The sequence below is a fragment of the Streptomyces sp. NPDC001515 genome, assembly GCF_053597115.1.
Genome location: NZ_JBSFHN010000029.1, coordinates 1 through 42,525 on the forward strand (window position 1 = coordinate 1; position 42,525 = coordinate 42,525).

Annotated in this window: 41 protein-coding genes; 17 read left to right on the forward strand and 24 right to left on the reverse strand. The window is 73.8% G+C overall.

Annotated elements, in window-relative coordinates:
- Positions 1-138: 138 nt before the first annotated feature.
- Positions 139-1,278 (reverse strand): aminoglycoside phosphotransferase family protein, encoded by a 1,140-nt coding sequence (locus ACWCXC_RS27055; RefSeq protein ID WP_450684832.1) that lies wholly within the window; start codon positions 1,276-1,278, stop codon positions 139-141.
- 232 nt (positions 1,279-1,510) lie between these two features.
- Between ACWCXC_RS27055 and ACWCXC_RS27060 the strand changes: the two genes are divergently transcribed.
- Positions 1,511-3,007 carry a DNA-binding protein NsdB gene (locus ACWCXC_RS27060; protein WP_450684833.1) on the forward strand — a complete coding sequence of 499 codons (1,497 nt, stop codon included), beginning with the start codon at positions 1,511-1,513 and terminating at the stop codon, positions 3,005-3,007.
- A 40-nt stretch (positions 3,008-3,047) separates the two neighbouring features.
- On the opposite strand, the gene ACWCXC_RS27065 is transcribed toward ACWCXC_RS27060, so the two are convergent.
- On the reverse strand, positions 3,048-4,532 hold the full coding sequence (locus tag ACWCXC_RS27065; RefSeq protein WP_450890780.1) for a PP2C family protein-serine/threonine phosphatase: 1,485 nt from the start codon (positions 4,530-4,532) through the stop codon (positions 3,048-3,050).
- 444 nt (positions 4,533-4,976) lie between these two features.
- Between ACWCXC_RS27065 and rpmG the strand changes: the two genes are divergently transcribed.
- A complete protein-coding gene (gene rpmG / locus ACWCXC_RS27070) occupies positions 4,977-5,141 on the forward strand; it encodes a 50S ribosomal protein L33 (protein WP_450890781.1) in 165 nt (54 codons plus the stop codon).
- 174 nt (positions 5,142-5,315) lie between these two features.
- Here the strand turns inward: rpmG and ACWCXC_RS27075 are convergent, their stop codons facing one another.
- The 3 genes from ACWCXC_RS27075 to ACWCXC_RS27085 form a co-directional block, all read right to left on the reverse strand.
- Positions 5,316-5,930 carry a DUF1275 family protein gene (locus tag ACWCXC_RS27075; protein WP_450684868.1) on the reverse strand — a complete coding sequence of 205 codons (615 nt, stop codon included), beginning with the start codon at positions 5,928-5,930 and terminating at the stop codon, positions 5,316-5,318.
- Between the two features lie 152 nt (positions 5,931-6,082).
- Complete coding sequence (locus ACWCXC_RS27080) at positions 6,083-7,456, reverse strand: cryptochrome/photolyase family protein (RefSeq protein WP_450890782.1); 1,374 nt, start codon at positions 7,454-7,456, stop codon at positions 6,083-6,085.
- A gap of 68 nt (positions 7,457-7,524) precedes the next feature.
- Positions 7,525-9,054, reverse strand: coding sequence for an SDR family oxidoreductase (locus ACWCXC_RS27085; protein WP_450890783.1), 1,530 nt, complete (start codon positions 9,052-9,054; stop codon positions 7,525-7,527).
- A 151-nt stretch (positions 9,055-9,205) separates the two neighbouring features.
- On the opposite strand from ACWCXC_RS27085, the gene ACWCXC_RS27090 reads away from it, so the two are divergent.
- From ACWCXC_RS27090 to ACWCXC_RS27110, 5 genes are all read left to right on the forward strand, one after another.
- Positions 9,206-9,853, forward strand: a complete 648-nt coding sequence (locus ACWCXC_RS27090; protein ID WP_450890784.1) for a VanZ family protein — start codon at positions 9,206-9,208, stop codon at positions 9,851-9,853.
- A 127-nt stretch (positions 9,854-9,980) separates the two neighbouring features.
- A complete protein-coding gene (locus ACWCXC_RS27095; RefSeq protein WP_450890785.1) occupies positions 9,981-10,814 on the forward strand; it encodes a DUF4389 domain-containing protein in 834 nt (277 codons plus the stop codon).
- Between the two features lie 219 nt (positions 10,815-11,033).
- On the forward strand, positions 11,034-11,549 hold the full coding sequence (locus ACWCXC_RS27100; RefSeq protein WP_450684840.1) for a lytic polysaccharide monooxygenase auxiliary activity family 9 protein: 516 nt from the start codon (positions 11,034-11,036) through the stop codon (positions 11,547-11,549).
- Positions 11,550-11,748: 199 nt separating this feature from the next.
- Positions 11,749-12,720, forward strand: a complete 972-nt coding sequence (locus ACWCXC_RS27105) for an alpha/beta fold hydrolase (protein WP_450890786.1) — start codon at positions 11,749-11,751, stop codon at positions 12,718-12,720.
- Between the two features lie 108 nt (positions 12,721-12,828).
- Entirely contained in the window at positions 12,829-13,227 is a 399-nt protein-coding gene (locus ACWCXC_RS27110; protein WP_450684842.1) for a DUF6221 family protein, read from the forward strand.
- Positions 13,228-13,299: 72 nt separating this feature from the next.
- Here the strand turns inward: ACWCXC_RS27110 and ACWCXC_RS27115 are convergent, their stop codons facing one another.
- Positions 13,300-13,488 (reverse strand): DUF6381 family protein, encoded by a 189-nt coding sequence (locus tag ACWCXC_RS27115; RefSeq protein ID WP_450890787.1) that lies wholly within the window; start codon positions 13,486-13,488, stop codon positions 13,300-13,302.
- A gap of 237 nt (positions 13,489-13,725) precedes the next feature.
- On the opposite strand from ACWCXC_RS27115, the gene ACWCXC_RS27120 reads away from it, so the two are divergent.
- Entirely contained in the window at positions 13,726-14,328 is a 603-nt protein-coding gene (locus ACWCXC_RS27120; RefSeq protein ID WP_450890788.1) for a hypothetical protein, read from the forward strand.
- A gap of 138 nt (positions 14,329-14,466) precedes the next feature.
- On the opposite strand, the gene def is transcribed toward ACWCXC_RS27120, so the two are convergent.
- Positions 14,467-15,126, reverse strand: a complete 660-nt coding sequence (def, locus tag ACWCXC_RS27125) for a peptide deformylase (protein ID WP_450890839.1) — start codon at positions 15,124-15,126, stop codon at positions 14,467-14,469.
- Positions 15,127-15,305: 179 nt separating this feature from the next.
- Positions 15,306-15,689, reverse strand: coding sequence for a MerR family transcriptional regulator (locus tag ACWCXC_RS27130; protein WP_450684846.1), 384 nt, complete (start codon positions 15,687-15,689; stop codon positions 15,306-15,308).
- Between the two features lie 54 nt (positions 15,690-15,743).
- On the opposite strand from ACWCXC_RS27130, the gene ACWCXC_RS27135 reads away from it, so the two are divergent.
- Together ACWCXC_RS27135 and ACWCXC_RS27140 are read left to right on the forward strand one after the other, a co-directional pair.
- Positions 15,744-16,859 carry an oxidoreductase gene (locus ACWCXC_RS27135; RefSeq protein WP_450890789.1) on the forward strand — a complete coding sequence of 372 codons (1,116 nt, stop codon included), beginning with the start codon at positions 15,744-15,746 and terminating at the stop codon, positions 16,857-16,859.
- Positions 16,860-16,917: 58 nt separating this feature from the next.
- Positions 16,918-17,445: a DinB family protein gene (locus tag ACWCXC_RS27140; protein WP_450890790.1), complete on the forward strand. Its 528-nt coding sequence runs from the start codon at positions 16,918-16,920 to the stop codon at positions 17,443-17,445.
- A gap of 13 nt (positions 17,446-17,458) precedes the next feature.
- Here ACWCXC_RS27140 and ACWCXC_RS27145 read toward each other — a convergent pair whose 3' ends face one another.
- The 3 genes from ACWCXC_RS27145 to ACWCXC_RS27155 form a co-directional block, all read right to left on the reverse strand.
- Positions 17,459-18,109: a DUF1707 SHOCT-like domain-containing protein gene (locus ACWCXC_RS27145; RefSeq protein ID WP_450890791.1), complete on the reverse strand. Its 651-nt coding sequence runs from the start codon at positions 18,107-18,109 to the stop codon at positions 17,459-17,461.
- 106 nt (positions 18,110-18,215) lie between these two features.
- Entirely contained in the window at positions 18,216-18,926 is a 711-nt protein-coding gene (locus tag ACWCXC_RS27150; RefSeq protein WP_450890792.1) for a DUF2470 domain-containing protein, read from the reverse strand.
- 153 nt (positions 18,927-19,079) lie between these two features.
- Entirely contained in the window at positions 19,080-19,325 is a 246-nt protein-coding gene (locus ACWCXC_RS27155) for a hypothetical protein (RefSeq protein ID WP_450890793.1), read from the reverse strand.
- A gap of 187 nt (positions 19,326-19,512) precedes the next feature.
- On the opposite strand from ACWCXC_RS27155, the gene ACWCXC_RS27160 reads away from it, so the two are divergent.
- Both ACWCXC_RS27160 and ACWCXC_RS27165 read left to right on the forward strand, forming a co-directional pair.
- A complete protein-coding gene (locus tag ACWCXC_RS27160; RefSeq protein WP_450890794.1) occupies positions 19,513-20,178 on the forward strand; it encodes a DUF4232 domain-containing protein in 666 nt (221 codons plus the stop codon).
- Positions 20,179-20,486: 308 nt separating this feature from the next.
- On the forward strand, positions 20,487-22,040 hold the full coding sequence (locus ACWCXC_RS27165; protein ID WP_450890795.1) for a pectate lyase family protein: 1,554 nt from the start codon (positions 20,487-20,489) through the stop codon (positions 22,038-22,040).
- 72 nt (positions 22,041-22,112) lie between these two features.
- Here ACWCXC_RS27165 and helR read toward each other — a convergent pair whose 3' ends face one another.
- Positions 22,113-24,263 carry an RNA polymerase recycling motor ATPase HelR gene (gene helR, locus ACWCXC_RS27170; RefSeq protein WP_450890796.1) on the reverse strand — a complete coding sequence of 717 codons (2,151 nt, stop codon included), beginning with the start codon at positions 24,261-24,263 and terminating at the stop codon, positions 22,113-22,115.
- Positions 24,264-24,448: 185 nt separating this feature from the next.
- Between helR and ACWCXC_RS27175 the strand changes: the two genes are divergently transcribed.
- A complete protein-coding gene (locus ACWCXC_RS27175) occupies positions 24,449-25,027 on the forward strand; it encodes a DinB family protein (RefSeq protein ID WP_450890840.1) in 579 nt (192 codons plus the stop codon).
- On the opposite strand, the gene ACWCXC_RS27180 is transcribed toward ACWCXC_RS27175, so the two are convergent.
- The 4 genes from ACWCXC_RS27180 to ACWCXC_RS27195 form a co-directional block, all read right to left on the reverse strand.
- Positions 25,028-25,453 (reverse strand): helix-turn-helix domain-containing protein, encoded by a 426-nt coding sequence (locus ACWCXC_RS27180; RefSeq protein WP_450890797.1) that lies wholly within the window; start codon positions 25,451-25,453, stop codon positions 25,028-25,030.
- Positions 25,454-25,478: 25 nt separating this feature from the next.
- Positions 25,479-25,889 carry a VOC family protein gene (locus ACWCXC_RS27185; RefSeq protein WP_450684855.1) on the reverse strand — a complete coding sequence of 137 codons (411 nt, stop codon included), beginning with the start codon at positions 25,887-25,889 and terminating at the stop codon, positions 25,479-25,481.
- Between the two features lie 92 nt (positions 25,890-25,981).
- Complete coding sequence (locus ACWCXC_RS27190) at positions 25,982-27,202, reverse strand: FAD-dependent monooxygenase (RefSeq protein ID WP_450890798.1); 1,221 nt, start codon at positions 27,200-27,202, stop codon at positions 25,982-25,984.
- A gap of 24 nt (positions 27,203-27,226) precedes the next feature.
- Complete coding sequence (locus tag ACWCXC_RS27195; protein ID WP_450890799.1) at positions 27,227-28,093, reverse strand: alpha/beta fold hydrolase; 867 nt, start codon at positions 28,091-28,093, stop codon at positions 27,227-27,229.
- Between the two features lie 77 nt (positions 28,094-28,170).
- Between ACWCXC_RS27195 and ACWCXC_RS27200 the strand changes: the two genes are divergently transcribed.
- Both ACWCXC_RS27200 and ACWCXC_RS27205 read left to right on the forward strand, forming a co-directional pair.
- A complete protein-coding gene (locus tag ACWCXC_RS27200; protein ID WP_450890800.1) occupies positions 28,171-29,109 on the forward strand; it encodes a helix-turn-helix domain-containing protein in 939 nt (312 codons plus the stop codon).
- 98 nt (positions 29,110-29,207) lie between these two features.
- Complete coding sequence (locus ACWCXC_RS27205; protein ID WP_450890841.1) at positions 29,208-31,235, forward strand: prolyl oligopeptidase family serine peptidase; 2,028 nt, start codon at positions 29,208-29,210, stop codon at positions 31,233-31,235.
- A 4-nt stretch (positions 31,236-31,239) separates the two neighbouring features.
- Here the strand turns inward: ACWCXC_RS27205 and ACWCXC_RS27210 are convergent, their stop codons facing one another.
- Positions 31,240-31,947 (reverse strand): hypothetical protein, encoded by a 708-nt coding sequence (locus ACWCXC_RS27210; RefSeq protein WP_450684859.1) that lies wholly within the window; start codon positions 31,945-31,947, stop codon positions 31,240-31,242.
- A 307-nt stretch (positions 31,948-32,254) separates the two neighbouring features.
- Between ACWCXC_RS27210 and ACWCXC_RS27215 the strand changes: the two genes are divergently transcribed.
- Together ACWCXC_RS27215 and ACWCXC_RS27220 are read left to right on the forward strand one after the other, a co-directional pair.
- Positions 32,255-33,538, forward strand: coding sequence for an amidohydrolase (locus ACWCXC_RS27215; protein ID WP_450684860.1), 1,284 nt, complete (start codon positions 32,255-32,257; stop codon positions 33,536-33,538).
- Between the two features lie 125 nt (positions 33,539-33,663).
- Positions 33,664-34,113 carry a spore-associated protein gene (locus ACWCXC_RS27220; RefSeq protein WP_383633857.1) on the forward strand — a complete coding sequence of 150 codons (450 nt, stop codon included), beginning with the start codon at positions 33,664-33,666 and terminating at the stop codon, positions 34,111-34,113.
- A 107-nt stretch (positions 34,114-34,220) separates the two neighbouring features.
- Here the strand turns inward: ACWCXC_RS27220 and ACWCXC_RS27225 are convergent, their stop codons facing one another.
- The 7 genes from ACWCXC_RS27225 to ACWCXC_RS27255 all read right to left on the reverse strand — a co-directional run bounded on the left by ACWCXC_RS27225 (position 34,221) and on the right by ACWCXC_RS27255 (position 42,033).
- Positions 34,221-34,688, reverse strand: a complete 468-nt coding sequence (locus ACWCXC_RS27225) for a DUF3291 domain-containing protein (RefSeq protein ID WP_450684861.1) — start codon at positions 34,686-34,688, stop codon at positions 34,221-34,223.
- Positions 34,689-34,737: 49 nt separating this feature from the next.
- Positions 34,738-35,394: a helix-turn-helix transcriptional regulator gene (locus ACWCXC_RS27230; RefSeq protein WP_450890801.1), complete on the reverse strand. Its 657-nt coding sequence runs from the start codon at positions 35,392-35,394 to the stop codon at positions 34,738-34,740.
- A complete protein-coding gene (locus tag ACWCXC_RS27235; protein ID WP_450890842.1) occupies positions 35,391-36,707 on the reverse strand; it encodes a VWA domain-containing protein in 1,317 nt (438 codons plus the stop codon). The genes ACWCXC_RS27230 and ACWCXC_RS27235 overlap by 4 nt, the downstream gene beginning before the upstream one ends.
- 106 nt (positions 36,708-36,813) lie before the next feature.
- Positions 36,814-38,547: a dipeptide ABC transporter ATP-binding protein gene (locus ACWCXC_RS27240; protein ID WP_450684864.1), complete on the reverse strand. Its 1,734-nt coding sequence runs from the start codon at positions 38,545-38,547 to the stop codon at positions 36,814-36,816.
- Positions 38,544-39,464: an ABC transporter permease gene (locus ACWCXC_RS27245; RefSeq protein WP_450684865.1), complete on the reverse strand. Its 921-nt coding sequence runs from the start codon at positions 39,462-39,464 to the stop codon at positions 38,544-38,546. Before ACWCXC_RS27245 ends, ACWCXC_RS27240 begins: the two co-directional genes overlap by 4 nt.
- Complete coding sequence (locus ACWCXC_RS27250) at positions 39,461-40,417, reverse strand: ABC transporter permease (protein ID WP_450890843.1); 957 nt, start codon at positions 40,415-40,417, stop codon at positions 39,461-39,463. Before ACWCXC_RS27250 ends, ACWCXC_RS27245 begins: the two co-directional genes overlap by 4 nt.
- The gene (locus ACWCXC_RS27255) at positions 40,414-42,033 is read right to left on the reverse strand and encodes an ABC transporter substrate-binding protein (protein WP_450890802.1); all 1,620 of its coding nucleotides are present in this window, start codon (positions 42,031-42,033) and stop codon (positions 40,414-40,416) included. The genes ACWCXC_RS27250 and ACWCXC_RS27255 overlap by 4 nt, the downstream gene beginning before the upstream one ends.
- Between the last annotated feature and the right edge of the window lie 492 nt (positions 42,034-42,525).

Below are 42,525 nucleotides of genomic sequence, written 5' to 3' on the forward strand. Positions count from 1 at the left end.
CATCGCGCCCCCCGCAACCACTTCAAAACGCCCCCCGTGGGGAACTGCGCCCCCCCCGGCGCCCGCCCCCCCCCCCGCGCGCGGGGGGCGGGGTGTGGCGCCCCGGCCCCCGCGGCGCGCCTCCCCCGTCGGTCAGGTCTAACGCGTACCGACCGCGGCCCGCACGGCACGCCGGGCCATGGCGCAGTCGTCGTGGAGGCGGCGCAGCAGCAGACGCTGCTCCTCGCCCGACGACAGCGCCCCGGGACGTTCCTGGCCGGCCCGCACGGGAGCGGCGGAGTCCCGCATGGCGCGCTGCACGGCCGTCTCGTACGTCCGGATCTCCCGGGTGAGCACCAGCATCAGGTTGATCAGGAACGCGTCCCGTGCCGCCGTGCCGGCCGCCTGGGCCAGCTGGCTGATCTGGCGCCGCGCCACCGGAGCGTCCCCCAGGACCGCCCACAGCGTCGCCAGGTCGTAGCCCGGCAGATACCAGCCCGCGTGCTCCCAGTCCACCAGCACCGGGCCGGTGGGCGACAGCAGGATGTTGGAGAGCAGCGCGTCCCCGTGGCAGAACTGGCCCATGCCCTGGCGGCCCCCCGCGTGGGCCAGGCCGTGCAGCAGCTTCTGGAGATCGCCCAGATCACGGTCGGTGAAGAGCCCCAGCTCGTGATAGCGGGCGATCCGCGCCGCGTAGTCCAGCGGGGCCTCGAAGAGACCGGGCGGCGGGCGCCAGGCGTTGACCCGGGTGACCGCGCCGAGCACGGCCCGCAGATCGGCACGCGGCGGGGCCTCCGAGGGGTGGCGGGTCAGCGCCGCCACCCGGCCGGGCATCCGCTCGATGACCAGGGTGCAGTTCTCCGGATCCGCGGCGATCAGCCGGGGCGCCCGGACCGGCGGGCGGTGCCGGACGAACGCCCGGTACGCCGCTATCTCGTGCCGGAACCGCTCCGACCACGCGGGGGAGTGGTCCAGTAAACACTTGGCGACCGCGGTCGCGCGGCCGGTCGAGCCCACGAGCAGGACCGAACGGCCGCTGCGCCGCAGGACCTGCACCGGGTTGAACTCCGGGCAGATCCGGTGGACCGAGGCGATCACCATCCTCAACTGCGCGCCCTGCGGCCCGGACAGGTCCAGCCGTCCGCCGAGCGAGGGGGCACCGGGCCCTGCCGCGCGCCGGGGCCGGCCGATGCCCGGCGCCGGGACGGTGGCGCGGGGATCGAGATACGGTCCGCCGCCCGCCCCGAGGGGTCGAAGCGGCCGGGGCGGGGCGGACACGGAGGACGATGCTGTGTACATGGGCGAGACAGATCCCTTCGTGCGCCGACAAGTAGCGTGCGCCGCCCCGGCCCGGCGGCCGTTCGGCACCCTGGGGAGTACCGAGGGCTGCCGGGCGGGGTGGCGCTTTCCTACCTGACACCGGCGCACGGGTGTGTATCCACGTAGCGTGCCCTGGCGAAGCCTGGCGAATAGTCGCACGGCACCTGACACGGGGTTACTGTCAACACAGCCGAGAACCTGGGGGCTTGACGTGACCGGAGAACCCAACACCCGTCTGTCGGACCTGTTCGGCCTTGCCGGCTGGTCCAAGGGCGAACTCGCGAGAATGGTGAACCGGCAGGCGGCGGCCATGGGCCATCCGCAGCTGGCCACCGACACCTCGCGCGTGAGGCGCTGGATCGACATGGGGGAGTCCCCGCGCGATCCCGTCCCCAAGGTGCTGGCTGCCCTGTTCACCGAGCGGCTCGGTCGTGTCGTGACCATCGAGGACCTCGGGTTCGGCCGACGCGGGCGTGCGGGGAAACGGCGGGAGGCCGGGACGGAGCAGAATCCCGACCGGCTCCCGTGGGCGCCCGAGCGGACGGCAGCGGTCCTCACCGAATTCACGGGAATGGACCTCATGCTCAACCGACGCGGCTTGGTGAGCGCGGGCGCCGCGCTCGCCGCAGGCTCGACCATCGCCGGCCCCATGCACGACTGGCTCCACACCGACCCCGTCCTGGCGGCGGACGCCCCACGCATCGACGATCCCGCGCACGCGGACCCGGCCGGCTTCGACCGGTACGAGGCCGCGCCCATCGGCTCCGAGGAGATCGAGGCGCTGGAGCATTCCGTGGAGGTGTTCCGCGCCTGGGACGCCTCCCGGGGGGGCGGCCTCCAGCGCAAGGCGGTCGTGGGCCAGCTCAACGAGGTGGGCGGCATGCTCGCCTACCGCCACCCCGACCACCTCCAGCGGCGCCTCTGGGGCGTCGCGGCCAACCTCGCCGTCCTGGCCGGCTGGATGTCCCACGACATCGGCCTCGAACCCACGGCCCAGAAGTACTTCGTCATCGCCGCGCACGCGGCGCGCGAGGGCGGCGACCGGCCCCGCGCGGGCGAGGCGCTCTCCCGGGCGGCCCGTCAGATGGTCCACCTGGGCCGCCCCGACGACGCCCTCGACCTGATGAAGCTCGCCAAGTCCGGCTCCGGCGACATGGTCCTGCCGCGCACCCAGGCGATGCTGCACACCATCGAGGCATGGGCGCAGGCGTCGATGGGGCACGGGCAGGCCATGCGCCGCACCCTCGGTCTGGCCGAGGAGCTGTTCGTCTCCGACAAGACCGATGTGCCGCCGCCCAGTTGGATGCAGATGTTCGACGAGGCGGATCTGCACGGCATGCAGGCCCTGGCGTTCCGCACCCTGGCCGAGCACGACCCCTCGGCCGCCGTCCCCGCCCAGCGCCACGCCAAGCGGGCGCTGGAACTGCGGGTCAACGGACGCCAGCGGTCCAAGATCTTCGACTACATCTCGCTGGCCTCGGCCTGCTTCATCGCCGACGACCCCGAGCAGGCCGACCGCTACGCCCGGCTCGCCCTGGTGACGATGGGGGAGACCTCCTCGCACCGCACCTGGGACCGGCTGCGCGAGATGTACCGGCTGACGGGGCAGTTCGCGGGGTACGGGAAGATCGAGGACCTGCGCCAGGAGATCAAGCGCTCGCTGCCGCAGAGCCAGCTCGTCAAGCGGCCCCGGAGCGCCGAGATCTGAGGGCGCGGTACGACAGAGATTCCTGCCCGGCGGCCCGTTCCTAGGCCGCGATGCGGACGACGAGCACGCCGGCGTCGTCCATGCGCTCGGTTCCGCCGAACTCCTCGACGACGGCGCGTACGCACTCCTGTGCCGAACGGGCCCGCGCGAAGCGCGGGGCGAGTCCGAGGAGTGTGTCCAGGCCCGGACGCAGGCCGCGCTCCGCGCTGCCCCCGTCCCGGGCCAGACCGTCGGTGTGCAGCACCAGCACGTCACCGGGCAGCAGGCGCAGTTCGTCCTGCTCGTAGACGGCCGCCGGGGCCGCTCCCAGCAGGATGCCGTCCGGCTGGGGAACGGGGCGCCCGGTGCCGTTGCGGAAGAGCAGCGGGGCCGGGTGTCCTGCCTGCGCCCATTCCAGGACGCGGGTGGCGGGGTCGAAGCGGCAGCACACCGCGCTGCCGAGGGCGGGCTGGACGGACGTCTCCAGTAAGTGGTTGAGGTGGCCCATCAGCGCGGCGGGTGCGATGCCGGCCACCGCCATCCCGCGCAGGGCGCCCAGGATCATCGCCATGGCGGAGGTGGCTCGGATGCCGTGGCCGGTGAGGTCGCCGACCGTCAGCAGCGTTCTGCCGTCGGGCAGTTCCATCGCGTCGTACCAGCCGCCGCCGATGAGCGCGCCGGACTCGGACGGGAGGTAGTGCGCCGCGATGTCGAGCGCTCCCGGGCCCTGTTCCGGAAGGCGGAGGGACTCGCGCCACGGAGGCAGTACGGCCTCCTGGAGGTCCCTGGCCACCCGGCGCTCGGCCCGGGCGATGTCCTGCTGGCGGCGGAAGGTGTCCTGGGTCCTGCGGACGGTCTGCTGGCTGCGGCGCAGCGCGCTGACGTCCCGCATGACCGCCCACATGGAGGCGGTGCAGCCGTCGGTGTCGAGGACCGGCTCGCCCATCATGTGCAGGGTCCTGGTCTGCCCGTCCGGGCGCAGGATGCGGAACTCGCCGTCTATCGGCTTGCCGTCGACGAGGCAGTCCGTCACCAGGGCGGTGAGGAGCGGCTGGTCCTCGGGGAGCAGGACGGAGGGCAGCTCGTCCAGCGAGAGCGGTCCGGCGTCGGCGGTGCGGCCGAAGATCCGGAGCAGTTCCCCGGACCAGCTGACCTCGTCCGTCAGGAGGTTCCATTCGGCGCTGCCCACCCGGCCGATCAGCGAGCCGGGGCCCTCGTCGCGCGCGCTCTGCGGCGCGGCCCCGTCCGGTGCGGCGGCGGACTGCCGCGCGGACTCCGTGGCCCGGTGGGGGAGCCCTTCCTTGAGCTGTCCCAACTGCGCGCCGAGATCGTCGAGCTGATGCACCGCCAGCTCGCAGAGCGCGCGCTGCCAGCGCTGCTGCGGGTCGTCCTCGTCCGCCCGGACGGTGTCGCGCCGCACCGCGTCCACGTCCCCGCGCAGCCTGAGCGCCCGGTGGATCAGCGCGTCGACGGCGCCGGAGGCACCGGCGGCGTCGCGTTCGGGCGGCTGGGGCGCGGGCCGGTCCGCGGACAGATGGGGCGGCATGTCGTACTCCGATACGGGCGCGGTACAACCAGGTCTGAGGGTGGACCGAATACGACTGTCGCACAGCCGGCGGGAGCCCGTAAGTGGTTTGGCGACACTCGACGCGTTCTTGCACCAGGCATATGCCAGCGGCGGACTGGAGGCTCGATCCGTCGAACACCTTTGCTGCCTACGGGCGTTGATGCAAGTCAACCGGCGCGCGCGGACGTTTGAGCGCTGATGAGCGCCGTTTTTGCGCGGGGCGTACGCATCTCGCGGGGGCATATGCGCGAAGTCCTCCGGAAGGGTTCCGGGCCGGGGCGCCCGCCGGCTCTGTGGCGGGGGAAGGGGGATTCCGAGCGGCGGGAATGCGCTGGGACACGTCCGCGTTGCATCAGCGTAACGAAAACGAATCCCGTTGCCGACAAGGGTGACGGGGGCGTGGATACGAGTCCGGAGGCGCCCATGGCCCGCAGTGAAGTCCGTCCCGTCGTCACCCTCCGCTCGACCGCGGGGACGGGGCACGGCTATGTGACGCGCAAGAGCCGCCGCATCACCCCCGACCGGCTGGTCCTGCGCAAGTTCGACCCCGTGGCCGGGCGGCACGTGCTGTTCCGTGAGGAACGCTGACGCTCCGCGACAGCGTCCCGTGCCCTGGATCACACTCCGGGGTGCGGGTGCGCGGGAACGGAACCTGGTGGTTTATCGTTCATCTATATGTGGGCGGTGCGCACAGCGCTCCCACCCCGAGACCGCCCCGGCTGGATTCCCCCGATCCGGCCGGGGCACAGTTCTGTCCGGACCTCACCTGCCGGGCCCGGCCGTCGCGCCGGACCGGCCCGCCGCCTCCACCAGCAGGGCCGCCGCCGCGAGCACCGCCGCCGCCACCGCACCGCCCGCCGGCCACAGCCGCACCGTCAGCGCCGCCCCGCCCGCGCCCGCGACCACGGCGGCCAGCCGGCCCAGCACCCAGCCGTCGCCGCGCCCCCGCGTCCCCCGGGCGAGGCGCCCGACGAGCGCGGTCAGGGTGCCGGTGAAGTAGTTCGTCGGGGTGTCCCTGATCCCCGCCTGGATGCCCATCGCGAGTCCCAGCGCCGCCAGCAGCCCCAGCCGGGCCGCCTCCGACGCGATCACCCCGCACCCCCACAGCACCGCCCCCGCCGAGAGCAGCGCCACCTCGGCCAGCAGCATCACCGGAATCCGGCCCGAGGTCCGCCCGCCCACCCGCGCGGCCCACGCCACCCCGCATCCGTACGAGACGAGTGCGGCCACCACCCGTGCGGCGACCCCGCTCTCGCCCGCGCCGGCGGCCGAGGCCCCGAGCAGCACCAGATTGCCGGTCATCACCCCGGCGAAGACCTGTCCGACGCAGAGGAACACGAAGGCGTCCGCCGCGCCGGAGGCGGCGGAGAGCAGCACCAGCGCGGTACGGGCGCGCGGACGGCCGGGATCCGGCAGGACGGCGGGTTCGGCGGACACCGGGGGAGTGGGCACACCGGAATCCTCGCCGCCGCCCGGACCGCCCCGGGCTCGGCGCGCCGGTCGTCGCGCCCCGCGGGCGGACCGGCCGCTCAGTCCAGGCCGCGCGCCCGCCTGAAGCGGGCCAGCCCCTCGCCCAGGTCGACCAGCGGCGCCGGATACGCGCGCACGCCGCGCGGTGCGTCCCGGAGCTTCCACGGCTCGTGCACCGCGGCCCCCGGCACATCGGCCAGCTCCGGCACCCAGCGGCGCACATAGGCGCCGTCGGGGTCGTACCGCTTGGCCTGTGCCACCGGGTTGAGGACGCGGTTGGGGCGGCTGTCGGTGCCCGTGCCGGCCATCCATTGCCAGTTCAGCTGGTTGTTGGCGACGTCCCCGTCGACGAGGAGGTCCAGGAAGTGCCGGGCCCCGACCCTCCAGTCGACGTACAGGGTCTTGGTCAGGAAGCCGGCGGTGAGGAGCCGGCCCCGGTTGTGCATCCAGCCCTCGTGGCGCAGCTGACGCAGGGCCGCGTCGACCACCGGATAGCCGGTCCGGCCCCGCCGCCACGCCTCGATCTCCTCGGCCGCCTCCTTCTCGGAGCGCCACTGGTCGTGCCGGGTGCGGTAGTCCGTGCGGGAGGCGTCGGGCCGGGCGGCGAGCACCTGGTGGTGGAACTCCCGCCAGCACAGCTGCCGCACGAACGCCTCCGCGCCCTCCCCGCCGGCCGCGCGCGCCCGGTGCACGGCCTCGGTGGGGGACAGGGTGCCGAAGTGCAGATGCGGCGAGAGCCGCGACGTCGCGTCCCCGGCCAGATCGTCGTGCCGTTCCTCGTACGCGTCGAGCCCCCGGCGCCGCCACGCGGTCAGCAGCGCGCGGGCCCGCCGCTCCCCGCCCTCGGCCAGTCCCTCCGAGACCCCGGAGACCCGGGCGCGCTCCGGCAACGGCTCCGAGGCGGCGGTCTCCGGGACGCGTACCGTGCGGGGCGCGCCGAAGGGGTCGCGGACCGGCTGGTGCGACCACCGCCGGAAGTACGGCGTGAACACGGCGAAGTGGTCGGAGGCGGCGGGCGTCACCGCACCGGGAGCGACCGCCGTGACCACGGCGTCGTGGACGTGCAGCCGCCGGCCCCCGGACTCCAGCGCGGCCCGCAGCCGCTCCTCGCGGTGGCGGGCGAACGCGCTGGCCCCGGCCGCGACATGGACGTCCCGGGCGCCGGTCGCGGCGACCACCCGGCCCACCTCCTCGATGACGTCGCCCGAGCGCACCACCAGCCGGCCGCCGCGCTCGCGGAGCCCGGCGTCGAGGTCGCGCAGGCAGTCGGCGAGGAAGGCCCGCCGGTTCGGGGCGCCGAACCCCGCCGCGTCCACGGCCCGGTCGCGGACGAACAGCGGCACGACCTCGTCGGCGTGGGCGAGCGCCGCCCGCAGCGGCGGATGGTCGTGCAGCCGGAGGTCGGCGGTGAACAGGACGACCGCTACGGTCATGGCTCAACTCCTGGGAGGCCGGGGAGCCGCTATCGTCCCCCCTTCCGGCCGCTCCCCGGGCGCATCCGTCAGCGCGGCGCCACGCGCCTCGCCGGTTCGGGTGACGCCGTCGTGGCCGCCGTGCGGGCGATCTTGCGGGCCATGCCGCCGAACACGACGGAGTGGAACGGCCACACACTCCACCAGTACGCGTGACCCAGCAGCCCGCGCGGATGGAACAGGGCCCGCTGCCGGTAGCGCGAGCGGCCCGGACCCCCGGGTTCGGCGTACATCTCCAGCCAGGCCAGACCGGGCAGCCGCATCTCCGCGCGCAGCCGCAGCAGCCGGCCCGGTTCGATCTCCTCCACCCGCCAGAAGTCCAGCGAGTCGCCCACCCGCAGCCGGTCGGTGTCCCGCCGGCCGCGCCGCAGCCCCACTCCGCCCACCAGCCGGTCGAGCCAGCCGCGCACCGCCCAGGCCAGGGGGAACGAGTACCAGCCGTGCTCGCCGCCGATCCCCTCGATCACCCGCCACAGGGCCTCGGGCGGCGCGTCCACGGCGCGGCCGCGCACATCCGTGTACAGGCTGCCGCCGGCCCAGTCGGGGTCCGTGGGGAGGGGATCGCTGGGCACGCCCGGCACGGAGGCGGAGGACCACCGGGTCGTGACCCTCGCCTCCCGGACCCGTTGCAGCGCCAGCTCCAGCGCCTTGTCCAGGCCGAAGGGCTGCCCCGGCCCGTCGGGGACGTAGCGGGCGATGTCGTGCTCGGTGCACACCACCTCGTACCGCAGCGATTCGGCCAGCGGACGGGCCAGGGACCTCGGGACCGGGGTGATCAGGCCGATCCAGTGACTGGAGAGGCCGGGGCTGAGCATGGGGACGGGGAGGATCAGCCGGTGCGGGAGGCGCGCGACCTTCGCGTAGTGCTGCATCATGTCGCGGTACGTGACGATGTCGGGCCCGCCGATGTCGAAGGCGCGGTTCACCTCGCGGGGCAGCCGGGCGGCGCCCACCAGGAAGCGCAGCACGTCCCGGACCGCGATCGGCTGGATGCGGGTGGACACCCAGCTCGGCGTCACCATGACCGGCAGGCGTTCGGTGAGATAGCGCAGCATTTCGAAGGAGGCCGAACCGGAGCCGATGATGACCGCGGCCCTGAGCACGGCGGTCGGGACACCGGACTCCAGAAGGATCCGCCCGACCTCGGCGCGGGAGCGCAGATGCGGCGACAGCTCACGTTCGGGCACCCCGGCCGGGGTGAGGCCGCCGAGGTAGACGATCCGGCCGACGCCCGCGTCGCGGGCCGCGCCGCCGAAGACGGTGGCGGCCCTGCGGTCGGTCTCCTCGAACCCGGAGCCCGAGCTCAGCGCGTGCACCAGGTAGTACGCCACGTCGGCGCCCTCCATCGCCGGGGCGAGCGAGCCGGCGTCGGTGACGTCGCCCCGGACGACGTCGACGTCGGCGGCCCAGGGCTGGTCCCGCAGCTTCTCCGGGGTTCGGGCCAGACAGCGCACCCGGAAACCGGCCGCCAGCAGCTCGGGGACGAGCCGTCCGCCGATGTATCCGGTGGCCCCGGTGACCAGGCAGACCGGGGGCCGGTCCGTTCCGTCGCTCGCCATGACGTCTCCGCATCGATCGCCGTGTCCCGCCGTGCGCCGGACCGTTCCGTGCCGGACGCTCCGACCAGTCTGACCCGCCCCGGCGCGCGGCGCAGGGCGCGGGCGCGGCCCCGAGGGGCGTGGCACGCCAGGTCGGGGGCATGTGTCGTCCATGGACTCAGAAGCTGTGAACCGTACGGGCGGCGCCGCGCGCCGCCGCGCCGCGGGGCGGGTTCTGCTGCGGGTGACCGTGCTGACGGCGGCCCTTCTCGCGATGACCGGATTCTCCGTCGTGCTGGCGAAAGTGACGCTCACCCCGTCGCCCGCGTCGGCCGACCTCGTGACGTCCAACCTCCGCCCGGGGCGCTCCCTGCGCCTGTACGCGGAGCACTACACCTTCCTCGCCGCCTGCGAGCAGATGGGCGGCAATCTTCTGCTGGGCATGCCGTTCGGCGTGCTGCTTCCGGTGCTCCTGCCCAGGCGGCTGCGCGTGCTGCGGACGTTCCTGCTGACCGTCGCGGCCGTCGCCGTGATCGAACTGGCGCAGGGCGCTCTGGTGGAGGGGCGCGCCTTCGACATCGACGACGTCATCCTCAACACGGCGGGTGCGCTCCTCGGCTATCTGCTGGTGGGCCGGTGGGCGAGCCATCGCTACCACGTCCTCGCGGCCGGACCGGACGCCGGGACCGACCCGCCCGCTCCGGCGAAGCCGGCCGCGGCCCGCAGGCGCCGGGGCGCCGCGCGCCGGAAGCCGTGGTGGACGCGGACGCGCGCCGGAGCGCGCGAGCGGCTCACGCGGCTCCGCTCCCGCCGGCGGTGAGGGGCGGGGCCGTGGACGGGGCACCCGATCGGCCTCCGGACGATTGCGGCCCCGGGCCGCCGGTCCCAGCGTGGGGTGACGCCGCGTGCGCAGCAGGCGTACGGATCACCCGCCGAAGGGGAGCGACATGGCCGACGCGCAGTGGAGTCCGGGGCGCGGATCGGGGGACGCGGAGGAGTTCCTGCCGGTGCTGGACCTCGTCGAGCCGGCCCGCCAGCGCCGGCTCACGGTCTTCTTCCGGCTCCTGCTGCTGATCCCGCACGCCGTCGTGCTGTTCTTCCTGGGGATCGCGGCTTTCTTCACCGTGGTGTTCGGCTGGTTCGCCGCCCTGGTGCTGGGCCGGCTGCCGGTTCCCGTCTTCGGGTTCCTCGCGGCCACGCTGGCCTACCGCACCCGGGTCTCCGCGAGCGCCATGCTGCTCGTCGACCGCTATCCGCCGTTCACCTTGACCCAGCCGTCGGACTATCCGGTGCGCATCGACGTACGGCCGACGCGGCTCAACCGGCTGGCCGTCCTGTTCCGGCTGATCCTGGTCATTCCCGCGGCCGTCGTGCAGAGCCTCGCCGCGTCCGGCTGGTACGCGCTCGCGGTGATCTGGTGGCTGGTCACCCTGGTCCTGGGGCGCATGCCGCGCCCGCTGTTCGAGGCGACGGCCGCCGTCCTGCGCTACGAGATGCGGGTCTCGGCCTATCTGTCGATGCTGAGCCCGGCCTACCCCAAGGGCCTCTTCGGCGAGGACGCGCTGTCGGTGCCGGAGCGGCAGGGGCGGTCGGCGACCCGGCCGCTGGTCCTGGGCACCGGGGGCAAGGTGCTGCTCGGCCTCTTCCTGATCGTCGGCCTCTTCGCCGATGTCACGACATCGGTGACCGGGGCGGTGTCCGACGGTTCGTCCGGCGGTTCGGACTACGGCATGGGGGCCCCGGTGTCCGCCGGGCGGCCGGGCGGTGTCACGGGCGGCTGAGCGCCGCCGGACGGTGTGCGTCTTGACGAGTACGCATCAATAAGTATGGTCTAGTCCAAGTGCAGGGCCGGTGCCGGACGCTCCTTCGGGGCGGTTCCGGTCGCGTATCCTGCCGTGCCCTTCGCGTCTCTTGGCCCCACACCTGAGAGGCACGGCCGCCGGGCCCGGGCCCCACACCCGGACCGTACGCGGCGATGCCTCATGTGAAGGAGGAGCAGCATGCACGCGAAAAGGAAGACCGCAGCCGTCGTCGGCGCCCTACTCGCCCCGGTGCTCGCCCTGAGCCTCCCGGCGGCCTCGGCCGACGCCCACGGCTACATCTCGTCCCCGCCCAGCCGACAGGCGCAGTGCGCCGCCAGGACCATCAGCTGCGGCGCCATCCAGTACGAACCCCAGAGCGTGGAAGGTCCCAAGGGGCTGACCAGTTGCAGCGGCGGCAACAGCGGCTTCGCCGAACTCGACGACGACACCAAGGGCTGGAAGGTCAGCCCCGTCGGCCGCACCGCCTCCTTCCAGTGGGTGCTCACCGCCCGCCACGCCACCAGCACCTGGCAGTACTACGCCAACGGCCAGAAGATCGCCGAGTTCAACGACGGCGGCGCCCAGCCCGGGGCCACCGTCACCCACCAGGTGAACTTCGGCAGCCACACCGGCCGCCAGAAGGTGCTCGCGGTGTGGAACATCGCCGACACGGCCAATGCCTTCTACGCCTGCGTGGACGTCGACGTCAGCTGATCCGCGCCCGCACCCCCGGCGTGCGGCACCGTCCGGACCCGGCCGTCCCCGCGCGCCGGACCCGGGACCGGAGCCCCCACCCCCCGGGTGGGGGCTCCGCCGCTGCGCCACCGTCACCCGGCTGCCCGCCGCGCCGCGCCGAACCCGCCCCGGCTCGCCACCCTGGAGGGACCACGGCGTCGTCAGAATCGGGTGCAGCATGCGCATACCCGCCCCTCCCGCTCCCCGGCGGGCCGCGGCCCTCGCCGCCGTGCTCGCCATGGCCCTGTCCGCCGCGGCGGCACCGGCCGAGGCCGCCGCACCGGGCGGCGCGGGCGCACCGGCGCCGACCGTGGTGCTGGTGCACGACGCCTTCACCGACGCCTCCGCCTGGAACGCCGTCGCCACCCGCCTCCAGCGCCTCGGCCACCCGGTCCTCGCCCCGGACATCCCGCCGCGCGGACCCGCCGAGGACGCCGCCGCCCTGCGCACCGCGCTCGACCGGATCTCCGGCCCCGTCGTGCTCGTCGGCCACGGCTACGGCGGTGCCGTCATCGGCGGGGCGGGCGCGGACGACCCGAAGGTGCGGGCGCTGGTCTACATAGCCGCCCTGATGCCGGACCGGGGCGAGACGCTCGGCCGGCTCTGCGCCCGCTTCCCGGGCGGAGCGCTCACCGACGCGCTCACCCGCACCCCCGTGCGCGACACCGACGGCACCCGGGGAGCGGCCCTGTCCCTCGCCCCCGGCCGGTTCCACGACCTCGTCGCCGCCGACCGTCCGGCCGGCACCACCGCAGTCCTCGCAACCGCCCAACGTCCGCTCGACGCGGCCGTGTTCACTCAGCCGGCCACGGCGGCCGGCTGGCGCACCGTACCCTCCTGGGCTCTCGTCGCCACCGAGGACCGGCTCCTCGCGCCGGAACTGGAACGTTTCCAGGCCGAGCGCGCCGGCGCGCACACCGTCGAGGTCGACTCCTCGCACCTCGCCCCGGTGTCCCGCCCCGGAGCGGTCACCGATCTGGTCGTCGCCGCCGCCGGGGCGACGGTGCCCCCGTCCCGGCGGCCCGTGACGAGCGCCCGCACCCTCGTCCTCGCGGCGGCGGGCTGCGCGGTGGGCCTCGCGGTCTTCGTGGGCGGCGGTCTGCTGGCGCCCGCCCGGCGCCGAGGCGCGATCCGTCCCCGGAGCCGCTGAACGCCACGCGCCGCGTCCGCGCGAGGGCTGCGGCACGCGGGCGGCGTGACGGGATACTGTCCCCTCGGTCCCGGTGGTGCGGGACCGAGCGGAAGGATGCGGAACCACATGACAGACAACGCCGACCTGGTCGCGTTCGTCCGGGCACGCCTCGACGAGGAGGAGGACGTCGCACGGGCCGCCGGCGGCGACGCGTGGCGCTGCCCGGCCGAGGTGCCCGGCGAGATCCACGACCGCGGCGGCGCCGTCGCGTTCGCCCTGCGCACACACCCGTACGACCGGCACATCGCCTTCCAGGACCCCGCCAGGACGCTGCGGCGCATCGAGACGAGCCGCGTCCTCCTGGACGAGTACACGGAGGTCGCCGCCCTCGACGTCGACCGGCCGCAGCGGGACTTCCCCTCGGGGCGGGCGGTCGGACTGGGCTTCGTGGTCCGGCAGATGGCCGCCGAGCACGCCGGCCACCCCGACTACCGGGTGAAGTGGCTTCCCCGCTTCGCCCAGTAACTCCACGCGAAGCGGCCGGTGTTGCCCCGTCCGGCCGGACGGAGCGGCACCGGCCGCCGGGCAGCGCGTCGATCAGAGCGGGTTCGAGCCGCCCTCGCCCTTGGTGGACACCTGCTCGCTCCGCTCCTGGAGCCGCCGGGCCTTGTCCTCCAGACGGCGGCGCTCCTGCGGGTCGGCGGCCCGCTCGGAGGCCTCCTTCATCTCCTGGGCCTTGGCACGGATCCGTTCGGCCCGCTTGCCCGTTTCGTCCGCAACGCTCATGATCCACTCCTGGGTCTCGGGGAGATCCGACCCCACCAGCGAATCAGCGCGCCCGCACCCCTGCATCTCGAACGGTCACACGCCGCGACGGATGCCGAAGCGCACCGGCTCGGGGGCCCGGCGCGGACACCCCATGGTTTCTGGCAAGATCGTGCGCCTGAATCGCACAGACCCGGCACAGGAATCGAAGACTCCGGCCGGGCGAACGAGCATGTTCGAACGGGGAACGAGGAAATCATGCGTACGTGGAAGCGGGCCTTACCGGTGGCCGTGGGAGCCCTGGCACTCGCCGTGGCGCTGAGCGGCTGCAACGGCACGGACTCGGGCAAGGGCCGCAAGGGGCACGGCTCGTCGGGTTCGGGGTCGTCGGGCGACAGGAAGACGTACCGCCTCGGCGAGGCCAGCCCGCCGCAGGAGAGCACCATGCAGAAGTCGAAGGGCAGCACCTACACGGTCACGCCCACCAAGGTGAGCACGGGCACGAAGGCCGACATGGACAACTCCGGCCTGGACAAGGACAAGGGCGAGGAGCCCAAGATCCCCGTGTACGTGTGGGCGACGGTCACGCACAAGAGCGGCAAGGCCATGGAGGTCGGCGACATGGACGACGACCTGGTGGTGCAGACCGACAAGGGCAAGCGCACCAGGGCCCTCATCGTCATCATGGGCGAGGCCAAGTGGCCCGACTGCCCGGCGCCCGACACCCAGAAGCTGCTGAACCCGGGCGAGTCGGCGGACATCTGCAAGGCGTTCCTGATTCCCGAGGGCCAGAAGGCCGCCGCGGTCCAGCTGAGCCAGGGCTTCACCAGCGAACCGCTGGAGTGGCCGGTCGCCGGCTGATCCGCGCGTGCCCCCGGGCCGTACGTGACCTGCGGGCCCACCCGCGCGGTGCCCGTCCCGCTCCCGGGGCGGGCATCGCGCACGGGGGATTCGAGCCCTCCCGCACCCGCACAACCGGCAGCGGCCGGCGCGCCCGCGCTATTTGCCCAACTTCTCGGCTGCGGCGGCCCGTCGGGCGAAGACCTCGTCCTTCGAGGCCGCCATCTCGCGCAGCGCCGACTTCCGCTCCCGCTGGGACAGCCGGTCCAGATAGAGCCGGCCGTGCAGATGGTCCGTCTCGTGCTGGAGGCAGCGGGCGAAGTAGCCGCGCCCCTCGATGACCAGCGGCTCCCCGTGCATGTCGAAGCCGTCGACCACGGCGTGGTCGCATCGCGCCACCGTCCGGTACGGCCCGGGGACCGACAGGCAGCCCTCGCCCTCCTCGACCAGCCTGCGCTCCCCGGCCGGCACCTCCCTCAGGACCGGGTTGGCGATGTGGCCGACATGGCGCACCCCCCAATCGTCCGTGATGTCCCAGACGAACAGCCGCAGGTCCACGTCGATCTGATTGGCCGCCAGGCCCGCACCGCCCGCCACCCGGTTCGTGGTGAACATGTCGTCGATCAGCCGGGCCAGTTCGGCGGTGCCGAACCGGGTCACGTCCTTGCACTCCCGGCGCAGGATCTCCTCGCCGACCACGGTGATGCGGCGCACGACGCCCCGCTCCACCTCCGGCGGCAGCGCCGGGTAGGAGTCCACCGGCTCACCCATCACCCGCACCCGCCGGTCCCGCGAGCTCTCGTCGAACCCCACCGTCATCGAGGTCAGCGCCTTCCGTCCGTCGTGTTCCGCGCCGCGCCGCGCCGCGCCGCGCCCGGCGGCCCGGGGCACGGCTTGACCCAGTGCTGTGCAACGTAGCAGCCGCTGCCCCATGCATGAGGAACACCGCCCCCACCCGGCCGTTCCCGCTGGCCGGCCGCCGTGGAGCCGATGGAGCGTCAGGTGCGGTCCGGCATGGTGGGGGCGGCGGCCGAGGCGGCGGCGATGACCTCGTCCAATACCTCGCGGGAGCGAGCCAGTTCGCTGATCATGCGGTCGATCCGGTCCCGTTCCCCGGCCAGTTCGTTGACCAGCTCCGGGGTCGCCCGGACGGAGGGACCGCCGTCCTCGTCGCGCATGCAGGGCAGGATCCGGGCGATCTTCGCGCTGTGGAGACCGGCCGCGTAGAGCTCCTGGATGCGGATGACCCGGTCCACGGCGCGTTCGGGATAGTCCCGATGGCCTCCCGGCGTCCGGTCGGCGGCCAGCAGCCCCTGCTCCTCGTAGTAGCGCAGGGAGCGTTCGCCGACACCCGTGCGCGCCGCCAGTTCGCCGATCCGCATACCGCACCTCACGACTTGAACCTGACATCAATGTGAGGTTCTACGGTACCCCGCATGACGCAGACCCAGCGGACCACCACCGCTTCCCGCCTCTTCGCACCGGCCCGTCTCGGCGGGCTCCGCCTGGCCAACCACCTGGTCATGGCCCCGCTCACCCGCAATCGCGCCGATGTCCACGGCGTGCCCGGCGAGCTGATGGCCACCCACTACGCGCAGCGGGCCACGGCCGGCCTCATCATCGCGGAGGCCACGACGCCCAATGCGGTCGGCCGGACCTACCCGCATATCCCCGGGATCCACACCGCCGACCAGATCGAGGGCTGGCGGCGCGTCACCGAGGCCGTCCGAGCGACGAATCCGGACAGCCGGATGTTCCTCCAGTTGCAGCACGGGGGCCGCGTCGGCCATCCCGACACCAGCGGCCACGTCCCCGTCGCTCCCTCGGTGGTGCGCTTCCCCGAGACGCTCCCGACCCCGTCCGGCCTCCAGGAGACCGTCCCCCCGCGCGAGATGTCCGCCGACGACATCGCCGCCACCGTCGCGGACTTCGCGACCGCCGCCCGCAACGCGGTGGCGGCGGGCTTCGACGGTGTGGAGGTCCACTCCGCCAACGGCCATCTGCTGCACCAGTTCCTCTCGGAGAGCACCAACCGGCGCACCGACGCGTGGGGCGGCCCGGTCGAGAACCGGATCCGGTTCACCGTCGCGGTGGTGCGGGCCGTCGCGGAGGCGATCGGCGCCGAGCGGACCGGCGTAAGGATATCGCCCGAGAACAACGTCAACTCCGTGGAGGAGGGCGACAGCGGCGCCCTCTACGCGGCGCTCCTGCCCGCACTGGCCCGGCTCGTCCCCGCCTATCTGCACATCGTCTACGCCGACCCGGACGCACCCCTCTACCAGCGGATCCGGTCGGCCTGGCCCGGCACCCTCATCGCCAACCCGAAGCTCTCCCACGAGGACCTTGCGGCCGACGCCGGACTGCGGCATGCCGAACGGCTGCTGGCCGGCGGAGCCGATCTGGTCTCCCTGGGCCGGGGCTTCCTCGCCAACCCCGACCTCGTGGAACGCCTGCGCACGGGCGCACCCCTGAACGCTCTGCGGCCGGAGTTCCTGATGCACGTCCACGGGGCCGAGGGCTACAACGACTACCCGGCGCTCAGCGACCGCTGACGCCCGGCCGTGCGCCCCTCCTTGAACCGTTCCCCGGCGGCCGGGGAGAGTAGGGGCCATGACGTGGAAAGCACCGGTGGTGGAACGCACCGTACAACTGAAGGATCTCGGCGTCCTGTCCGAGCGGGGGACGTTGGAGGGATGGCTCACCTGGCACCGGGAGACGCTGCTGGTGAAGTGCGCGGGGCTGGACGGGGAGCAGTTGGCGCGGACGGCGGCGGAGCCGTCGGCGCTGACCCTGCTCGGGCTGGTCCGGCACATGGCGGAGATGGAGCGGTGGTGGTTCAGAAGGAGCTTCGCCGGTGAGGACGTCGGCGAGGTCTTCGCCGGCCCCTCGGACGGTGACGAAGGCTTCGAGGGTGTGCGCGCCGACCGTGCCGAGCACGACGTCGCGGCCTTCCGCGACGAGGTCCGGACGTGCGACGCGCGCGTGGCGGGCCGTTCCCTGGACGAGTCGTTCCCTTCGGTGGCGGACACCACGCTCAGCCTTCGCTGGGTCTACGTCCTGATGATCCAGGAGTACGCGCGCCACAACGGCCACGCGGACCTGCTGCGGGAACGGACCGACGGCGCGACGGGGGACTGAGGACCGCCGCCGGTCATCCCTCCCGGCGGCCCCCGTCCGTGCGCCGGGCGCGGCGGCGCACCACCTCCGACAGGGTCCGCCGAGGAGGCCGGGCCGTGATGTCGCCGCCCCGGGATTGCCCGGTCAGGCGGACCCGCAGGACCGGCGGCACGTCCCCGTCGGGGGCGGGGCGGATCCTGATCTCGCCGCTGGACCGCGCCAGCGCGTCGGGGTCGACGGTGATGCCGGGCCGGGTCACCAGGATCAGGTTGCCCCCGACGCGCAGATCGACGTCGATGTCCAGGACGGAGTGCGTGATGACGGCCTCGGTGAAGTCGAGCTTCGCCTCGCAGAACATGAGCCGGATCTCCATCCGGCGGGGGACGAGCCAGCGTCCGGTGCGGGTGACGTCCCCGAACCGCTGGTCGATGCTGATGACGTCCTTGGCCTGCGGGGGCCGTCCCTCCAGAGGCAGATCGGCGGTCAGCCGGGCCAATTCGTCCCGCGTCCGGGCCGACAGAGCGGCGTCGAGCCGCTCGTCCAGTTCCCCGAGGGTCAGCCGGCCGTCGCCCGCCGCCGTTCGGAGGATCTCGACCACCTGGTCGCGTTCCCTGTCGGACGCCCGGAGCGCGGGTCTGTCGTCGTGGTCCGCGCCGTCACCGGCCGGTCGTGGTTCACCCGTCATGGCCCGATTCTCATCCCCGTCCGCAGGGACCGCAACGGTCGCGATCATGCCCGGGGCATGTCCGGCCGTTTCCAGGGGTGCGGTCCGGGGCCCCGCCCCGGACCGGTCAGGTCAGCAGGCGGTTGGGATGGGAGGCGCGCCGTGCCGCGGTCAGCAGGGCGTGGATCCGCGCTCCGGCCTGCTCCCACGCGTCCACGGGTGTGGCGAACGGCAGTCGCGCGTCCCGGCGCCGCCCCCGCGCGTACTCCAGACGCAGCGTCAGACCGTAACGGTCGAGCGCCACGGGGAGCGCGCGCAGCAGGGACCGGTCCGGCCTCGGGCGCACCAGCCGCAGGAGCAGTGGGACGAGTTCGCCGTGAGCGTCCATCAGATGGGTCAGCATCTCCGCCTCGTGCGCGGCCACCGGGTCGGGCGTCACGTCCTGGAGCGCCGCCAGGGTGACATAGGTGCGACCGGCCCGGTCGTCGATGACCGCCTGGCCGAACTCCATGCACACGCTGTCGGCCGCGTCCGGATCGTACGGGGCGGCCAGCAGCCCGGTCAGCGTCACCCGGGCGCGCAGCCGGTCGCGGACGGGGGTGGGGGCGATGTCGGTGAACTCCAGCCGGACCGGCACCGGCGCGGCGGGGTGCGCGGGGCCCGTGGCGGACGGTTCGTGCAGATGGAGGTGGCCCATGGCGCCCGTGCCGTCGAGCCGGTGCACCTCGACGGGCCGGAGCCCGTCGCTGACCACGGTCATGGAGTAGGCGGAGATCAGGACCGAGCGCAGGCGTTCGGCGGGGGTCGGCTCCGTGCCACGGGCGGGGGAGGGATGCATCCGAGTGCTCCTGATCGGCGGGGACAAGACCTGATGTCGCTTACTTAGGTATGCCTAACCTAACCCATGTGGTGGGTGGTGGAGCACGCGGGGCGGCCGGACCCGGCGGGGCGTCCGCGTCCGCGCCGCCGCCTTGGCGGGAGCGGGCGTTGCCTACACCGCGCCCGGCTCCGTCCACCTCTCCGGCAGCACCGGCACGAAGGCGTACTGCGGGCACGGTGTCGTGAAGCACTGCTTCGGCGAGGGCACGCAGACATGACCGAAGGGAGCGACGGTCCCGGCGCAGGGGTTGAAGGGTGAGGGCGGCCCCGTCGGCGCGGCGTGTGCCGGAGCGGTCAGGGCGAGGGTGAGGGCGGCCGGGGCGAGGGCGCGCGCGAGGCGGATCAGAGGGGTGTTCATGGACATCAGGGATAGCCGGACGGTCCCGGCCGCGACGGCCCATCGCGCCCCGCGTCACCCTCCCGGACCGCCGATTCCCCCGCAGAGGGGACGAGCCGGCCGTGCGCCGGCGGCGTATCCCGCCCGGACGGGGTTCCGGCGGGCGGTCAGAGGATTCGTACGGCCCCGGACCGAGCAGGCGAGGGGTATGAGCCTTCTCGCGCGCACCACACCCCCACGGCACGGCCGCCTGATGCTCCCCCTCGCCGCCGTCGCCCTCGCCCTGCTCGTGACCGGGTGCGACGGATCGTCCGCCCCGGCCGCCTCCTCCGGTGCCACGCCCGCCGCCACCGGCGCCGCGCACCCCTCCGGCCCGCCCTCCTCGCCCCCGGCCCCGGACGCGGGCACGCCCGCGCACGGGACGGCGGCGCCCGCGTCCTCCGGGGCCGCCGCCGCTTCGCGCCCCGCGCCGGGTCCCGGACGCTGTACGGCCGAAGGGCTCGCCATGCGGCTGGGGCGCCCCGACGCGGGCGCCGGCCAGGTCTACTACCGGCTCACCTTCACCAACCGGACCGGCTCCGCGTGCACGCTGCGCGGCTTCCCCGGGGTCTCGCTCATCAAGCGGGACGGCGCCGTGATCGGCGTGCCCGCCGCGCGTGAGGGCGGCACCCACGACGTGCGGGTGATCCGGCCGGGTCGGAGCGCGTCCGTCACCCTGCACACCGTGAACCAGGGCATCGAGCAGTCCGCCTGCTGGGACGCGCCGGACTATCTGCGGGTGTACCCGCCCGGCTCGCGGGAGGCCCTGACCCTGCGCACCGCGCTGCCCCGCGTCTGCGGCGACCGCTTCACGACGACCGCGGTCGACAGCTGATCCCGGAAGCCGGAGCGAGCGCATAGAACGCGCTTGCTGTCTGCTGGGAGGTGACTTCCGGGGCTGCCCCATGGCCCCTGAAGCTCGCTGTCGACGATGCCTGTGGTGCGTAACCCCGGAAAATATAGGGCAGTTGAGGTCACTTCAGCGCCCCTGCGCGTACGGGAAGTGTCGGGAGTATTGCCAGCCTGTTGAGCGGCGCCCTATTCTCCGATTAAGAAAGCGCTTTCCATATGAACGGCCCATGAATGACAGGTGCATGTCATTCGTGGGGACGGGGCTCCGAGGATCGACAGGGAGACATGGATATGAAGAGACGAGTCGCGCTGCGTCTGTACGCGGCGGTGGCCACGGCCGCGCTGGCCGCAGGGACCGGAGCCGTCGTGGCGATGCCCTCGGCGTCCGCCGCCACCGGTGGGGCCACCGGCTACGCCGGCCAGAACGGCGGGACGACCGGCGGTGCGGGCGGACAGACCGTCAAGGCCACCACCGGGACCGCGATCCACCAGGCGCTCTGCAGCCGCGCCAGCAGCAGCACCCCGATCATCATCCAGGTCGAGGGCACCATCAACCACGGCAACACCGAGAAGGTCTCGGGCGACAGCTGCAACACGGCGGCGGGGGTGATCGAGCTCAAGCAGATCAGCAACGTCACCATCGTCGGCGTCGGCAGCGGCGCCGTCTTCGATCAACTCGGCATCCACATCCGCCAGTCCAGCAACATCATCATCCAGAACGTGACCGTGCGGAACGTCAAGAAGTCGGGCTCGCCGACCTCCAACGGAGGCGACGCCATCGGCATGGAGAGCGACGTCCGCAACGTCTGGGTCGACCACGCCAGCCTGGAGGCGTCCGGCGGCGAGGACGAGGGCTTCGACGGCCTCTTCGACATGAAGGACAACACGCAGTACGTCACGCTGTCGTACAGCACCCTGCGCAACTCCGGCCGGGGCGGACTCATCGGGTCGAGCGAGACCCAGCTGGACAACGGCTATGTGACGTTCCACCACAACCTGTACGAGAACGTCGACTCCCGCACGCCCCTGCTGCGAGGAGGCACCGCGCACATCTACGACAACTACTACGTCAAGCTCAACAAGTCGGGGATCAACTCCCGGGCCGGAGCACACGCCAAGGTGGAGAACAACTACTTCAAGGACTCCAAGGATGTCCTGGGCACCTTCTACACCGACGCGACCGGGTACTGGCAGGTCGGCGGCAACATCTTCGACAACGTGACGTGGTCCGCCCCCGGCACCGAGAACCACCCGGCCGGTCCGAACCCCCAGTCGAACACCACCGTCAGCATCCCCTACGCCTACACCATGGACGCGGCGTCCTGCGTGCCGGCCATCGTGACCCAGACGGCCGGGGCCAACAAGGGGCTGAAGGTCTCCGACGGCGACTGCTCGACGCAGACGCCCACCCCGGACCCGACCGACCCCACCCCGGATCCGACCGACCCGACACCGGACCCGACCGACCCCACCCCGCCGACCGGCACCAACCTCAGCCTCGGCGCGGGCGCCGACGGGTCGAGCAAGGCGTCCGGCACCAGCTACGGCAACGTCCGGGACGGTGACCTGAGCACCTACTGGTCGCCCGCCGGCACCACCGGTTCCATCTCGGTCAAGTGGGGCACCGCGACCTCCGTCTCCTCCGTCAGGATCCGCGAGGCATCCGGTGCCACGGGTGTCGTCGGGACCTGGCGGGTGCGCAACGGCGACACCGGGGCCGTGCTGGCCTCCGGCAGCGGCGCCGGCACCATCGCCGTGCCCAGGACCTCACTGAGCAAGATCACCTTCGAGATCACCGGAGCCTCCGGGACCCCGAGGATCGCGGAGTTCGAGACCTACGCCTGACCGCTCCATGCGCCCGGTGCCGGGCAGGACCCTGTGTCCGGCCCTGCACCGGGCGTGGTGGTGGCCGGCCGTTCAGGAACGGGTCAGCACGACCAGGCGCCGGGTCGCCCGGGTCATCGCCACGTAGCGGTCGACCCCTCCCGCCACACCCGTACCGAAGGACTCCGGATCGACCAGGACGACCAGGTCGAATTCGAGCCCCTTCGCCAGCGCGGGCGTCAGCGAGCGGACCCGGGCCGTCTCCTGGAACGTGGGATCCCCGATGACGCAGGCGGTCCCCTCCGCGTGCGCCGTCAGCCAGGCATCCAGGACCGGGCCCAGCTCCCGGACGTGCCCGTGGGTGACGGGGACCCCGGCGCTGCGGACCGACGTCGGCACATTGGCGTCCGGGAGGACCGCGCGGACGACCGGCTCCGCCTCGGCCATGATCTCGCGCGGGGTCCGGTAGTTGACCGTGAGGGCGGCCCGGCTGATCCGGTCGAGACCGACCCGCTCCAGCCGCTCCTCCCAGGACTCCGGGAACCCCTCCCTGGCCTGCGCGCGGTCGCCCACGACGGTGAAGCTCCTCGACGGGCAGCGCGCCAGCAGCATCTGCCACTGGGCGTCGGTCAGCTCCTGCGCCTCGTCCACCACCACATGCGCGAACGGCCCCGCCAGCGGATCCGCCACGCCGTCCTCGGGCACCGAGCCGTCGGCCAGGGTGTCCCTGAGGTCCTGCCCACGCAGCATCGTGACCGCGCCCTCCCCGTCCGCGTCGGCCTCCAGCAGGTCGTCGACGACCCGCGTCATCCGGGCGCGCTCCGCGGCGACGGCAGCGCGGCGGCGCCGCCCCCGCCGCGACGCCTCCGGATCCCCGAGCCGCCGACGCGCCGCGTCCAGGAACGGCAGATCGGCCTCCGTCCACGCCCCGCCCGCCGGGCGCCGCAGCCGGGCCGCCTCCTCGCGGTCCAGCCAGGGGGCGCAGAGCCGCAGATAGGCGGGGACCGACCAGAGGTCGGCGACCAGGTCGTCCGGCTCGATCAGCGGCCACGCGCCGTCGAACGCGGCGAGCAGCTCCCGGTCGGCACGCAGCGCCTCCCGCAGCCGCTCCTCGGGCACCCCGCCCCCGTGCCGCTCCGCGAGGATCGTGATCAGCTCCTCCAGGACCTGGTCGCGCGCCTCGTTGTGCGGGACGCCGGGCGCGGAGGCGAAGGCCGCCGCCCAGTCGCCGGCGGTCAGCGGGACATCGGACCACGGGGTCGTGACCGTCATCGGTCCGGCGGGCGGCTCCTCGTAGAAACGGACCGCCGCGTCGACGGCCCCGACCAGACGCGCGTCCGCCTTCAGCCGGGCCGTCTCCGGGTCGCTCTCGGCCACCGCCGAGGCCCCCTCGGGCACCAGATCGCGCAGGGTGCAGGTCCGGACCCCGTCCTCCCCGAGGCCGGGCAGGACATCGGCCACGTACCCCAGGTAGGGCTCGTGCGGGCCGACGAACAGCACCCCGCCCCGGCGCTGCCCCAGGCGGGGGTCCGCGTACAGCAGATAGGCCGAGCGGTGCAGGGCGACGACGGTCTTGCCCGTGCCGGGGCCGCCGTCGACGACGAGCGTGCCGCGCGAACCGGCGCGGATGACGGCGTCCTGGTCGGCCTGGATGGTGCCGAGCACGTCCCGCATCCGCGCGGACCGGTTCTCGCCGAGACTGGCGACGAACGCCGACTGGTCGTCGAGCGCGGCGTGCGCGGTGAGCCCGCCGGGCGTGAACACCTCGTCCCAGAAGTCGACGATCCGGCCCTTGTCCCAGCGGTAGCGGCGGCGGCTCGCCAGCCCCATCGGACGGGCGTGCGTGGCGCCGAAGAAGGGCTCGGCGGCGGGGGAGCGCCAGTCGAGCAGCAGCCGGCGCCCCGCGCGGTCGGTGAGCCCGAGCCGTCCCACGTAAAGCGTCCCGGTGCCGTCCGCGCCGACCATCCGTCCGAGGCACAGATCGCGGCCGAAGCGGCGCAGGGTGCGCAGCCGGGCGGTGATCCGGTGGATCTCGATGTCGCGGTCCATGGCCTGCCGGCCGACCCCGCCCGGCGATCTGCGGGTGGCGTCCAGGCGGTCCGAGAGTTCGGCGACCGACTCCTCCAGGCAGGCGGCGACGGCGGCCAGGTGCCGCTCGTCGTCCGCGATCAGCGCCGGGTCGTTCTTGGCCGCGAGCCGCGCGGGCAGGGCGAACGCGACGGTGGTCAGAGGGGTGGGTGTCATCCGCTGCGCATCTCCCGATTCGATGGGCCTCAGGGCCTGGACCAGGGATTCTGCGGGAGAAGGGGGGCCTTGCCGCAAGCCCCCCGGTGCGCTATAAGTTGAGAGTGGCGAGAGGTGGTGAAGCCCCCTCGCCGGCCACCCCTCCCTCTCGCTCCCCCTCCCGGCGCCGCTTCCCGGCGGGGATGATGACGGGCATGAGCCCTTCGAGCAGACGAGCGGAACTCTTCCTCCACGGCGACCCTGCCACTCCCGGCGGGCCCGGCGAGCGTTTCACCGGCTCCGGGACCTGCGACGAGCGCCGCATGCTACGCGACTTCCTGAGCGATCAGCGCCGCACGCTGGAGATGAAGTGCTCCGGTCTGGAAGGGCGGTTGGCCCTTCGCTCCGTCGAACCGTCCACGCTCTCGCTGCTCGGTCTGGTCCGGCATCTGGCGGATGTGGAGCGCCGCTGGTTCCGCCGGGTCCTGGCCGGTGAGGACGCCCCGCCGCGCTACGTCACCGAGCAGGACGCCGACGGCGACTTCGATGTGCGCGACGCCGGACCCCGCGCCGTCGCCGAGGCATGGCGCGACTGGCGTGCCGAGGCCGCCTTCGCCGACCGCTTCGCGGCGGCGGCCCCGGACCTGGACGTCCGGGGGCGCGACTCCTGGCGCGGCACGGTGTCGCTACGCTGGGTGCTCATCCACATGATCGAGGAGTACGCCCGGCACAACGGCCACGCGGATCTGCTGAGGGAGAGGATCGACGGGGCGCGCGGGCTGTGATCAGCCGACCCGGACGCCCCGGCGCGCGCCCTGGGCGGGGACCGCGGACGCCGGGGATCCGACCCGACGACGGTAGTCGCCCGGCGGCATGCCGACGTGTGCGGTGAAGTGCCGGTCGAAGACGCGCGGGGACGGGCAGCCCACCCGGCGCCGGACCTCCGCCACACCCAGGTCGGTGGAGTGCAGCAGCGCCCGTGCCCGCTCGACGCGACGGGCCATCAGATACGCGTACGGCGAGGCACCGTACGCCCGCCGGAACTCCCGGCCCAGAAGGCCGGCCGGCAGACCCGCCAGGCGCGCGAGCGCCTCGACGTCCAGCGGACGGGCGTACTCCCGGTCCATCCGGTCGCGCACCGGCCGCAGCCGGGCCAGTTCCTGCAGGCGCAGCGCCGCCAGGCGGGCGCGCCTCCACGCGGGGTGGCACATGCGCACTCCTTTTCCTCGGGGCGGGTCAGCGCACTTCCTGGATGCGGACCAGATTGCCCGCCGGGTCGCGGAACGCGCAGTCGCGGATGCCGTACGGCTGGTCCGTGGGTTCCTGGACGATCTCGGCGCCGCCGTCGCGCACCTTCGCGAAGGTGGCGTCGAGGTCCGGCGCGGCCAGCAGGATCCAGCCGTACGTCCCCTTCGCCATCATCTCCGTGATGGTGCGGCGTTCGTCCTCGGTGACCCCGGGGTCGGCGGCGGGCGGCGCCAGCAGCAGCGAGGTGTCGGGGCGGCCCGCCGGGCCGACCGTGATCCAGCGCATCCGGCCCTGCCCGACATCACTGCGGACCTCGAAACCGAGAACGTCGCGGTAGAAGGCCACGGACGCGTCCGGGTCGTCGTGCGGCAGGAAGCTCGTGTGAATGCTGATGTCCATGGCGGTCATGCTAGGTCCGGCCGATGCCCGCCGCTTCTCGATTCCTGACCGAACCTCCCGGCCCTCTCGCGATGTTGCCGCGTCACGGCCGGTCACCCCCGGGCGGGCCGCGCCGGCGCGGCCGGGGCGTCGACGGCCACCGCGTCCCACAGCCGCCCGCTCCCCGTCGTGAGCCGGACGAGCGCCCTGGCCGGGCGCGCGGGCAGCGACGAGATCAGCCCGGCGCCCCGGGCCAGCCCCCACACCCCCGCCCGGGACGACGGGACCAGCGTCTTCGCCGCGCCGAGCGCCGAGGCACGGGCGCCCCGCACCGGCCCCGCCATGATCCGCTCGTACGCGGGGAAGGCCCGTTCGTGGTCGCCGTCCGCCCGGGCCAGCTCCCCGGCCAGCACATAGGCCCCGAGGACGGCGAGGGTGGTGCTCCCGCCGACCGCCGGACCGGGGGAGTAGCCCGCGTCGCCGACGAGCGTGACCCGCCCCCGTGACCAGCTGTCCATCCGCAGTTGACCGATGGCGTCGAAGTAGAACGCGGGGGTGTCGTCGAGCGCGTCGAGCCACCCGTCCACCCGGGGGTGCAGCCCCGTGAACGCGTCGCGCAGCAGCTTCTTCTGCCGGGGCACGTCGCGGGGGTCGCAGGCGTGCGGGCCCAGCCCCCGGAACAGGAACAGTGCCCGCGCGTCGTCCAGATGACGGGCCCCGTACATCCCGGCCGTCCGGCCCACGCCGACGTGCATGAGGAGTTCCCCGTCGAGCCCCGGAGCGTTGGGCAGGCTCATCACCGCGAAATGGGCGCCGATGAACTCCGTACGGCGGGCCGCCCCCTCGAAGACCAGACGGCGCACGACGGAGTGCAGCCCGTCCGCGCCGACGACGAGGTCGAAGCGGCGGGGGGCGCCCTTCTCGAACCGCACCTCGCCGTCGGGGGACAGCGCGGCCACGGAATCGTCGAAGACGTACTCGACGTCGTCACGCGTGGTGTCGCGGTAGATCTCGGTGAGGTCGTCGCGCATGATCTCGACGTGCCGCCGGGACACCGCGCCGAAGAGGTTCGAGAGGTCCGCCCGGACCGGTCCGCGGGCCCCTTCGGGATGGACCGTCATCCGGGTGGTGCCGGTGGCCCGTTCCTCGATCCGGTCCAGCACCCCCATGTGCTCCGAGACGTCCACGGCCGGGCGGAACAGGTCGACCGCGTGGCCGCCCGTCCGGCGCAGGGCCGGGGCGCGTTCGACGACGGTGACCTCGAAGCCGTAACGGGTGAGCCAGTGGGCCAGTACGGGGCCGGCCACACCGGCGCCCGAGACGAGAATCCGCATGACACCCGTCCCCTTTCGTGTCGATCAGTGCCGCCGCGCGCGATGGCGCGCGGTGAAGTCCAGCAGCGCCGCGGCGGTCGTCGCGGGGTCCTCCATCGGCGGCGAGTGACCGAGACCGGGCAGCATGACGATCTCGGCGCCCTCGACGGCCCGGTAGTCGGCGGCGGACGAGGCACGCCATCGGCGGTCCTCCTCGCCGAAGAGCACCAGGAGCGGTGTGCCGACGGCCCTCAGCCGGTCCGGCAGCGGGCGCTCCGCCAGGTAGGCGCGGGTGGCCCCCGTCGTCGTGGTCAGCGCATGCAGGGTCATGCCCCGCACGTCCTCCAGGAGTTCGTCCGGGAACACGTAACCCTCGCGGCCGAACCCCGTGCCCGCGAACTCCCGCAGCTGCGCGTCGGACGGCGGCCACGCGGTGAGGCCGATCCCCGCCGCCTGCGGGGAGGCGATGAACGCGTCCAGGGACGGCCCGGTGTTGATGAGCGCCAGCGCGTCGGCCAGCCCGGGGCGCTCCTCGGCGAGCGCGGTGGCGACCACGCCTCCGCTGGAGTGCCCCACGACCACGGCGTGCGCGATGCCGAGCCGGTCCAGGACCTCCCCGGCCAGCCGCGCCTGCCCCGGCAGGGCGTAGTCGGCGTCGGCCGGTTTCGCCGAGCGCCCGTGCCCGAGCAGATCGATCCGGACGACATGGTGGTGCGCGGTCAGCAGGGGGACGAGCGCGTCCCAGGAGCGGACCGAGGAGGCGGTGCCGTGCAGGAGCAGGAGTGCGGGCAGCTCGCGGGAGCCGTCCCGCCGGACGTGCAGCTCGCCCCCGGACGAGTCGAGGGTCAGGAGTTCGGTGGGCCCGGCGGCGGGGGCGCCGGCCGTGCGCGGTGCGGTGGGTGAATCCGTCATGGCAACCACCCTCGCCGCCGCGCCCCGGCGCCGTATTGGACGAATGTTCCCCTGCGGGCCGCGCGTAGCATGGAGACATGCCGACGTTCGAGCACGGTGCGGCGGTGTGGGACGTGGCCGCCCCGCACCGGCCCAGCACGGTGCCCGGTCTGACGATGGCCGGGTTCGGCGTCCGCGAGCTGGACCGCCTCCGCATGGTGCCGCACCCCGCTGTGACGCTGCTCCTGGAGTTCGGGGCCGGGACGCCGGTCCTCGACGGGGCGGACGGCCCCCGCAGCGGCAGTCTGGTCGCCGGCGCGGGCCTGGGGGCCGGAGGCGCCGTCGTGGCGCGCGGCCAGGACGTGGAGTGCGTCCAGGTCCGGCTCTCCCCGGTGACCGCTTGCGCGATCCTCGGCGTCTCGCCCGCCGAACTGGGCGGCGCCGTGGTGCCGTTGGCCGACCTCTGGGGCCCGGAGGCGGCACGGATCCGTGAACGGCTCGCCGTAGTCCCCTCCTGGCCGGACCGGTTCGCCCTCGTCGATACGCTGCTCGCCCGCCGGTACGCGGCCGGGCCGCCGGTGGACCCGGAAGTGGCCCTGGCCTGGCACCGGATCGTCGCCGCGCGGGGCCCGGTCCGGGTCGACCTGCTCGCGGCCGAGGCCGGCTGGAGCCGCAAGCGGCTGTGGTCCCGCTTCCGTTCGCAGCTCGGCCTGGCGCCCAAGCAGGCCGTGAAACTGGTCCGCTTCGACCACGCCGCGCACCGCCTGGTCGCCGGGGAAAGTGCGGCACGGGTCGCGGCCGATACCGGCTATGCCGACCAGTCGCACCTGCACCGGGACGTACGGGAGTTCACCGGGACGACGCCCGCCGCCGTGGCGCGCGAACCGTTCCTCGCGGTCGACGACCTGGCATGGCCCGGCCGCGCGGCCATGACGCCGGTCGGCGCGCCGCGACCGCCCGCGTCGACAACGCCGTCGACGGGGCCGCGATCCCGGTCCGGTACGGGCCGCGCGGCGGCGCCACACCCCCCGACGTGACCGTCACCGGCTCGCGGGCCGCGATGTCCCCGTCGGGCCGCCGCCGTCCGCACCCCGGCGGTGTTCCGCCGGACAGCGCCACCCTGCACAATTCGATGATGATCGACAACGACCCGTACGCGTGGCTGGAAGACATCGAGGGCGAGGCCGCGCTCGCCTGGGTGGCCGAGCGGAACGCCGAGACCGAGGCCGCGCTCACCTCCGGTCCCGACTTCGCCCCGCTGCGGCAGCGGCTGAGAGAGGTGCTCGACGCACCGGACCGTATTCCCTACACCGCTCGCCGGGGCCGCCACCTCTACAACTTCTGGCGCGACGCCGATCACCCCCGCGGGCTGTGGCGACGCACCACTCTGGAGGAGTACCGCACACCGGCCCCCGCCTGGGAGGTCCTGCTCGACATCGACGCCCTCGCCGAGGAGGAGGGCGCGAAGTGGCTGTGGGCCGGGGCCAGGGTCCGCCGCCCCGACCACGGGCGCGCGCTGATCAGCCTCTCGCGCGACGGTGGAGACGCGGTCGAGGTCCGCGAATTCGACCTCGGCACCATCGCCTTCGTCGCGGACGGTTTTTGGCTGCCCGAGGCGAAGACGCGCATCGGCTGGATCGACGAGGACACCGTCTTCGTCGGCACCGACACCGGCCCCGGCTCGCTGACCGATTCCGGCTACCCCCGCACCGTGCGCCGCTGGCGCCGGGGCACCCCGCTGGAGGCGGCGGAGACCGTCTTCGAGGCGGAGAAGGGTGATGTGGCGGCGGCCGGCTGGCACGACCCCACCCCCGGATTCGCCCGCGACTTCGTGTCCCGGTCCACCGACTTCCACCACAGCGAACTCCACCTCCTGACCGAGGACGGCAGGCTCGTCCGCGTCGACGTGCCCGACGACGCCGACGCCTACGCCCACCGCGCGCACCTGATCGTCGTCCCGAAGTCTCCCTGGCTCGGCCATCCCGCCGGATCGCTGCTCGCCTTCGATTTCGACGCGTTCCTGACGGGCGACCGGACCGCCCGGGTCCTGTTCACCCCCGACGCGCGCACCGCGCTCTCCGGCCACTCCTGGACCCGCAACCATCTGCTCCTGGAGACGATGCACGACGTCAGCACCCGGATCGAGGTGCTGACCCCGGCACCGGACGGCACCTGGACGCGCGAAGCGCTCGCGGACGTCCCGGCACTCACCGCCGTCTCGGTGACCGACACCGACCCCGATGTCTCCGACGAGTACTTCCTGGACGTCTCCGGCTTCCTCCAGCCCTCCGCCCTCCACCGGGGGACGATCGGCGGCTCCACGGAGATCCTGAAGCGGGCCCCGGCCCGCTTCGACACGGCCGGACTGGAGGTGGCGCAGCACTTCGCGACCTCCGAGGACGGCACCCGGGTGCCGTACTTCGTGATCGGTCCCGACCGCACCGCCACCGGACCGGGCCCCACCCTCCTCTACGGCTACGGAGGCTTCGAGGTCTCCCTCACCCCGTACTACGGCGCGGTCACCGGCCGGGCGTGGCTGGAGCGCGGTGGCAGCTTCGTGATCGCCAACATCCGGGGCGGCGGGGAGTACGGACCCGCCTGGCACCGGGCCGCCCTCGGCGCGGACCGCCCTCGCGCCTACGAGGACTTCGCCGCGGTCGCCGCCGACCTCGTGGAGCGGGGCATCACCACCCCGGCGATGCTCGGCGCCTCGGGCGGCAGCAACGGCGGGCTGCTGATGGGGGCGATGGTGACCCGCTACCCCGAGCTGTTCGGTGCCGTCGTCGCGGAGGTCCCGCTGCTGGACATGCTGCGCTTCCACCGGCTCCTGGCGGGCGCGTCCTGGATCGCCGAGTACGGCGACCCCGACGACCCGGCCGACCGGGCCCACCTGGAGGCGCTGTCCCCGTACCACCGCCTGGCCGCCGACCGCGCCTACCCGCCGGTGCTGCTGACGACGTCCACCCGGGACGACCGCGTGCACCCCGGCCACGCCCGGAAGACCGCCGCGCGGCTGCGCGAGCTGGGCCACCGGGTCCTGCTCCACGAGAACACCGGCGGCGGCCACGCGGGCGCCGGCGACAATGAACAGGCGGCCCACAACAAGGCCCTGGCGCACACCTTCCTCTGGCAGCACCTGGCCCCGGCGGACGACGGCCGGTGAAGGGTCAGGGGGCCTTCGGCCACACGTAGAGGCGACCGGTGACCGACATGTCCAGCGTGGAGCCCTCGGCGATGTGGTCGATCAGCGCCATGGACACGGCGCCCCGGTCCGTCACCGCGCAGATCGCCGCGCCCTCCACGAAACCCCGCTCGGTGGTGTCGTTGCCGTCCGACAGGGCGAGGGCGCCGAGGCCGGTGGCGGACGCGGCGGCGCAGGTGTCGGCGTTCTTCGGCATGTCCTCGCGCAGGATGCCCACCCGGGTGTTGGGCAGGGCGCGCAGCAGGTAGTCGCTGAGGCCGCTGCACGAGTCGGGCCAGTAGAGCAGCTCCGCCCCGGCCGGATCCTTCACGGCGCCGTCGTTCTCCTGCTCGACCCGGCTCGTCCCGTCGTCGAGGTCCACCAGCTGCTGTTCGTGCTGGGTGCAGGGCTGGGGCGCGATGCCCCACATGCCGGTGCGCGCCGCTCCGTGCCCGGCGGGCGGGGTCACGTCCACGCCGTCCGACGCCGAGGGCGACGCGGCCGGCGAGCCCGTGGGCAGCCCGACCGGGGACGTGCTCTCTTGAGGATCCGGCTCCCCGTCGGCGGGGTCCGGCGTGTCGGGCGTCCGGGTGCCGGGCGCCGGAGTGGAGGCGGCGGGCGCGGGCGCCGCGGCGGGCGGCTCCGACCGGTCCGGGCCGTTGCCGACGACGAGCGTGACCACGATGCCGATCACCGGGACGGCGATGGCCCCGACCCACCACTCCCACCTGGACGATCCCGTCCTCGGAGGTCTCGACGGGGGCGGCGGAGTGTGCGGAGGACGGGGTGGCGGCGGTCCGTATCCCCCTGCAGGCGTGCTCATCTACCCCTCGACCCGGTTCACTTCACGGACGGTCAGGTTATCGATCTCTCCTCGAAAGTGCTATCGAGCCCCGCCGCCCCGCTCCCGGCGGCCGCATGGGCAGCGCGTCGGCCGACGCGCGCGCGGGAGTGCGGAGGGTTACGGTGCCCCGGGGCCGGTACGGAGAAAGGCGTGGACGATGAGCACAACGGTGGCCGCGGGACTGGCCGCGATGCGCGAGGACCTGGCGGACTTCTACCGCGATCTGCACCGCCATCCGGAACTGTCGCACCAGGAGACCCGCACGGCCGCGCTCCTGGCCCAGCGGCTGAGGGACGCCGGGTTCGACGAGGTCGCCGAGGGGATCGGCGGCACCGGAGTGGTCGGTGTCCTGCGCAACGGGGACGGACCTGTGGTGATGCTGCGCGCCGACATCGACGCCCTCCCCGTGGAGGAGAAGACCGGACTGCCGTACGCGAGCACGGTCCGCGCCGTGGACGGGGAGGGCCGGGAGGTGCCGGTCATGCACGCCTGCGGCCACGACATGCACGCCGTCTGCCTGAGCGGGGCCGCCGCACTCCTCGCCGGCGCCCGTGCCCGGTGGAGCGGCACGCTCCTGGTGGTCTTCCAGCCCGCCGAGGAACTGGCCGTCGGCGCCCGCGACATGGTCGCCGACGGGCTGTTCGAGCGCTTCCCGGTCCCCGGCATCGTCCTCGGCCAGCACGTCGGGCCGCTGCCGGCCGGTTACCTCGGCCACGGTTCCGGGCCGGTGATGGCCGCAGCCGACTCGCTGAACATCACCCTGCACGGCCGGGGCGGCCACGGCTCCCGGCCGGAGGCGACGGTCGACCCGGTGCTGATGGCCGCCCACGTCGTCACCCGGCTCCAGGGCATCGTCGCCCGCGAGGTCCCGCCCGCCGAGACGGCCGTCGTGACCGTCGGCAGGCTCCAGGCCGGGACGAAGGACACCATCATCCCGGACACGGCGGAACTCGGCGTCAACATCCGCGCGTTCACCCCGGCCGTCCGCGACCTCGTGCGGGCGGCGGTCGAGCGCGTCGTCGAGGGCGAGGCGCGGGCCGGGGGAGCGGTGAGCCCTCCGGACTTCACCTGGTTCGCCTCCGCCCCCGCGCTCGTCAGCGACCCGGAGGCCACACGGCGGACCGTCGCCGCCTTCTCCGCGCACTTCGGCGCCCAGCGAATCCTGCCGATGCCGCAGGTGAACGCGAGCGAGGACGTCGGGGTCTTCGGCGAGGCCCTGGGCATCCCGACGGTCTTCTGGTTCTGGGGCGGCCTGGAGACGGAACCGACCGTCGCCGCGTACACACAGGGGCGGATGGACGACCTCCCGGGCAACCACTCCCCGTACTTCGCCCCCGTACTGGAACCGACGCTCACCACCGGGGTCGAGGCACTCGTGGTCGCCGCGCTGACCTGGCTGGATGTGAACCCGGAGGCGGACGTCGCGACCACGGCGCCGTAGCCCGCCCGTCAGCACGGCACTCCCTCAATCACCCAGATGGCGAGGGTATCGGGTGCAACCATCCGTACTGATGGCGAGTCACACTAAGTGGTAACAATCGCCTCCCTCAAACCCAAAGGGGAAAAATGGGAATCATGCGTCACGCCGCGACCCTCGGAGCGGTCGGCGCCCTCGCGCTGAGTGCCACGGCCGCGTTCGGCACGACCGCGACGGCCGCGCCCAATGTCACGCCGCAGACCGTCTGCGGCAGCGCCTACAAGACGGTGAACTCGATCGCCGTCGGCTCCCTGGGCACGGTCTATCTGACGTACAACCCGGCCAACGGGAAGAACTGCGTCGCGACCATCCGCACCAACCCGGGCACGGCGAAGGACATGTCCGTGTACATCAGCGTGCCCGACACCGACGCGTGGGCCGGTGACTCCGGCTCCTTCACGTCGTACGCCGGACCGGCCTACGTCTACGGCAAGGGCCACTGCGTGAGCTGGGGCGGGAACATCGCCAACGTCTACGTCTCCGTGGACAACTCCAACTGCGCCTCGCGCAGGGAACACCGCGTCACCGAAGTCCGCTGAGCGGCCGGTTCGCGAGCGGCGGTCCGCCGGACCCTCGGCACCGGGGCGAAACCCCCGTGCCACCGGGCCCCGGCGGGCCGCCGCACCGCGTCGCGCGCCCGTCCCTCTCATGCGGCCGGTGCGCCCGTCGGCGGCGGGTGCGGATGGCGGAAGGTGAACGCCTCCGGTCCCTCGCCGGCCTCGCGTATCAGGGCGACGCGGTCCATGGCCTCGGCCATCGTCGGGCGGTGGCCGGCGGGCACCCACCAGAGCGCCTGATGGAAGTCGGTCAGGCGCTCGAACCACTCGCGCCGGCGGGCCAGCAGCTTCAAGTGATCGCTGCGGTAGGTGAACTGCCGCAGGGCCTCGACCGATTCCCAGACCGAGCAGTTGATCAACAGCATCGGATCGTCCGAGGGGCGCAGTTGCGTGGCGTCGGCGCCGTCGTCGTCGACCATGCGCCAGACGAAGCCCGGCGTCCCCTCGGCGACGGCGTTGATGGCGGGCAGCTGGGCGACGAAGTCGGCCAGCTGGGGGCTGTCGAGCGGTGCGAGCAGGCGCCCGACATTGACTTGGGCAAGGTGGAAGTCGTTCACGCCGCCCAGCATGCCCGCGCGGACTTTCTAAAGTCAATGAAAGTTGTTTTTAGGACTCCTCGACGCGTTCCAGCGCGACACAGCACCCGCGCGCAGGCGGATCCATCGAGGCCCGCCAGCCCGCCCCGCACGGCAGTCCGTCGAGCAGCCCCTGGATTCCGGCCAGGTTCATCCCGCAGACGAGCGCCGGGAACCGGTCCGTCAGGGCGTGGAAGGGGCAGTTGTTCAGCCGCAGCACCGATCCGTCCCAGTACGGCTCGTACCCGCGCTCGCGCAGCGCCTCCACGGGATCGGCCGCCCCGGCCGAGGCACCCTCGGCGCGCCAGGCGGCGCGCGCCGCGTCCTGCAACTCCGCGTCGAGCCCGGCCCGTTCCACCACCCCGGCCAGGAGCGCGCCCGCCGCGTCGTAAGCACGGGGCGGCACGGACACCGTGTGTTCGGCCTCGGCCCTGCGGTACAGCTTCGCCGGACGCCCGGCGCCCGGCCCGGTGCGCCCCGCCGGCCTGCGGAAGGTGACGTCGAGCAGCCCGGCGTCGACCAGCTTGTCCAGGTGGAACGCGGCCAGCGAACGGGAGATCCCGGCCGCCTCGGCCGCGGCGTCGCGCCCCACGTCGCCCGCCGCCCCGGCGACGTACCGGTACAGTCCGCGCCGCACCGGGTCGCCCAGCGCGAGCACCGCCTCGATGGCGGCGTCCTCGCCGCTCACGGCAGAATGCCCAGCCGCCGGGCGTCCCGCAGCCAGGACGGGAACTCCGAGAGCAACAGGTCGTACAGCTCCGGGTCGGGCAGCGTCTCGATGTCGTCGGCGGTGAAGAAGCCCACGTTGTCCACGCGCCGGCCGGGCAGGGTGTCGAACCGCTCCAGCACCCCGTACTGTCCCCGGCCGAGCCCGATGAACTGCCAGAACACCGGCTCCTCCACGGCGGCCCGCAGCTCCCGCTCGATCTCCTGATCGCGGTGCACGCCCCCGTCGGAGAAGAACAGGACCAGCGTCGGGGCCGGCACCGGATGGGCGCGCACAAAGGCGCGGACCTCGGCGATGACCTTCTGCTCCTCGTTCTGGATGCCGACGGTCCGCATGTCGACCTGTCCCGGCAGGAGGTTCCCCGGCCGCCTCGTCCGCCCGAACAGGGGCGGGGTCTGACCCACCCGTACGTGCAGGGCGAGCCAGTCGGGCAGCTCACCGATGACGAGGTCGGGCAGGCGCGCGGGATTGCTCGCGAAGGTCCACGCCTGCATCGTGCCGTCGTCGTCGAGCTGCGCGGCCACGGCCGCCATCCGCTCCGCGACCCGCGCCACCGTCCCGCGACGGTAGAGGCCGCCCATCGAGCCCGAGGCGTCGAGGACCAGGATCACCCGCGCGACGAGGTGCGACAGCCCGTGCTTCGTCAGACTGACCGCCACCTGCTCCTTGCGCAGCGACAGCCGCTTGCGCATGTCGACCGGCAGCCGCTCCTCGCCCTGGGAGGGACGGACGGCCGGCGCGGACGGGGGCGGTGGGGACGCGGCGGCCACGGGGGAGACGGCGGGCTCCTCGTCGACCGTGATCCCGAAATCGGTCGCCAGTCCGGCGAGCCCGGTCGCGTACCCCTGACCGACGGCACGGAACTTCCAGGCGCCGGAACGCCGGTAGAGCTCCCCGGTCACATACGCCGTCTCGTCCCCGGCCGTCATGTCGAAGCGCGCCAGCTCGGCACCGGACGCGGCGTCGAGCAGCCGCAGGTGCAGGCCCGGGACCCGGCCGAACGGCCCACCGTCCGCCGAGGCGCACAGGGCCACCCGGTCGACGTCCGGACCGAGCGAGGCCAGAGCGACCTCCAGCGCGTCCGCCCCCGCCGTCTTGCCGAGGTGGCGCACGGCGCCGGACGGATGGCGGGGCTGGTTGTAGAAGATGAAGTCGGCGTCCGACCGCACCCGGCCGCCGGCGTCCAGCAGCAGCGCGGAGGCGTCGACGTCCGGCACACCCGGCCCCGCCGACCAGCCGAGGACGGCTCGGACGGCCGGGGCCGGAACCGGCATATTGGCACCCTTGCTCAACGTCGTCACCCGGACAGTCTGCCTCGCGGCCGTCCGCACCGGCCCGCCCGGTCCCGGGGGACCGGGCGGCGGTGGCACCCGCACCGGGTCAGCCGACGGGGGCCGCGGTCCGCCGTGACCCGGGAACGGCGGCCAGCAGCTCGGCGGTGTACGGATCGGCCGGTGCGGCGAACAGGGCGTCCGTCGTCCCCGTCTCGACCAGCCGCCCGTGCCGCATCACCGCGACCCGGTCCGCGATCTGCCGCACCACGGCCAGGTCGTGCGAGATGAAGAGATAGCTCAGCCCCAGATCGCGCTGGAGGTCGACGAGCAGCTCCAGGATCTGCGCCTGCGCCGACACGTCCAGCGCCGACACCGGCTCGTCGCAGACCACCAGATCGGGTTCCAGCGCCAGCGCGCGGGCGATCGCCACCCGCTGCCGCTGCCCCCCGGACAGCTCCGTCGGTCTGCGCCGCAGCACCGAGGACGGCAGCGCCACCCGGTCCAGCAGCTCGGCGGCCCTGGCCGCCCGCTCCTTGCGGCTGCCGACGCCGAACGCCCGCAGCGGCTCCGCGACGACCTCCGCGACCGGGGGCCGGGGGTCCAGCGAGGCGTACGGGCTCTGGTAGACGATCTGCATCCGACGGCGCAGCCGCCGCAGCGCGCCGCCCCGCAGCCCGGTGATGTCCTCCCCGTCGAAGACGACCCGGCCGGACGTGGGGTCCGCCAGCCGCACCACCATGCGCGCGGTGGTCGACTTGCCGGAGCCCGACTCGCCGACCAGGGCGAAGGTCTCCCCGCGCCCGATGGTGAAGCCGACCCGGTCGACGGCCCGCAGGGTCCGCGCGCCGCCCGTCCGGTGGGGCAGCGGAAAGTCCTTCACCAGTTCCTCGACCCGGACGAGATCACCGCCGCCTTCCTCGGCCGCGCCCCCGGCGGCCGGGAGTGTCCGCTCCACGGTCCGCGCGGCGGACCGCGTGCCCCCTCCCGCCCCGGACGCCCGTCGGTCCACGACCAGACGGCTGCCGGCGAGTCCGGGCGCGGCGGCCAGCAGCCGCCGGGTGTACGGATGGCGCGGATCGCCCAGCACCTGCTCGGTGTCGCCGGCCTCGACGACCTCGCCCCCGGACATCACCACGATCCGCCGCGCCCGGTCGGCGGCGACGCCCAGATCGTGGGTGATCAGCAGGACGGCGGTGCCCGACTCCCGGGTCAGCGCGTCGATGTGGTCCAGGATCCGCCGCTGCACGGTGACGTCCAGGGCGCTCGTCGGCTCGTCCGCGACGACCAGGCGGGGCCGGGCCGCCACGGCGACGGCGATGAGCACCCGCTGCCGCATTCCGCCCGACAGCTCGTGCGGATACTGCCGGGCCCGCACCCGGGGCTCCGGGAGCCCCGCCTGCCCCAGGATCTCCACGGCCCGCTCGGCCGCGGCCTCCCGGTCGGCCAGCCCGTGGATCCGCAGGACCTCCGCGACCTGGGGGCCGATGCGCTGCACCGGGTTGAGCGACACCATCGGATCCTGCGGGATCAGCCCGATGTCCCGGCCGCGCCGGGCCCGCAGCTCCCGGTCCGGCACCCGGGCCAGATCGACCCCGTCGAACAGGATCTCGCCGGACTCCAGCACCCCGCCGGCCGGCAGCAGTCCGATGAGCGCGTGGGCGGTGGTGCTCTTGCCGGACCCCGACTCGCCGACCACGGCGACGGTCTCGCCGTGGCGTACGGTCAGACCCACGTCCCGGACGGCCGGGACGGTTCCGCCCCGTGTGCGGTACGACACGCGCAGACCGCGCACGTCCAGCAGCGGGGCGCCGGGGGCCGGGGCCAGTGGTTCGTCACTCATGGGGTGAGCCTGCTTTCGCCGTCGAGCGCGCGCGAGATCCGGTTGGCGGCCAGCACGGTGGCCGCGATGGTCAGTCCGGGCAGGGTGGTCAGCCACCACGCGGTGGCCAGGTAGTCCCGCCCCCCGGACACCAGGGCCCCCCACTCGGGGGCGGGCGGGGTCGCCCCGTACCCCAGGAAGCTCAGCGCCGAGACCTGGAGCACGACGGCTCCGAAGTCGACGGCCGCGTAGACGAGGACGGGGCCCGATGCGTTCGGCAGGACCCTGCGCAGCAGCACCGCGTACCAGCGCGCGCCGGAGGACCGGGCCGCCTCGACGTACACCGCCCCGCGCACCCGCAGCACCTCGGAGCGCATGATGCGGGCGAAGCTGGCCACGCTCGTGAGCCCGACGGCGATCGCGACGTTCACCGTGCCGAACCCGAGGGCCGTCACCACCGCCATGGAGAGCAGCAGGTTCGGCACCGCGAGCAGGACGTCGGCGAGCCGCATCAGCGCGGCGTCGGCCCAGCCGCCGAGATATCCGGCGAGCAGCCCGACGGCCGAGCCCCCGAGGAGCCCGACCGCGACCGCCAGCACCGTCGCCCGCAGCGACAGCGCCGCCCCGTGCACCACCCGCGCGAAGAGGTCCCGGCCCAGCTGGTCGGTGCCGAAGAGGTGTCCGGCCCCCGGCCCCCTGAGCCGTTCGCGGGGGACGCCCGCCAGCGGGTCCTGCGAGGTGTACAGACCGGGCAGGAACGCCGCCGTCAGCACCAGCGCCAGCAGCACGACCGACAGGACCAGTCCGGGGCGGCGCAGCAGGAACCCGCCCAGCCGCCGTGCCCGCGCGCCGAACCCCTCCCGGACGGCCTCCCCCGGGTCGGGCGCCCGCGTCTCGGGGCTCCGGCCGTCGAGGACCCCCACCGTCACCCCGGTCACCGGGCCACCGCCGTCGCGGTCGTCGTGATCCGGGGGTCGATCAGCGGATACGCCAGATCGACCGCCAGGTTCGCCAGGACGAAGACGAGCGCCCCGAACACGACCAGCCCCTGCACCACGGGGATGTCCTGCGAACCCACCGCGGTCGCGGTGATGCGCCCCACCCCGGTCCGGGAGAACACCGTCTCCACCACCACCGATCCCGCCAGCAGATTTCCCACGAGCATCCCCACGATCGTCAGCGGCGGGATCGCCGCGTTGCGCGCCGCGTGCCGGAAGTGCACCCGCGCCCGGCTCGCCCCCTTGGCCAGCGCCGTCTCCACGTACGGCTCCTCCAACGTGGTCCGCAGGCTCTTCGCGAAGACCTGCGCGAGCACCGCGCCGGTCGGCAGCGCCAGGGTGATCACGGGAAGGACCAGGCTGTCGAAGCCCTCGTTCCCGACGGCCGGCAGCAGCCGCCGCCAGCGGAACGACACGATCTGCACCAGCACCAGACCGACCAGGAACGTCGGCGCGGACACCCCGAGCGCGGGCAGCGACAGCAGCACCTGCCGCAGCCAGCGCCACCGCGTGTACGTGCCGAGCAGGGCGATGCCCGCCCCGAACACCAGCGCCAGCACCAGTGCCCCGGACGTCAGTTGCAGGGTGGCCGGCAGCGCGGTGGCGATCATGTGCCGCACGCTCTCCCCGGTCTGCACCGAGATCCCGAAGTCCCCCCGCGCCGCGTCCAGGAGCCGGTCCCCGTACTGGGCGAGGACCGGCTTGTCCAGCCCGTACGCCTGCTTGAGCTCGGCGAGCTGCTCCGGCGGGATGTCGTTGGTGTCGCCGCCGCCCGCCGCCATGATGGAGACCGGGTCCCCGGGCAGCAGGTACAGCACGGCGAAGGACAGGGTGAACGCCGCCCAGAGGACGAACACCGCCTGGATGAGCCGTCCGGCGAGATAGCGCGTCATGACAGCCACGTCCCGTGGAACTGGAGCCGCGAGGAGGCCTCGAAGTCCAGACCGTGCACCTTCGGCGACAGGCCGAGCACCGTGGTCAGCTCGAACACCGGGATCTGGTAGGCCCGGTCCAGCACGATCTCCTGGGCGCGGCCCACGTCCGCGGCACGCGCCGCCGGATCGCTCGTGGACGCCTCCCGGTCCAGGACGGCGTCGAGTTCGCGGTCGGAGAGATGACCGGGGTTGAGCAGCTTGCTGGAGAATCCGGTCCGCAGGATGTCGGGGTCCACCCGTGTCGTGTTGCCCCAGGAGAAGTCGTAGTCGCCCTTCTGCCGCAGCGCGAGGAACTCACCGATGGTCGCGGACCGCAGGGTGACGGCGATGCCGGCCTTCCTCAGCTGCTGCTGGATGAGTTCCAGTGCCGTCTGATTGGGACCGAAGTTGGCACCCCAGATCACCTTCAACGACAGCTTCCTGCCGTCCTTGGCACGGAGTCCGTCGGGCCCGGTGCGCCACCCGGCCGCGTCGAGGAGCTTCGCCGCGCCCGCCGGGTCGTGGCCGAGCCGGGCGCTCAGGTTCCGGTATCCGCCGGTGGTGCTCGCGAGCGAGCTGGTGGCGGCCTTGTAGCTGCCGCTCAGCACCGTGTCCACGATCTCGCGGCGGTCGATGATCTTCTGGACGGCCCGGCGGACCCGGATGTCCCGGGTGATCGGCCGGGCGACGTTGGCTGTGAGTGCGAAGGGCAGCCCGGGGTTGGCGCGGCTCTGGAGCGTGAACCCGGCCCCCTTCAGCCCGGCCTCGTCCTGTGGCGCGACCCCGCCGATGGCGTCGACCTGGCCGGACTGGAGGCTTCCGGTGCGTATCCCGGACTCGGGGACGACCGTGAACGTCAGCCGGTCCAGCCGGGCGGCGCCCCGGTGCGTCCACCGCGAGGAGCCCCACGCGTAGTCCGCCCGGCGGCGCTCCTCGACGGACCGGTTGGGCGTGTAGCCGGTGAGCGTGAACGGACCGGATCCGACGAGCCCGCCGGTGCACCGCTTCTCGGCGGGCAGCGCGAGCGTGGAGCGTGCGAGCAGACCGAGGGTGAACGTCGAGGTCGCCTGGAGGAACTGGGCGTTGGGGGCGTCGAAGACCACCTTGGCGGTGTACGGGTCGACGACCGTGGTGCTCCGGTAGCCGGCGAGGTAGCTGCTCCCGAGGACGGCCTTCGCGCCGAGCTTCACGATGCCGTCGAAATTGTCCTTCACGGCCCGTGCGTCGACGGGCGTGCCGTCGCTGAACGTCGCGCCCTTCCGCAGGACGAACGTGAAGGTCGTGGCGTCCTTGCCGACCTGCCAGGACTTCGCCAGCCAGGGCACGATCCGCCCGGTCTCCGGGTCCTGGTCGGTGAGCGAGTCGACGAGCTGGCGGGCGGGGTAGATCGCGTCGTTGTTGCCGGCCTGCTGCGGGTCGACGCACATCGGGTCGGAGGCCAGGGCGAAGGTGAGGTGCCCGCCGGAGCGCGGCGTCGAGGTGCCCGCGGACCCGGCGCCGCCGGACGGGGAGCAGGCGCCGGCCGCGAGGGCGAGGACGGTGGCGGCGGCGAGGGGGGCGAGCGTACGGCGGAACCGGCGGCGTGGACCGGACATGAGTGGTTCTCCAGCTGCTGGGAGGGAGGCGGCCGGGGCGCCGCGATCCGCCCGCGCGGCACGACGCGGCGTGTGCGGAGCGGCGGAGCGGTGACCGGGGCCGGGAGGCCGGGCGGTGAGGAGACGTCAGGCCCGACAGATGGCGCTGGAGACGCGGTGCAGATCGATGTGGCGTCGGAGCGTGAACCGGAGCCCCGGGCCGGTACGGAGGGACGCGGACCGCTCGTTCGAAGCGGTCGGGACGCCGTCCGGGCGCGTACCGGCGACACGGCTCGGGACGGTGTCCCCCGGCGTGATCGGCTGGTACGGCATGGGCGGCGCGGTCCTTTCCGGCAGTGAGACCTCGTCCGCGGCGGACGATGCCGGGCAACGTACCAGCCCGAACACCCGTCTGAGAAGCGGCGCTTGGGGCACGGGCCGTGGGGGGGGGGCCCCCCCCCCCCCCCCCCCCCCCCCCGCGGGCCGCGCCCGCCGCCCGGCCCGCGGCCGCAC

What these genes read in the sequence shown, in the direction of transcription:
- ACWCXC_RS27200 (WP_450890800.1), top strand. Translation starts at nt 28,171, where the DNA reads ATGCCGACGTTCGAGCACGGTGCGGCGGTGTGGGACGTGGCCGCCCCG.
- ACWCXC_RS27165 (WP_450890795.1), top strand. Translation starts at nt 20,487, where the DNA reads ATGAAGAGACGAGTCGCGCTGCGTCTGTACGCGGCGGTGGCCACGGCC.
- ACWCXC_RS27145 (WP_450890791.1), bottom strand. Translation starts at nt 18,109, where the DNA reads ATGACGGGTGAACCACGACCGGCCGGTGACGGCGCGGACCACGACGAC.
- ACWCXC_RS27100 (WP_450684840.1), top strand. Translation starts at nt 11,034, where the DNA reads ATGCACGCGAAAAGGAAGACCGCAGCCGTCGTCGGCGCCCTACTCGCC.
- ACWCXC_RS27235 (WP_450890842.1), bottom strand. Translation starts at nt 36,707, where the DNA reads ATGCCGGTTCCGGCCCCGGCCGTCCGAGCCGTCCTCGGCTGGTCGGCG.
- ACWCXC_RS27205 (WP_450890841.1), top strand. Translation starts at nt 29,208, where the DNA reads ATGATCGACAACGACCCGTACGCGTGGCTGGAAGACATCGAGGGCGAG.
- ACWCXC_RS27255 (WP_450890802.1), bottom strand. Translation starts at nt 42,033, where the DNA reads ATGTCCGGTCCACGCCGCCGGTTCCGCCGTACGCTCGCCCCCCTCGCC.
- ACWCXC_RS27055 (WP_450684832.1), bottom strand. Translation starts at nt 1,278, where the DNA reads ATGTACACAGCATCGTCCTCCGTGTCCGCCCCGCCCCGGCCGCTTCGA.
- ACWCXC_RS27120 (WP_450890788.1), top strand. Translation starts at nt 13,726, where the DNA reads ATGCGTACGTGGAAGCGGGCCTTACCGGTGGCCGTGGGAGCCCTGGCA.
- ACWCXC_RS27150 (WP_450890792.1), bottom strand. Translation starts at nt 18,926, where the DNA reads ATGCATCCCTCCCCCGCCCGTGGCACGGAGCCGACCCCCGCCGAACGC.
- ACWCXC_RS27180 (WP_450890797.1), bottom strand. Translation starts at nt 25,453, where the DNA reads ATGTGCCACCCCGCGTGGAGGCGCGCCCGCCTGGCGGCGCTGCGCCTG.
- ACWCXC_RS27135 (WP_450890789.1), top strand. Translation starts at nt 15,744, where the DNA reads ATGACGCAGACCCAGCGGACCACCACCGCTTCCCGCCTCTTCGCACCG.
- helR (WP_450890796.1), bottom strand. Translation starts at nt 24,263, where the DNA reads ATGACACCCACCCCTCTGACCACCGTCGCGTTCGCCCTGCCCGCGCGG.
- ACWCXC_RS27185 (WP_450684855.1), bottom strand. Translation starts at nt 25,889, where the DNA reads ATGGACATCAGCATTCACACGAGCTTCCTGCCGCACGACGACCCGGAC.
- ACWCXC_RS27130 (WP_450684846.1), bottom strand. Translation starts at nt 15,689, where the DNA reads ATGCGGATCGGCGAACTGGCGGCGCGCACGGGTGTCGGCGAACGCTCC.
- ACWCXC_RS27085 (WP_450890783.1), bottom strand. Translation starts at nt 9,054, where the DNA reads ATGGCGAGCGACGGAACGGACCGGCCCCCGGTCTGCCTGGTCACCGGG.
- ACWCXC_RS27240 (WP_450684864.1), bottom strand. Translation starts at nt 38,547, where the DNA reads ATGAGTGACGAACCACTGGCCCCGGCCCCCGGCGCCCCGCTGCTGGAC.
- ACWCXC_RS27095 (WP_450890785.1), top strand. Translation starts at nt 9,981, where the DNA reads ATGGCCGACGCGCAGTGGAGTCCGGGGCGCGGATCGGGGGACGCGGAG.
- ACWCXC_RS27220 (WP_383633857.1), top strand. Translation starts at nt 33,664, where the DNA reads ATGGGAATCATGCGTCACGCCGCGACCCTCGGAGCGGTCGGCGCCCTC.
- rpmG (WP_450890781.1), top strand. Translation starts at nt 4,977, where the DNA reads ATGGCCCGCAGTGAAGTCCGTCCCGTCGTCACCCTCCGCTCGACCGCG.
- ACWCXC_RS27110 (WP_450684842.1), top strand. Translation starts at nt 12,829, where the DNA reads ATGACAGACAACGCCGACCTGGTCGCGTTCGTCCGGGCACGCCTCGAC.
- ACWCXC_RS27080 (WP_450890782.1), bottom strand. Translation starts at nt 7,456, where the DNA reads ATGACCGTAGCGGTCGTCCTGTTCACCGCCGACCTCCGGCTGCACGAC.
- ACWCXC_RS27195 (WP_450890799.1), bottom strand. Translation starts at nt 28,093, where the DNA reads ATGACGGATTCACCCACCGCACCGCGCACGGCCGGCGCCCCCGCCGCC.
- ACWCXC_RS27160 (WP_450890794.1), top strand. Translation starts at nt 19,513, where the DNA reads ATGAGCCTTCTCGCGCGCACCACACCCCCACGGCACGGCCGCCTGATG.
- ACWCXC_RS27155 (WP_450890793.1), bottom strand. Translation starts at nt 19,325, where the DNA reads ATGAACACCCCTCTGATCCGCCTCGCGCGCGCCCTCGCCCCGGCCGCC.
- ACWCXC_RS27140 (WP_450890790.1), top strand. Translation starts at nt 16,918, where the DNA reads ATGACGTGGAAAGCACCGGTGGTGGAACGCACCGTACAACTGAAGGAT.
- ACWCXC_RS27065 (WP_450890780.1), bottom strand. Translation starts at nt 4,532, where the DNA reads ATGCCGCCCCATCTGTCCGCGGACCGGCCCGCGCCCCAGCCGCCCGAA.
- ACWCXC_RS27105 (WP_450890786.1), top strand. Translation starts at nt 11,749, where the DNA reads ATGCGCATACCCGCCCCTCCCGCTCCCCGGCGGGCCGCGGCCCTCGCC.
- ACWCXC_RS27190 (WP_450890798.1), bottom strand. Translation starts at nt 27,202, where the DNA reads ATGCGGATTCTCGTCTCGGGCGCCGGTGTGGCCGGCCCCGTACTGGCC.
- ACWCXC_RS27115 (WP_450890787.1), bottom strand. Translation starts at nt 13,488, where the DNA reads ATGAGCGTTGCGGACGAAACGGGCAAGCGGGCCGAACGGATCCGTGCC.
- def (WP_450890839.1), bottom strand. Translation starts at nt 15,126, where the DNA reads ATGACGGTGGGGTTCGACGAGAGCTCGCGGGACCGGCGGGTGCGGGTG.
- ACWCXC_RS27215 (WP_450684860.1), top strand. Translation starts at nt 32,255, where the DNA reads ATGAGCACAACGGTGGCCGCGGGACTGGCCGCGATGCGCGAGGACCTG.
- ACWCXC_RS27090 (WP_450890784.1), top strand. Translation starts at nt 9,206, where the DNA reads ATGGACTCAGAAGCTGTGAACCGTACGGGCGGCGCCGCGCGCCGCCGC.
- ACWCXC_RS27250 (WP_450890843.1), bottom strand. Translation starts at nt 40,417, where the DNA reads ATGACGCGCTATCTCGCCGGACGGCTCATCCAGGCGGTGTTCGTCCTC.
- ACWCXC_RS27175 (WP_450890840.1), top strand. Translation starts at nt 24,449, where the DNA reads ATGACGGGCATGAGCCCTTCGAGCAGACGAGCGGAACTCTTCCTCCAC.